This window comes from Pseudomonas sp. GW531-T4, assembly GCF_017349615.1.
Lineage (GTDB): Bacteria > Pseudomonadota > Gammaproteobacteria > Pseudomonadales > Pseudomonadaceae > Aquipseudomonas > Aquipseudomonas chlororaphis_I.
Genome location: NZ_JACMZT010000011.1, coordinates 57672 through 114630, shown reverse-complemented (window position 1 = coordinate 114630; position 56959 = coordinate 57672). Strand labels below are relative to the sequence as shown.

At 62.0% G+C, this 56959-nt stretch carries 51 protein-coding genes, 1 tRNA gene and 2 pseudogenes (1 of these 54 running past the window's edge); 39 read left to right on the top strand and 15 right to left on the bottom strand.

Features of this window, described 5'->3' with window-relative positions:
* The 5 genes and pseudogenes from J4D28_RS11650 to J4D28_RS30680 all read right to left on the bottom strand — a co-directional run.
* Window positions 1-381: the start of a lysylphosphatidylglycerol synthase transmembrane domain-containing protein gene (locus tag J4D28_RS11650; protein ID WP_038634698.1), read on the bottom strand. The gene continues 615 nt to the left of window position 1, outside the view; only the first 381 of its 996 coding nucleotides appear in the window; its start codon is at window positions 379-381; its stop codon lies off the left edge, out of view.
* Window positions 378-1154, bottom strand: coding sequence for a DUF2334 domain-containing protein (locus tag J4D28_RS11645; protein WP_028683246.1), 777 nt, complete (start codon window positions 1152-1154; stop codon window positions 378-380). The genes J4D28_RS11650 and J4D28_RS11645 overlap by 4 nt, the downstream gene beginning before the upstream one ends.
* Window positions 1147-2268 (bottom strand): glycosyltransferase family 1 protein, encoded by a 1122-nt coding sequence (locus tag J4D28_RS11640; protein WP_016703380.1) that lies wholly within the window; start codon window positions 2266-2268, stop codon window positions 1147-1149. The genes J4D28_RS11645 and J4D28_RS11640 overlap by 8 nt, the downstream gene beginning before the upstream one ends.
* Window positions 2269-2352: 84 nt before the next feature.
* Complete coding sequence (locus J4D28_RS30685) at window positions 2353-3117, bottom strand: methyl-accepting chemotaxis protein (protein WP_371920946.1); 765 nt, start codon at window positions 3115-3117, stop codon at window positions 2353-2355.
* A gap of 93 nt (window positions 3118-3210) precedes the next feature.
* Window positions 3211-4242 (bottom strand): annotated as a pseudogene (locus J4D28_RS30680) (cache domain-containing protein); the annotation flags it as partial.
* 180 nt (window positions 4243-4422) lie between these two features.
* Here J4D28_RS30680 and J4D28_RS11630 point away from each other — a divergent pair.
* Window positions 4423-5910 (top strand): helicase HerA-like domain-containing protein, encoded by a 1488-nt coding sequence (locus tag J4D28_RS11630; protein WP_009050484.1) that lies wholly within the window; start codon window positions 4423-4425, stop codon window positions 5908-5910.
* A 15-nt stretch (window positions 5911-5925) separates the two neighbouring features.
* Here J4D28_RS11630 and J4D28_RS11625 read toward each other — a convergent pair whose 3' ends face one another.
* Window positions 5926-6381, bottom strand: a complete 456-nt coding sequence (locus J4D28_RS11625; RefSeq protein ID WP_009050483.1) for a DUF721 domain-containing protein — start codon at window positions 6379-6381, stop codon at window positions 5926-5928.
* Between the two features lie 306 nt (window positions 6382-6687).
* Between J4D28_RS11625 and secA the strand changes: the two genes are divergently transcribed.
* The 4 genes from secA to J4D28_RS11605 all read left to right on the top strand — a co-directional run bounded on the left by secA (window position 6688) and on the right by J4D28_RS11605 (window position 12442).
* Entirely contained in the window at window positions 6688-9429 is a 2742-nt protein-coding gene (secA, locus tag J4D28_RS11620; RefSeq protein WP_009050482.1) for a preprotein translocase subunit SecA, read from the top strand.
* Between the two features lie 123 nt (window positions 9430-9552).
* Window positions 9553-10770, top strand: a complete 1218-nt coding sequence (argJ, locus tag J4D28_RS11615) for a bifunctional glutamate N-acetyltransferase/amino-acid acetyltransferase ArgJ (RefSeq protein ID WP_016703382.1) — start codon at window positions 9553-9555, stop codon at window positions 10768-10770.
* A 104-nt stretch (window positions 10771-10874) separates the two neighbouring features.
* Window positions 10875-11507, top strand: a complete 633-nt coding sequence (locus J4D28_RS11610; RefSeq protein WP_009050480.1) for a glutathione S-transferase — start codon at window positions 10875-10877, stop codon at window positions 11505-11507.
* Entirely contained in the window at window positions 11504-12442 is a 939-nt protein-coding gene (locus tag J4D28_RS11605; RefSeq protein WP_009050479.1) for a Nudix family hydrolase, read from the top strand. The genes J4D28_RS11610 and J4D28_RS11605 overlap by 4 nt, the downstream gene beginning before the upstream one ends.
* Window positions 12443-12521: 79 nt before the next feature.
* Here J4D28_RS11605 and J4D28_RS11600 read toward each other — a convergent pair whose 3' ends face one another.
* The 3 genes from J4D28_RS11600 to J4D28_RS11590 are packed head-to-tail and all read right to left on the bottom strand — an operon-like array spanning window position 12522 to window position 16102.
* Window positions 12522-13100: a cob(I)yrinic acid a,c-diamide adenosyltransferase gene (locus tag J4D28_RS11600; protein ID WP_009050478.1), complete on the bottom strand. Its 579-nt coding sequence runs from the start codon at window positions 13098-13100 to the stop codon at window positions 12522-12524.
* A gap of 2 nt (window positions 13101-13102) precedes the next feature.
* The gene (locus tag J4D28_RS11595) at window positions 13103-15139 is read right to left on the bottom strand and encodes an ATP-binding protein (RefSeq protein ID WP_028683239.1); all 2037 of its coding nucleotides are present in this window, start codon (window positions 15137-15139) and stop codon (window positions 13103-13105) included.
* Between the two features lie 45 nt (window positions 15140-15184).
* A complete protein-coding gene (locus J4D28_RS11590) occupies window positions 15185-16102 on the bottom strand; it encodes a putative 2-dehydropantoate 2-reductase (protein ID WP_103331434.1) in 918 nt (305 codons plus the stop codon).
* A 145-nt stretch (window positions 16103-16247) separates the two neighbouring features.
* Here J4D28_RS11590 and J4D28_RS11585 point away from each other — a divergent pair, with 145 nt between their 5' ends.
* Both J4D28_RS11585 and J4D28_RS11580 read left to right on the top strand, forming a co-directional pair.
* Window positions 16248-16733: a YajQ family cyclic di-GMP-binding protein gene (locus tag J4D28_RS11585; protein WP_007931144.1), complete on the top strand. Its 486-nt coding sequence runs from the start codon at window positions 16248-16250 to the stop codon at window positions 16731-16733.
* 136 nt (window positions 16734-16869) lie between these two features.
* Window positions 16870-17709, top strand: coding sequence for a mechanosensitive ion channel family protein (locus J4D28_RS11580; RefSeq protein ID WP_009045294.1), 840 nt, complete (start codon window positions 16870-16872; stop codon window positions 17707-17709).
* Window positions 17710-17900: 191 nt separating this feature from the next.
* Here the strand turns inward: J4D28_RS11580 and J4D28_RS11575 are convergent, their stop codons facing one another.
* Window positions 17901-19247, bottom strand: a complete 1347-nt coding sequence (locus J4D28_RS11575) for an OprD family porin (RefSeq protein ID WP_038634688.1) — start codon at window positions 19245-19247, stop codon at window positions 17901-17903.
* Window positions 19248-20170: 923 nt separating this feature from the next.
* On the opposite strand from J4D28_RS11575, the gene J4D28_RS11570 reads away from it, so the two are divergent.
* Both J4D28_RS11570 and J4D28_RS11565 read left to right on the top strand, forming a co-directional pair.
* Complete coding sequence (locus J4D28_RS11570) at window positions 20171-20596, top strand: HIT domain-containing protein (protein ID WP_028683237.1); 426 nt, start codon at window positions 20171-20173, stop codon at window positions 20594-20596.
* Window positions 20597-20599: 3 nt separating this feature from the next.
* Window positions 20600-20806 (top strand): SlyX family protein, encoded by a 207-nt coding sequence (locus J4D28_RS11565; protein ID WP_009050472.1) that lies wholly within the window; start codon window positions 20600-20602, stop codon window positions 20804-20806.
* Between the two features lie 78 nt (window positions 20807-20884).
* Here the strand turns inward: J4D28_RS11565 and J4D28_RS30575 are convergent, their stop codons facing one another.
* Window positions 20885-21490 carry a cold-shock protein gene (locus tag J4D28_RS30575; protein ID WP_009050471.1) on the bottom strand — a complete coding sequence of 202 codons (606 nt, stop codon included), beginning with the start codon at window positions 21488-21490 and terminating at the stop codon, window positions 20885-20887.
* A 458-nt stretch (window positions 21491-21948) separates the two neighbouring features.
* On the opposite strand from J4D28_RS30575, the gene J4D28_RS11555 reads away from it, so the two are divergent.
* From J4D28_RS11555 to J4D28_RS30425, 22 genes and pseudogenes are all read left to right on the top strand, one after another.
* Window positions 21949-22422 carry a Dps family protein gene (locus J4D28_RS11555; protein ID WP_009045289.1) on the top strand — a complete coding sequence of 158 codons (474 nt, stop codon included), beginning with the start codon at window positions 21949-21951 and terminating at the stop codon, window positions 22420-22422.
* A 262-nt stretch (window positions 22423-22684) separates the two neighbouring features.
* Complete coding sequence (locus tag J4D28_RS11550) at window positions 22685-22906, top strand: FmdB family zinc ribbon protein (protein ID WP_007931131.1); 222 nt, start codon at window positions 22685-22687, stop codon at window positions 22904-22906.
* A gap of 96 nt (window positions 22907-23002) precedes the next feature.
* Window positions 23003-24778: an aspartate--tRNA ligase gene (aspS, locus tag J4D28_RS11545; RefSeq protein WP_009050470.1), complete on the top strand. Its 1776-nt coding sequence runs from the start codon at window positions 23003-23005 to the stop codon at window positions 24776-24778.
* A 117-nt stretch (window positions 24779-24895) separates the two neighbouring features.
* A complete protein-coding gene (locus J4D28_RS11540; RefSeq protein WP_007931120.1) occupies window positions 24896-25642 on the top strand; it encodes a YebC/PmpR family DNA-binding transcriptional regulator in 747 nt (248 codons plus the stop codon).
* Between the two features lie 162 nt (window positions 25643-25804).
* The gene (gene ruvC / locus J4D28_RS11535) at window positions 25805-26329 is read left to right on the top strand and encodes a crossover junction endodeoxyribonuclease RuvC (RefSeq protein WP_007931118.1); all 525 of its coding nucleotides are present in this window, start codon (window positions 25805-25807) and stop codon (window positions 26327-26329) included.
* 114 nt (window positions 26330-26443) lie between these two features.
* Window positions 26444-27052, top strand: a complete 609-nt coding sequence (ruvA, locus tag J4D28_RS11530) for a Holliday junction branch migration protein RuvA (RefSeq protein ID WP_009050469.1) — start codon at window positions 26444-26446, stop codon at window positions 27050-27052.
* The gene (gene ruvB / locus J4D28_RS11525) at window positions 27053-28111 is read left to right on the top strand and encodes a Holliday junction branch migration DNA helicase RuvB (protein ID WP_009050468.1); all 1059 of its coding nucleotides are present in this window, start codon (window positions 27053-27055) and stop codon (window positions 28109-28111) included.
* Window positions 28112-28250: 139 nt separating this feature from the next.
* On the top strand, window positions 28251-28718 hold the full coding sequence (gene ybgC / locus J4D28_RS11520) for a tol-pal system-associated acyl-CoA thioesterase (protein WP_009050467.1): 468 nt from the start codon (window positions 28251-28253) through the stop codon (window positions 28716-28718).
* Window positions 28708-29403: a protein TolQ gene (gene tolQ, locus J4D28_RS11515; RefSeq protein ID WP_007931111.1), complete on the top strand. Its 696-nt coding sequence runs from the start codon at window positions 28708-28710 to the stop codon at window positions 29401-29403. Before ybgC ends, tolQ begins: the two co-directional genes overlap by 11 nt.
* Before the next feature lie 14 nt (window positions 29404-29417).
* Window positions 29418-29870 (top strand): protein TolR, encoded by a 453-nt coding sequence (gene tolR, locus J4D28_RS11510; protein ID WP_007931110.1) that lies wholly within the window; start codon window positions 29418-29420, stop codon window positions 29868-29870.
* Window positions 29870-30949, top strand: a complete 1080-nt coding sequence (gene tolA / locus J4D28_RS11505; protein ID WP_007931108.1) for a cell envelope integrity protein TolA — start codon at window positions 29870-29872, stop codon at window positions 30947-30949. The genes tolR and tolA overlap by 1 nt, the downstream gene beginning before the upstream one ends.
* 38 nt (window positions 30950-30987) lie before the next feature.
* Window positions 30988-32247, top strand: a complete 1260-nt coding sequence (gene tolB / locus J4D28_RS11500) for a Tol-Pal system beta propeller repeat protein TolB (RefSeq protein ID WP_007931107.1) — start codon at window positions 30988-30990, stop codon at window positions 32245-32247.
* A 52-nt stretch (window positions 32248-32299) separates the two neighbouring features.
* Window positions 32300-32797: a peptidoglycan-associated lipoprotein Pal gene (gene pal, locus J4D28_RS11495; protein ID WP_003178634.1), complete on the top strand. Its 498-nt coding sequence runs from the start codon at window positions 32300-32302 to the stop codon at window positions 32795-32797.
* A gap of 6 nt (window positions 32798-32803) precedes the next feature.
* Window positions 32804-33628, top strand: a complete 825-nt coding sequence (gene ybgF, locus J4D28_RS11490) for a tol-pal system protein YbgF (RefSeq protein ID WP_103331435.1) — start codon at window positions 32804-32806, stop codon at window positions 33626-33628.
* A gap of 166 nt (window positions 33629-33794) precedes the next feature.
* On the top strand, window positions 33795-34442 hold the full coding sequence (gene queE, locus J4D28_RS11485; RefSeq protein WP_103331436.1) for a 7-carboxy-7-deazaguanine synthase QueE: 648 nt from the start codon (window positions 33795-33797) through the stop codon (window positions 34440-34442).
* A gap of 1 nt (window position 34443) precedes the next feature.
* On the top strand, window positions 34444-35145 hold the full coding sequence (gene queC, locus J4D28_RS11480; protein WP_016703389.1) for a 7-cyano-7-deazaguanine synthase QueC: 702 nt from the start codon (window positions 34444-34446) through the stop codon (window positions 35143-35145).
* Window positions 35146-35208: 63 nt separating this feature from the next.
* Window positions 35209-35284: transfer RNA gene (locus tag J4D28_RS11475), tRNA-Lys, on the top strand.
* A gap of 546 nt (window positions 35285-35830) precedes the next feature.
* Window positions 35831-38131, top strand: a complete 2301-nt coding sequence (locus J4D28_RS11470) for a hypothetical protein (RefSeq protein WP_009050463.1) — start codon at window positions 35831-35833, stop codon at window positions 38129-38131.
* Between the two features lie 95 nt (window positions 38132-38226).
* Window positions 38227-39909: a hypothetical protein gene (locus J4D28_RS11465; RefSeq protein WP_016703391.1), complete on the top strand. Its 1683-nt coding sequence runs from the start codon at window positions 38227-38229 to the stop codon at window positions 39907-39909.
* A 4-nt stretch (window positions 39910-39913) separates the two neighbouring features.
* Window positions 39914-40882, top strand: coding sequence for a hypothetical protein (locus J4D28_RS11460; RefSeq protein ID WP_016703392.1), 969 nt, complete (start codon window positions 39914-39916; stop codon window positions 40880-40882).
* Window positions 40879-41802 carry a hypothetical protein gene (locus tag J4D28_RS11455; protein ID WP_103331526.1) on the top strand — a complete coding sequence of 308 codons (924 nt, stop codon included), beginning with the start codon at window positions 40879-40881 and terminating at the stop codon, window positions 41800-41802. Before J4D28_RS11460 ends, J4D28_RS11455 begins: the two co-directional genes overlap by 4 nt.
* 80 nt (window positions 41803-41882) lie before the next feature.
* Window positions 41883-42041: pseudogene (locus J4D28_RS30425) on the top strand (DNA polymerase V subunit UmuC); the annotation flags it as partial.
* 14 nt (window positions 42042-42055) lie between these two features.
* On the opposite strand, the gene J4D28_RS11450 reads toward J4D28_RS30425, so the two are convergent.
* Together J4D28_RS11450 and J4D28_RS11445 are read right to left on the bottom strand one after the other, a co-directional pair.
* Window positions 42056-42778, bottom strand: coding sequence for a FadR/GntR family transcriptional regulator (locus tag J4D28_RS11450; protein ID WP_009050459.1), 723 nt, complete (start codon window positions 42776-42778; stop codon window positions 42056-42058).
* Window positions 42779-42887: 109 nt separating this feature from the next.
* A complete protein-coding gene (locus J4D28_RS11445) occupies window positions 42888-44624 on the bottom strand; it encodes an IlvD/Edd family dehydratase (RefSeq protein WP_177477909.1) in 1737 nt (578 codons plus the stop codon).
* A gap of 193 nt (window positions 44625-44817) precedes the next feature.
* Between J4D28_RS11445 and J4D28_RS11440 the strand changes: the two genes are divergently transcribed.
* The 7 genes from J4D28_RS11440 to araH all read left to right on the top strand — a co-directional run bounded on the left by J4D28_RS11440 (window position 44818) and on the right by araH (window position 53380).
* Complete coding sequence (locus J4D28_RS11440; RefSeq protein ID WP_103331525.1) at window positions 44818-46140, top strand: MFS transporter; 1323 nt, start codon at window positions 44818-44820, stop codon at window positions 46138-46140.
* Between the two features lie 20 nt (window positions 46141-46160).
* The gene (gene araD1 / locus J4D28_RS11435; RefSeq protein ID WP_103331524.1) at window positions 46161-47153 is read left to right on the top strand and encodes an AraD1 family protein; all 993 of its coding nucleotides are present in this window, start codon (window positions 46161-46163) and stop codon (window positions 47151-47153) included.
* A 43-nt stretch (window positions 47154-47196) separates the two neighbouring features.
* A complete protein-coding gene (locus J4D28_RS11430) occupies window positions 47197-48777 on the top strand; it encodes an aldehyde dehydrogenase (NADP(+)) (protein WP_041984495.1) in 1581 nt (526 codons plus the stop codon).
* Between the two features lie 50 nt (window positions 48778-48827).
* Window positions 48828-49703 carry an SMP-30/gluconolactonase/LRE family protein gene (locus tag J4D28_RS11425; RefSeq protein WP_103331523.1) on the top strand — a complete coding sequence of 292 codons (876 nt, stop codon included), beginning with the start codon at window positions 48828-48830 and terminating at the stop codon, window positions 49701-49703.
* 88 nt (window positions 49704-49791) lie between these two features.
* On the top strand, window positions 49792-50796 hold the full coding sequence (locus J4D28_RS11420) for a substrate-binding domain-containing protein (RefSeq protein ID WP_009050453.1): 1005 nt from the start codon (window positions 49792-49794) through the stop codon (window positions 50794-50796).
* 60 nt (window positions 50797-50856) lie between these two features.
* On the top strand, window positions 50857-52401 hold the full coding sequence (gene araG, locus J4D28_RS11415) for an L-arabinose ABC transporter ATP-binding protein AraG (protein ID WP_009050452.1): 1545 nt from the start codon (window positions 50857-50859) through the stop codon (window positions 52399-52401).
* A gap of 10 nt (window positions 52402-52411) precedes the next feature.
* Window positions 52412-53380: an L-arabinose ABC transporter permease AraH gene (gene araH / locus J4D28_RS11410; protein WP_009050451.1), complete on the top strand. Its 969-nt coding sequence runs from the start codon at window positions 52412-52414 to the stop codon at window positions 53378-53380.
* Between the two features lie 83 nt (window positions 53381-53463).
* Here araH and J4D28_RS11405 read toward each other — a convergent pair whose 3' ends face one another.
* A complete protein-coding gene (locus J4D28_RS11405; RefSeq protein WP_038634458.1) occupies window positions 53464-54612 on the bottom strand; it encodes an aldose epimerase family protein in 1149 nt (382 codons plus the stop codon).
* Between the two features lie 192 nt (window positions 54613-54804).
* On the opposite strand from J4D28_RS11405, the gene J4D28_RS11400 reads away from it, so the two are divergent.
* Window positions 54805-55587 (top strand): SDR family NAD(P)-dependent oxidoreductase, encoded by a 783-nt coding sequence (locus J4D28_RS11400; protein WP_009050449.1) that lies wholly within the window; start codon window positions 54805-54807, stop codon window positions 55585-55587.
* A gap of 67 nt (window positions 55588-55654) precedes the next feature.
* Here the strand turns inward: J4D28_RS11400 and J4D28_RS11395 are convergent, their stop codons facing one another.
* Window positions 55655-56539: an AraC family transcriptional regulator gene (locus J4D28_RS11395; protein ID WP_028683224.1), complete on the bottom strand. Its 885-nt coding sequence runs from the start codon at window positions 56537-56539 to the stop codon at window positions 55655-55657.
* Window positions 56540-56959 lie beyond the last annotated feature (420 nt).

The window sequence follows — 56959 nt, the reverse complement described above, 5'->3', positions numbered from 1 at the left end:
GCAGAGGAAAAACAGCAGGTCGCTCAACTGATCCATGGCAAACACCGCGCTGCCGCGGGCCGGGCGCACACCATTGCGCGCCAGCAGGGCCATCAGCGTCAGGGGGCCGCCACTGCCGCCGGGCGTGGCGCAGATGGCGAACTCGGTGGACATCACCACCGCGAGGCTCTTCCAGCGTCCCAGCTGGCCGCGGTGTCGGCCCAGCAGCAGGCTCAAGCGCAGCGAATTGATGACCCAGCACAGCAGGATCATGCTCAGCATGCCGAGCAGTAACGGCAGGGAAAAACGCTGGACTCGCCCCCACAGTTCGCCGCCGCCCAGCAGCAGCGGCACCAGGATCGCCACCAGCAAGGCCATGGCCAGCCAGATCGCCCGGCTCATGGGGTACCGCGCGCCCTTGGCGGCTGGGTGTCGAGCCAGTCGGCCTTGGTCAGCGGCTTTCGTCCTTGTTCCAGCAGGCGCTCGAGGGTGTCCAGCCAGTACTGGCGCGAGTCGGGGTAACGCATGTCCACCGGGTGCAGGCCGAGGCGAATCACCGGTGCCTGCCGCCAGCGTCGTTCACGTTGCAGGCTGACCAGCCGGGAGGCTTTTCGGCGCCAGGCGCTGCGGGCACTCCACACCAGGCCGGGGGCGGCGATCGGCGAGAAGTCCGGCAGCCGGTACAGCTGCTGCGGGCCGCTGGTGTAGCGCAGAGGCAGTTGGCGCAGGGCCTGGCGTGTGCCCGGGCTCATCAGCCAGGCGGGGGCGACAAACCCCTGCAGGGGCCAGTTATAGCGCTGGAACAGTTCCAGGCCGGCATGCAGGCGTGCCAGGGCAGCGTTTTCCGAGAGGCTGTAGAACTCGCCCTCATGGGTGTACACGCGGCGCATGAACCCGTCATACGGGGTACGCGGTGGTGGACCCTCATCGCAATGGAAGTAACCGTGCAGCACCAGTTCGTCGCCCCGTTCCAGGCGCGCGCTGAGCAGCCGGCGAAAACCGGGATGAGCATCGAGCGGGTTGTGCCGGTGAAAATCCGGTACCACCAGCCAGGTCATCGGCACGTTGCCCATGGCGTCGACGGCTTCGACGAAGGGTTGGTAGTCGATCCAGGTCTGTGGCGCGACATCGTGCAAGACCAGCAGCACGCTGGGCACACCGGCGGACTCAACCATGGGCCAGCATCGGCTGCTGGGTGCCGAGTACGGCGCGGTAGTGCTCCAGCAGGCTGGCGACCACCGTATCCCAGGCGTAGTAGCGTTCGACATGGCGGCGCGCCCGTTGGCCTCGCTCGGCACAGCCTTGGGCGAACAATTCCTGTACGGCCTGGGCCATCGCCAGCGGATTGTTTGGCGCGCACAGCAGGCCACCTTCTGCGGTGACGATTTCCTGAAAGGCCCCGGCGGCCACCGCCACCACGGGAATGCCACTGGCCATGGCTTCCAGGATCACCAGGCCAAAGGTTTCCTGATCCCCGGCATGCACCAGGGCGTCGGCGCTGGCCATCAGGCGGGCGACCTGAGGTGCCGGGCAGAACTGGTCGATCACCGTGACATTCTCCGGCACCGCGGTCGGCATGGCCGAGCCCACCAGCAACAGGTGGTAGCGCTTGCCCAGGCGCTGCATGCAGTTGAGCAGCACCGGCAGGTTCTTTTCCTTGGAGCCACGGCCGGCAAAGATCAGCAGGCGGCTGTCTTCGGCAATCCCCAGTGCAGCGCGCAGGCCAGGGTCGCGGTGACTCGGGTGGAAGGTCTGCAGGTCCACGCCCAGGGGTTGCACATAGACGTTGCGCACGCCCAGGCCGATCAGTTTGTCGGCCATGACCTGGCTGGGGGCCAGGACCCGGTCGAAATTGCCGTACAGCTTGCGCACATAGGCCTCGACATTCGGGGTGAACCAGGGGCCCATGCGGTTGCTGACCAGCAGCGGCAGGTCCGAGTGATAAAAGCCGATCACAGGTACATCCAGCTGGCGGCGGGCATCCAGGGCCGCCCAGGCGGTGAGGTAGGGGTCGCCGACTTCGATCAGGTCCGGTTGCAGGTCATGGAGCACATTGCGCCAGGGCCCCAGGCGCAGGGGAAAACGGTAGCCCTTGCCAAAGGGCAGGGCGGGAGCGGGGACTTTATAGATGCCGTCGCGTTCGCTGAAGTGAGCCCCGGGGATCAGCAAACTGTGGCGGATTCCTGGTTGGCGTCCCAGGCGACGATGCTTGGCGTCCAGATAAGTGCGCACGCCACCGCTGGCAGGGGCGTAGAACATGGTTATGTCAGCGATATGCACGATGATCATCCCTCCGATCCGGTGTTCTCCTTAGGGTTGACCCTTATCAAGGATAGATGTTCGGTCGGGATGCCGTGGCGGTTGGCGGAAGGGTCAGATACGGAAGCTGCCGACCAGTTGCTTCAGGCGGGCGGCCTGCTGCTCGAGGTCGGAACAGGCACGCAGGGTCGACTGCAGGTTTTCCACCCCTTCCTGGTTCAGGGTGTTGATTTCGGTGATGTCCATGTTGATCGACTCCACCACCGAGGTCTGTTCCTCGGTCGCGGTGGCGACCGACTGGTTCATGCCGTCGATCTCGCCAATGCGCTGGGTCACGCTGTTCAGGCGCTCGCCGGCCTGGTTGGCGATCTCCACGCTGTCCTGGCTGTGGCGCTGGCTGTTGCTCATGGTGCTGACCGACTCGCGGGCGCCGACCTGCAGCTCCTCGATCATTGTCTGCACCTGTTGCGCCGATTCCTGGGTGCGATGGGCCAGGTTGCGCACCTCGTCGGCGACCACGGCGAAACCGCGTCCGGCCTCGCCCGCCCGCGCCGCTTCGATGGCGGCGTTGAGGGCCAGCAGGTTGGTCTGCTGGGAGATGCTGGTGATGACTTCGAGGATCTGCCCGATGTTCACCGTCTTGCTGTTGAGGGTTTCGATGTTGCTGCTGGAGGCGCTGATCATGTCCGACAGCTGGTTCATCGCCAGGATGCTGCGATCCACCACCTGCTGGCCGTCCTCGGCCAGGCTGCGCGCATCGCTGGCCTGCTGCGAAGCCTGGGCGGCGTTGCGGGCGATTTCCTGGGCGGCGGCGCCGAGCTGATTGATCGCCGCGGCCACGCTGTTGGTGCGGCTGGCCTGCTCGTCGGAGTTGAGCATCGACGAATTGGAGGCGCTGACCACCCGCAGGGCGACTTCGTTGACGTGCTCGGTGGCCGACGACACTTCGCGGATCGAACCGTGGATGCGCTCCACGAAGCGGTTGAACGCGGTGCCGAGGATGCCGAATTCATCCTGGTTCTGGATGGTCAGGCGACGGGTCAGGTCGCCTTCGCCGTCGGCGATGTCCTGCATGGCGCGGGTCATGACGTGCAGGGGCTGCATCAGCACCCGGATCAGCATGCCCAGCAGGGCGATGATGATGGCCACGGCGATGATAGTGGCAATGATGGCGGAGGCGCGGAACTCGCTGAGCATCGAGAACGCCTTGTCCTTGTCCACGGACAGGCCGATGTACCAATTCACCGACGGCAGGCCCTTGATCGGGGTGAAGGTGACGATGCGGGTCTTGCCCTCGACTTCGATTTCGCTGAAGTCGCCATTGATGCGTGGGGTGTTCTGCGGATAGGCCTCGCTCAGGCTCTTCATCACCAGCGCCTTGTCCGGGTGCACCAGGATCTTGCCGTCGGCGCTGACCAGGAAGGCATAGCCCATGCCGTCGAAATCCAGGGCATTGAGGGTTTCGACCAGGGTCTGCAGGCTCAGGTCGCCACCCACCACGCCGATGCTCTGCCCGGCATGACGCGAGGCGGTGGCGACGGAAATGATCAGCTGGCCGGTGGCGGCATCTATATAGGGTTCGGTGAGGGTCGAGCCGCTGCTGCTTTCGGCGCCCTTGTACCAGGGGCGAACCCGGGGATCGAAACCGTCGGGCATCTTCGCATCCGGGCGGATGGTGAAGCTGCCGCTGGCATCGCCCAGGTAGGAGGCCATGAAGGTCGAGGTCAAGGCCTTCTGTTCGAGCAGGCTGGCGACCTTGGTCGATTGCGGGTCGATTGCCAGGTTCTGCGCCAGGTTTTCGATCAACAGGATGCGCCCGGTGAGCCAGGTCTGGATGTTGCTCGCGGTCACATCGCCCATTTCATGCAGGTAATTGTCCAGGTCTTCGCGGATCGCGTTGCGCTGTAAATAATCGTTGTACAGCGTAAAGGAGGCGAAGGCGGCAATAACGATGAGGGCGGCGGCAAGCAGGATTTTATGGCTGAAGCGCAGGTTTTTGTTCATGGCTTGTGGTGTCCGCTAGGTCTTAATGTCACGAGCGTGCTCTTATAAAAGCGCGCAAAATGGGCGGGGTTGAAAGTAAGTTGATATTTCCACCTCTCCTTGGGGAATTATCTGGCCTATTTTTCAGTCTTTTCTGATCTATCGGCCGGTCAAGGCTAAAGATTAACCATGGGTGACAAAATGCCGGATTCATCGCAACTCGTTATCGGTGCCGATCTCGCGGGGCAACCGATTGCCCAGGCCATGCGCCTGGCAAATCGTCACGGGCTGGTGGCAGGCGCTACCGGGACAGGGAAAACCGTCACCTTGCAACGGCTGGCAGAAACTTTCAGCGATGCCGGTGTCGCGGTGTTCGCCGCGGACATCAAGGGTGACCTGTGTGGCCTGGGCGCCGCGGGCAATCCCCAGGGCAAGGTTGCCGAACGTATTGCCGGGATGCCGTGGCTGAACCACAAGCCCCAGGCTTATCCGGTCACGTTGTGGGACATTCACGGGCAGTCCGGGCACCCGCTGCGGACCACCCTGAGCGAAATGGGCCCGCTGCTGCTGGGCAGCCTGCTGGAACTGACCGACAGCCAGCAATCGGCGTTGTATGCGGCATTCAAGGTGGCTGACCGCGAAGGCTTGCTGCTGCTCGACCTGAAAGACCTCAAGGCGTTGCTCAACCACCTCAAGGACAACCCGCAGCTGCTGGGGGATGACGCGGCGCTGATGACCACCGGCTCCAGCCAGGCCTTGTTGCGGCGCCTGGCCACCCTGGAGCAGCAGGGCGCCGAAGCCCTGTTCGGCGAGCCGGCCCTGCAACTGGAAGACATCCTGCAACCGGCCAGTGATGGGCGCGGGCGGATTCACCTGCTCGACGCCAGCCGCCTGGTGCACGAGGCGCCCAAGGTCTATGCGACCTTCCTGTTGTGGCTGCTGGCCGAGCTGTTCGAGCAACTGCCGGAGCGCGGCGATGCGGAAAAGCCGCTGCTGGCGCTGTTTTTCGACGAAGCCCACCTGTTGTTCGCCGGCACGCCCAAGGCGTTGCAGGAGCGGCTGGAGCAGGTGGTACGGCTGATTCGCTCCAAAGGCGTGGGCGTGTACTTCGTCACCCAGTCGCCAGGCGACTTACCGGACGACGTGCTGGCGCAACTGGGGCTGCGCGTCCAGCACGGCTTGCGGGCATTCACCGCCAAGGAACAGAAATCCTTGCGCGCCGTGGCGGACGGCTTCCGGCCGAACCCGGCGTTCGATGCCCTGTCGGTGCTCACCGAGCTGGGGATTGGCGAGGCGCTGGTCGGTACCCTGCAGGAAAAAGGTACGCCGGAGATGGTCCAGCGAGTGCTGGTGGCACCGCCGCAGTCGCGCATCGGGCCGTTGACCGAGGCCGAGCGTGCGGCGCTGATCAACAGTTCGCCGTTGGTCGGCCGTTATGACAAGCCGGTCGACCGCGAGTCGGCCTATGAAGTGCTGATGGGGCGCAAGGGCCTGGCACCGGAGGCTGAGGTTGCGCCAGGCAAACCGGCCGCCGAGGAGCCGAGCTTTACCGATCGGGCTGGCGAGTTCCTCGGTACCGCCGCCGGTCAGGCCCTGAAGTCCGCCATGCGCCAGGCCGCCAATCAATTGGGGCGGCAGCTGGTGCGTGGGCTGATGGGGTCTCTGCTGGGTGGCAGCAAGCGCCGCTGATCGGCGGTTGGCCAGTTACGTCCGTGATTTGGCGTGGCTGGCCAGGCGCTCCAGGGCGGCGCGCAGGTTGGGATCGGTGATGCCGTCGGCAGTGGCCTGAATGGTCTCGGCGGCGTTGCTCGACAGGTCCATGGTGTGCCCGGTCGCACCGCGTTGCACGGTGGGAGGCTGCACTTTGAACAGGATTCGCGTCAGATTGTTGAACTCATTGAACTCCAAAAGCTGACGTTGCAGGCGTTTTTGCTGATAACGCAGGCGCGTCGCCCAATGGCCGTCGGTGACGATCAGCAGCAGGCTGCCTTCGCGCCAGGAGGCAACATGGCAGTGCTCGCGCGCGGCCGGTTGCAGCTGGCTTTCCAGCAGACGCTGCAAGTGCGCCAGGCGCTGGGCGTGGCCGAGTATGGCTTTGAGAGGCTTGGCTTCGCGAAGGAGTACGGCGGGTGCTCTGGCCGTAAGAGGGCGAAATGCCATGATCAGACACCTGAAGTTACAGAGCCGCCATGGTAGCAGAAAGCGCCGGCCTGACCTCGTTCATCGCTGCGACGAGGCTTTATCCATTAAATCAATGGTTAACTTCGTATTCGTCCGGGTTGAAACTGGCGCAAAAGGCCTTATTGTAAGTGGGCCCCGTCACAGCGCTGTACCAGCATCGTGGAATAACGCCACTTTCCTCACCATCGTTTCCGGGTAGAATACTCGTTCGCATGCGGCCATGAGGGCTGCACGGGCGACTCACGGGGCCGCCCTCCATCCCTATGTGTGGAAGATCCTGCCGATATGTTTGCGCCTTTGTTAAAGAAACTTTTTGGAAGCAAGAACGAGCGTGAAGTCAAACGCATGCTCAAGACGGTACAGATCGTCAATGCCTTCGAAGAGCAAATGGTGGCCCTTTCGGACGATCAGTTGCGCGCCAAGACTGCAGAGTTCAAGGCCCGCATAGCCAAAGGTGAATCCCTCGACAAACTGCTTCCCGAAGCCTTTGCGGTCGCCCGCGAAGCCGGCAAGCGGGTCATGGGTATGCGCCACTTCGACGTACAGTTGATCGGCGGCATGACCTTGCATGAAGGCAAGATCGCCGAAATGCGTACCGGTGAAGGCAAGACCCTGGTGGCAACACTGGGCGTTTACCTCAACGCGCTGTCCGGCAAGGGCGTGCACGTGGTTACGGTGAACGACTATCTGGCCCGCCGCGACGCCAACTGGATGCGCCCGCTCTATGAATTCCTCGGCCTGACGGTCGGCGTGGTCACGCCGTTCCAGCCGCCGGAAGAGAAGCGCGCCGCCTACGCCGCCGACATCACCTACGGCACCAACAACGAATTCGGTTTCGACTACCTGCGCGACAACATGGCTTTCAGCATGGAAGACAAGTTCCAGCGCGAGCTCAATTTTGCCGTGATCGACGAAGTCGACTCGATCCTGATCGACGAGGCCCGTACCCCGCTGATCATCTCCGGCCAGGCCGAAGACAGCTCCAAGCTCTACACCGAGATCAACAAGCTGATCCCGCGCCTTGAGCAGCACATCGAGGAAGTGGAAGGCGAGGTCACCAAGGCCGGTCACTTCACCGTCGACGAGAAGACCCGCCAGGTCGAACTCAACGAAGCCGGTCACCAGTTCATCGAAGAGATGCTGACCCAGGTCGGCCTGCTGGCGGAAGGCGAGAGCCTGTACTCGGCGCACAACCTGGGCCTGCTGACCCACGTGTATGCCGGACTGCGCGCGCACAAGCTGTTCAACCGCAACGTTGAGTACATCGTCCAGGATGGCCAGGTGGTCCTGGTGGACGAGCACACCGGTCGTACCATGCCGGGTCGCCGTCTGTCCGAAGGCCTGCACCAGGCCATCGAAGCCAAGGAAAACCTCAACATCCAGGCCGAGAGCCAGACCCTGGCGTCGACCACCTTCCAGAACTACTTCCGTCTGTACACCAAGCTGTCCGGCATGACCGGTACCGCGGACACCGAAGCCTTCGAGTTCCATCAGATCTACGGTCTGCAGGTGATGGTCATCCCGCCGAACAAGCCGCTGGCGCGTAAAGACTACAACGACCTGGTGTTCCTGACCGCGGACGAGAAATACGCCGCGATCATCAACGACATCAAGGAATGCATGACCCAGGGCCGTCCGGTTCTGGTGGGCACCGCGACCATCGAAACTTCCGAGCACATGTCCAACCTGCTCCAGAAGGAAGGCATCGAGCACAAGGTCCTGAACGCCAAGTTCCACGAAAAAGAAGCGGAAATCATTGCCCAGGCCGGTCGTCCGGGCGCCCTGACCATCGCCACCAACATGGCCGGTCGCGGTACCGACATCCTGTTGGGTGGTAACTGGGAAGTCGAAGTCGCCTCCCTGGAAAACCCGACTCCTGAGCAGATTGCCCAGATCAAGGCCGACTGGCAGAAGCGTCACCAGCAGGTGCTGGAATCCGGCGGCCTGCAGGTGATCGCGTCCGAGCGTCACGAATCGCGCCGAATCGACAACCAGCTGCGTGGTCGCGCCGGTCGTCAGGGCGACGCCGGTTCCAGCCGTTTCTACCTGTCCCTGGAAGACAGCCTGATGCGCATCTTCGCCTCCGACCGGGTGAAGAACTTCATGAAGGCCCTGGGCATGCAGTCCGGCGAAGCGATCGAGCACCGCATGGTGACCAACGCGATCGAAAAGGCCCAGCGCAAGGTAGAAGGCCGCAACTTCGACATTCGCAAGCAACTGCTCGAGTTCGACGACGTCAACAACGAACAGCGTAAAGTGATCTATCACATGCGTAACACGTTGCTGGCCGCGGACAACATCGGCGAGACCATCTCCGACTTCCGCCAGGACGTGCTCAACGCCACCGTCAGCGCGCACATCCCTCCACAATCGCTGCCTGAGCAGTGGGACGTGGCCGGTCTGGAAGCGGCGTTGCAGAGCGACTTCGGTGTCACCCTGCCGATCCAGCAATGGCTCGACGAAGACGATCACCTGTACGAAGAAACCCTGCGCGAGAAACTGCTGAACGAGCTGGTGGCGGCGTACAACGAGAAAGAAGACCAGGCCGGTGCCGAAGCACTGCGCACCTTCGAGAAGCAAATCGTCCTGCGCGTCCTGGACGACCTGTGGAAAGACCACCTGTCGACCATGGATCACCTGCGTCACGGTATTCACCTGCGTGGTTATGCGCAGAAGAACCCGAAACAGGAATACAAGCGCGAGTCCTTCACCCTGTTCTCCGAGCTGCTGGATTCCATCAAGCGCGATTCGATCCGCGTGCTGTCGCACGTTCAGGTTCGTCGCGAGGATCCGATCGAGGAAGAGGCGCGCCTGCGCCAGGAAGCCGAGGCACTGGCTCAGCGCATGCAGTTCGAGCACGCCGAAGCTCCGGGCCTTGAGCAGCCGGAAGCGCTGGAAGAGGGCGTCGATGTCGACGTGGCCCTGGCCTCCGCTCCGGTACGCAATGAGCAGAAACTGGGCCGCAACGAACTGTGCTACTGCGGTTCGGGCAAGAAGTACAAACACTGTCACGGCCAGATCAACTAAGATTTTCGCCAGACACTGAAATACCCGCGCCGCGACCGGCATCAGCCGTCGCGGCGTTTTTCCATTCGCCGCACTGCCTTTTGCGATGGCAGTGCACACATCAGGTTAAAGAGGAGCGCATTCATGGCTGTTGGTCTTGGTCCTTTGCCAACGTTGCACCCGGTTGCCGGTTTTGAACTCGGTATCGCTTCGGCGGGCATCAAGCGCCCGGGGCGCAAGGATGTTGTGGTCATGCGCTGTGCCGAAGGTTCCACGGTGGCCGGTGTGTTCACCTTGAACGCGTTCTGCGCCGCCCCGGTGATCCTGGCCAAGCAGCGTGTGCAAGGCCCTGTGCGTTACCTGCTGACCAACACCGGCAACGCCAACGCCGGTACCGGCGAGCCAGGCCTGGCCGCCGCGACCCGCACCTGCGCCAAGCTGGCCGAACTGACGGGCGTCGACGCCAGCGCCGTACTGCCGTATTCCACCGGGGTCATCGGCGAGCCACTGCCGGTCGAGAAGATCGAAGGCGCGCTGCAGGCCGCGCTGGACGACCTGTCCGTGGACAACTGGGCCGCCGCGGCCACTGGCATCATGACCACCGACACTCTGCCCAAGGGGGCCAGCCGCCAGTTCCAGCACGACGGCGTGACCATCACCGTCACTGGTATCAGCAAGGGCGCGGGCATGATTCGCCCGAACATGGCGACTATGCTCGGCTACATCGCCACTGACGCCAAAGTCTCCCGTGAAGTGCTGCAGAACCTGCTGCTGGACGGCGCCAACAAGTCGTTCAACCGCATCACCATCGACGGCGATACTTCCACCAACGACTGCTGCATGCTGATCGCCACCGGCCAGGCAGCCCTGCCGGAAATCACCGAGGCCAGCGGCCCGCTGTTCGCCGCGCTGAAGCAGGCGGTATTCGAAGTGTGCATGGACGTGGCCCAGGCCATCGTGCGTGACGGCGAAGGGGCGACCAAGTTCGTCACGGTCGAAGTCAACGGCGGCGGCAATCACCAGGAGTGCCTGGATGTTGGCTACACCGTGGCCCATTCGCCGTTGATCAAGACCGCGCTGTTCGCGTCCGACCCGAACTGGGGGCGTATCCTGGCCGCTGTCGGTCGTGCCGGCGTGCCGGACCTGGATGTGAGCAAAATCGACGTTTTCCTCGGCGAAGTCTGTATCGCCAGCCGTGGCGCGCGTGCCGCCAGCTACACCGAAGCCCAGGGCGCGGCAGTGATGCAGCAGGAAGAAATCACCATCCGCATTGAGCTGGGACGCGGTGATTGCAGCGAAACCATCTGGACCACCGACCTGTCCCACGAGTACGTGAAAATCAACGCGGAATACCGTACCTGATACACCGCTACTCGCTTCTACATGGACGCGACGCATCACGTGTAGGAGCGAGCCTGCTCGCGATGGAGGCCCCGGGCCTCCATCTCCTCTGAAAGGTGCCCGACATGAATCTTCACCTGATCATCGGCGACAAACTCTATTCCTCCTGGTCGCTGCGCGCCGCCCTGGCGCTTGAGCTGGCCGGCGCGACTTACACCGAAGAACTGATCAAGCTGAACCAGCCCGATACCCGCGAGCGGATTCTCAAGCATTCGCCGACCGGCAAAGTCCCGTTGCTGAAGACCGAACACGGCACCATCGCCGATTCCCTGGCGATTGCCGAATATCTGGTCGAGCGTTTCCCCGAAGTCGAGCTCTGGCCGCGCGATGTGGCCGCCCGTGCCCAGGCCCGCTCCGCCTGTGCGCAGATGCACAGTGGTTTCTTCGGCCTGCGCGGCAACCTGCCGTTCGACCTGAGCCGCGATGCTGCGCTGTCGTCCATGCCACCCGAAGCCCAGGCCGATATCGAGCGGATGCTGGCCTTGTGGGCCGAGTGTCGCGCGGCCGCGACCGAGCCAGGACCTTTCCTGTTTGGCCGGGTCAGCCTGGCGGACGCCTTTTTTGCGCCGATCGCCGTGCGCCTGCGCACCTATCGGGTGGCGCTGCCGGCTGTCGATGCAGCCTATGTTGAAACGATCTATCAATGGCCAGCCTTCAAGGCCTGGCAGAAAGCCGGTTTAGAGGAAGTAGTGCGGTGAAACGAGTACATGTGGCGGCGGCCGTTATCCGTGATAACGACGGCAGGATCCTGATTGCCCGACGTGCCGATACCCAGCATCAGGGCGGCCTCTGGGAGTTTCCCGGCGGCAAGGTCGAAGCGGACGAGGCGGTGGAAGCGGCGCTGACCCGTGAACTGCAGGAAGAGCTGGGCATTCTGGTGTCCCGGGCGCGGCCATTGATCAAGGTGCAGCATGACTACCCGGACAAGCAGGTGTTGCTGGATGTCTGGGAAGTTTCCGCCTTTACCGGCGAGCCCCATGGCGCCGAGGGCCAGCCTTTGGCCTGGGTCACGGCCCGCGAGCTGGAGAACTACGAGTTCCCGGCGGCCAACCAGCCGATCGTGGCGGCAGCGCGCTTGCCAAGCGAATACCTGATCACCCCGGAAGGCCTGGAAACGCCGGCGCTGTTGCGGGGCATGCAGAAGGCCATTGCCGATGGCAGCAGGTTGATCCAGCTACGTGCGCCCAATGGCTACGACCCGCAATACCGCGACCTGGCGGTGGATGCGGTTGGCCTGTGCGCGGGCAAGGCGCAATTGATGCTCAAGGGGCCGTTCGAATGGCTGGGGGATTTCCCCTCGGCGGGCTGGCATATCACCTCGGCGCAGCTGCGCAAATATGCCAGCGCCGGGCGTCCCTTTGGCAAGGAGCGCTGGCTGGCGGCGTCCTGCCATGACGCTGAAGAGCTGTCCTTGGCGCAGCAGATGGATGTGGACTTCGTGACGCTGTCGCCGGTCCAGCCGACCCAGACCCACCCTGATGCGCAGCCGCTGGGTTGGGAGCAGGCCGCCCGACTGATCAGCGGTTTCAACAAACCGGTGTACCTGCTGGGCGGCGTCGGTCCGGACCAGCGCGAGCAGGCCTGGCAGGCCGGGGCGCAAGGGGTGGCGGGGATTCGCGCGTTCTGGCCCTGAGGCCAGTCACCGGCCGGTTCGCTCCTGCATAAGCTGCAGGAGCGGGCTTGCTGGTGATCAGAGAGGGTAAAGGCGCCTGCTATTCGGGTTTCGCCGCCGCCTGCCAGAGAATCTCGGCGATCCCCTGGCGCTTGGCAATCAGGCGCGCCGCCACGAACAGCAAGTCGGACAGGCGATTGATGTAGGCCAGGCCGACCCCCTCCAGCGGTTCCACGGCATTCAAGTGCTGGCAACGTCGCTCGGTACTGCGCGCCAGGCTGCGGCAAACATGAGCCTGGGCGATCAAGGCCGAACCGCCCGGCAAAATGAAATTCTCCAGCGGCCCCAGCTCTTCGTTCCACGTATCGATAGCTGCTTCCAGGCGTTCGACTTCCGTGGCATTCAGTGCCTGATACACCGGCATGGCTAACTCACCACCCAGGTCGAAGAGGCGGTGCTGGCAGGGCGCCAGGACATCGATCAATTCCTGCAAACCCGGATGCTCGGTGCGCTGTTCAATCAGCCCGGCCAGGAGCAACCCGAGCTGGCTGTTCAGCGTATCGACTTCGCCGATGGCTTCGACCCGCGGATGGTCCTTGGGAACCCGGCGCCCGTCACCCAGCCCGGTTTCGCCTTTGTCGCCGGTGCGGGTGTAAATCTTCGACAAGCGAAAGCCCATGCTTACCTCTCCAGTGGGGGATGTTCCAGTGGTGGCGGCTGACTGCCCGCCAGTGGCAAACGCAAGGTGAAGCATGTGCCCTGGCCCTGCGTCGACTGCACTTCCATCTGGCCTTTGTGATTGTTGGTGATGATGAAGTACGAAACCGACAGCCCAAGGCCGGTGCCCTGGCCGATTTCCTTGGTGGTGAAGAACGGCTCGAAGGTCCGTTTGCGCACGTTTTCGCTCATGCCGATGCCGTTGTCCTCGACCTGGATTTCCGCCCAGGGCGGGTTCAGCCGAGTACGCAGGATAATGCGCCCGGGTTCGCTGTCGTCTACCCGCTGGTGAATGGCCTGGGCGGCGTTTTTCAGCAGGTTGAGCAGGACCTGTTCCAGTTCGTTGGCGGTACCGGGCACCGGCCCCAGTTGCGGGTCGAACTGGCGGATGATGGCCTGGCCCTTGAAGTCGAAGCCTATGGCCAGGTCGAAGTCGTTGCCGGCAATTTCCACGGCCTGGTCGATCAGTGCCGGCAGGTCACAAGGCGCCATCTGCCGGTTGCTGCGCCGGCTGAAGCTGAGCATATGGGTCACGATCTTCGCCGCCCGGGCGCCGGCCTGCTGGATGCCGTCGAGCAGTTGCGGCACTTCGCGGCTCTGCAGGTAATGGTTGACGGTTTCCAGTTCGATGCCCAGCTGCTCGGCATGCTCCAGGTTCTTCGGCAGCTCGGGTGACAGGCGCCGACGAATGTTCTGCACGTTGTGCAGGATCGCTCCCAGCGGGTTGTTGATTTCATGGGCCATGCCGGCGGCCAGGCCACCGACGGAGAGCATTTTTTCCGACTGCACCATCATTTCTTCCAGGGACAGGCGCTGGGTGATGTCGTCGATCCGGATCACCACGCCGCGCCCGGCACCGCCCATCAGCGGGTAGAAGGTAAGGGCGTAATGCCGGGCCTCGTCGTCCTTGACCCAGGTGACCCGCTCGACCTTGGTGACCGTATGCTGCTCTACGGTTTCCTTGAGTTGCGGCAGGAACGGCTTGAGCGGTTCGAAGGCGAGGAAGATCGGCTGGTTCAGCGCTTCGTCCAGGCGCGTGCCGGAGAGGGCGCTGGCTTCCTGGTTCCATTGGGTGACATAGAGCTGCTCGTCCAGGGCGATCAGGGCCGAGGGCATCGAGTCGATGATGCTGTTGAGGTAGTTCTGGAAGCCGGTGAGTTTCTTTTCGATCTTGCTGCGCACCTGGACTTCCAGTTCCAGCTTGCGGTTGGTGTGGCGGGTTTCTTCGGCCAGGCCCTGGGCCTGGTCATAGGCCGCCTGGGAGTCGTCGCGGGCGCGCTTGAGTTGCTGCTCCCGCGCCTCGATGCGCGACAGCATGGTGTTGAAGGCATCGGCCAGGCTGCCGATTTCATCGCGGTTGCCGCGGGCGGCGCGCAGGGAATAGTTTTCCTCGCGTGTCACTTGTCGGGACAGTTCTTCCAGCTGGTGGATGGGTTGGGTGATCAGCCGCTTGATCTGCCGGGCAATGATCAACCACAGCAGCACACTGAAGATCAGGATACCCAGGCTCGCGGTCAGGGTGCCGGTGTAGAAGGCCATCGGCAGTTCACTGCTGGCCACCAGCAACAGATGGCCGGGGGGCTGGCCGGCGCGGGGCAGGGTGATGATCTGGTTGCTGCGAAATTCGGTCAGTTGCCAGGCTTCGATATGCCGATAGCGCTCCGGCAGGCTCAGGCGTTCGCCATGTTGCAACTGGGCCAGGCGCGTGCCCTTGCCGTCATAGATCGCTGCGGCGCGCAGGGGGGAGTAGCTGTTGAGTTCGTTGAGTAGCTTCTCGGCGTTTTGTGGCGAATCCAGCGCCTGCGCGGCCAGGGTCGGGTTGGATACCAGCCTTCCGATGGTCTGCAAGGCTTGCGGGGCCATGCTTTCCTGGGAGATCCAGTAGGCGGCGCTGATGAAGGTCAGGTTGGCGACCAGCAGTACGGTAATCAGCAGGACGAGCAAGGCGGCCAGCAGTTTTTGGCCGACCGGCAGGTTTTCAAGGCGCTGGCGCAATGGCATCGGGGACGTCGCTAGAGAGGAACACGTGGGCAGCGTAGCCGCTGCTCAGTCGCTGGGCAATCCGCGCTGTTGCAGGTGTTCCACCAATAGCCGGCGCAGGCGGCTGAGGTTGGGCAGGTGCAACTGGTGCCTGGTGGCAACGTCACAGGCATGCCCCAATAAGTAGCTGATTTCGGTCCTGCGCCGGCTGGCGACGTCCTGGTACATGGAGGAATAGTTGGCGGCGGTCGCCTGGATCACCCGCTCCACCTCCTGCTGCAGGTTCTCGGCTGCGGCGGGCTGGCCGCAACGTTCCAGTAGTTCGCTCAGCTCGACGCACAGCATCGCCACTTCGCAATGATGCTGCAGCAGGCCACCGTTGCGGCAGTCATGCAGGACCGTCAGGGGATTGATCGCGCAGTTGAGCGCCAGCTTGCGCCAGAGGCGGGTCAGGATGTCCGCGCTCCATTCATGGGGGATGCCGCTGGCGCTCAGGTCATCGAGCCAGAAGGGCTCGGTGGGGTGGCTGGCGTCCCCAAGCCAGGTGTAGCCATGACCGGCGAACACCACGCGCCAGTCGCCGTCGCGAAAGGCGCCTTCGGTGCTCGAGGCATAAATGCAGCGGGCCTGCGGCACCTGGGCGGCCACGGCGTCCTGGCTGCCCAGGCCGTTCTGCAGCAGGATCAGTTCGGCATCGGGCGTCAGGCGCGTGGCCAGCTGGCTGACGGCCTGTTGCGCGTCATAGGCCTTGCAGGCCACCAGCAGGCGGGCAATGGGCTCAGGGCTATCGACGGTTTCGCCGGGAATGGCATGGAAACTGGCCTGTCCCTGTTCCACCAGCGTCAGTCCGCCCGCGGCCTGATAGGCCTGCAGGCGAGCCTGGTCGCGCAGGATCAGGCGTACCGGTAAGCCGGCCCGGGCCAGGCGTGTCGCCCAGAGGGTGCCGAGGCTGCCCGCGCCCAGAATGTGCCAGGTAGTCGACATCAGCGTGGTGCTCGGTTTGGCAGGCGCATGCGCGGCTCGCAGTGAAGGAGGGGAAAGACCCGTTATAATGAGCCCGGATTTTAACCGCAAACCGGGCGTGCTCCATCTTTATCGAGCTACGCCCCTTTTTTATTGGAGAAATTACATGCCGTCGTTTGACGTGGTATCCGAACTGGACAAACACGAAGTCACCAACGCCGTGGAAAACGCCGTCAAGGAGCTGGACCGCCGCTATGACTTGAAGGGCAAGGGCAGCTTCGAGTTCAAGGAAAAGGAACTCACCGTCAACCTCACCGCTGAAGCTGAGTTCCAGCTGGAAGCGATGATCGAGATCCTCAAGCTGGCCCTGGTCAAGCGCAAGATCGATGTGCAGTGCCTTGAGGTCAAGGACGCTTACGCTTCGGGCAAGGTGATGAAGCAGGAAGCGACCCTCAAGGAAGGCATCGACAAAGAACTGGCGAAAAAGATTGTTGCCCATATCAAGGACGCCAAGCTGAAGGTTCAGGCTGCGATCCAGGGCGAGCAGGTACGGGTGACCGGCAAGAAGCGCGACGATCTGCAGGAAGCCATCGCCGCCCTGCGCGCGAAAGAGTTCGGCATGCCGCTGCAGTTCAACAACTTCCGCGACTGATCGGATTTTTCGGGAACCTCGCGAGCTTATTGGCGTCCGAGGCCCGAGTAATGGGCGGAAACGATTGAGCTTCCATGGAACCACTCGTTTCACCCTTGTTTTTGTATGCCCGACCGCCGGGAATCAGGAGAGATAGATGGATTTGAATGCTGAAGTGGACAACCTGGTCAAGGCTTCCCAAGCCTGGATTCCGATGATCATGGAATACGGCAGTCGGGTACTGCTGGCCGTCATCACCCTGGCCATCGGTTGGTGGCTGATCAACAGTCTGACGCAAAAAGTCGGCAAGCTGCTGGCACTGCGTAATGCCGACCAGGCCCTGCAGGGTTTTATCAGCAGCCTGGCGAACGTCATTCTGAAGGTGCTGCTGGTTGTCAGCGTGGCCTCGATGATCGGTGTCGAAACCACTTCGTTCGTTGCCGCGATCGGTGCGGCGGGCCTGGCCATCGGCCTGGCCTTGCAAGGCAGCCTGGCCAACTTCGCCGGTGGCGTGCTGATCCTGCTGTTCCGTCCATTTCGCATCGGTGATGTGATCGAAGCCCAGGGCATCAGCGGTACGGTCGACAGCATCCAGATTTTCCACACGGTGCTGCGTACCGGCGACAACAAGACTGTTATCGTGCCTAACGGCAACCTGTCCAACGGCATCATCACCAACCACAACCGCCAGCTGACCCGCAAAGTGATCTTCGATGTCGGTGTGAACTACGAGGCTGATCTGCAAAAGGCCCGTGAGGTCCTGCTGGACCTGGCCAAGGACGAGCGCGTGCTGGCCGATCCGGAGCCGGTGGCGGTGGTTTCCATGCTGGGTGACAGCGCCATTACCCTTTCCCTGCGTGTCTGGGTGAAAACCGCGGACTACTGGGACGTGATGTTCCGCTTCAACGAGTTGTCCCGTGATCGCTTGAAGGAAGCGGGTATCGATATTCCGTTTCCACAACGAGTGATTCGTGTGGTTCAGGAAGCGGCTGTTTGAGTAAGTAACGGGGATAGGGATTAAAAGTCTGATCGAGTGGTCAGACTTTTAACGCGGTACTTGCTGGAGGATGTTTGAAACCTGGTTGTAACAATGAACTGTCGATAACCGGAGCTTCAGCGAGTCGCCAGCCCCAATAAAAAGGCCCATCGAATGATGGGCCTTTTTTATTACTCGCTAAGTAACCGCTATTACAAGATCGACAGTGGGTAGTCGACGATCAGGCGGAACTCGGAGATATCGCCTTCGGCCTGATCTGCGTTAGCAGTGTGCCAGGCTTGACGAGCGCGGAACGACAGGTCTTTGGCTGGGCCAGTCTGGATGACGTACTTGGCTTCCAGGTTGGTTTCGTGGTGTTTGCCATCTTCACCGTAACCGTAGTTGCGGTATGGGCTGTCAATGTCCATCTTGGTGCCGTCGATGTCCCAGCCTTTTACGTAGCGGGCCATGAAGCTCAGGCCTGGAACGCCGTATTCAGCCATCTTCAGGTCATAACGAGCCTGTACCGATTTCTCGCCTGGACCGTTGAAGTCGGAGTACTGGATGGAGTTGGCGAGGAAGATCGAGTCGCCGCCGCGGTTGTTGTCACCCACACCGATATAGTCGAACGGAGTGTCACCGTTGACCTTCTGGAAGCCCAGGGTAAGGGTGTGCGCCTTCAGGAACGAGTAGGCCGCTGCCAGCGAGTAGGTGGTGTTGCTGATATCACCAGCTTTGGCTTTGCCGGTATCGGTGGTGCGGTAGATGTTACCGTCCAGGTTGATCGACTGGTCGCCGCCCAGTGGAATGGTGTAGTTCAGGTTGGCGTAGTACTGGTTCCAGACGTCTTCCAGTTTGCCGCCATAGAGCGAAGCACTCAGTTCAGGAGTGATCGCATACTTGCCGCCGATATAGTCCATGCTGTTGGAGGTGACAGCAAGTGCGTCAGAACTGGCGTAATTAGCATGCAACTCACCGTCGCGGTTCATTTCGTCCTGGCTGGAAGCCGAGTAGAAATGACCAGCCTCGAGATCGAGACCTTCGAGTTCGCTGCTCTGCAGTTGGATACCGCTCGCAGTTTGAGGCAGCAGACGAGAACCGCCTACGGCGAACACTGGGCTGGTGGAAGGCTGCATGTCGCCGATTTTCAGCTCGGTCTTGGAGATGCGGAACTTCGCTGCCGCACCGGCTTTACCGAAGCTGTCGTGGTTATGACCTTCACTGTCGGTGCTCAGGTTGCCCGAACCGGAATAACGGTCTTCACCGTCCAGTTTGATGCCCAAGTAGCCGAAGGCATCAACACCAACACCGACAGTACCTTGGGTGTAACCGGACTTGAAGACACCATGAAAACCTTGGGTCCAGTCTTTGTCGTCACGGTTGTGGTAGCCGGTCTTGTTACGGTTGTAGTAGTAGTTGCGAAGCAGCAGGTCGAGCTTGCTGTCTTCAACGAAACCTTTAGCGTCGGCCTGGTTGCCAACAAAAGGTTCGGCCATAGCCACTTGCGTACCGGCTGCAGCTACTGCCAGTGCAATCATGCTCCACTTCATCACGCGCATCGTGATTTGCTCCTTTGGTTTTTAGAAGAGTACTGCCGTCCCACCTGTTTTATTATCTGGGCGGCTCTTTCTTTTTGTGTCGGCGCAAACTTATATCACGCCGACAATGTTGGCGATACTTGCGTATCAGTCCTTTCAGCTTCTTTACGACCCTGTCGCAAAATGCTCGATCAATGTCGCAAATCCGCAGTCCGCATGTATCCGGACTGACAACTTCAGCGCTGTTTTCGAAGGCTTGAACCTGGAACAAAAAGAACTTTCGTCAAGCAGTCAAATCTCCATGGGGCAGCCTTGCCACTATTGTTATTAGTCTCAGGAAAGGCCGTTTTTCGATGGCTTCTCCCTGGGACAATATGGGTGTGAATGCAACAAGCGTGCACAAAACGCGAAGGCACCGATTTTTTTTCGGCGATAGCCCTTCAGGCTGTAAAAACCGCATAAAACAGTGGTTTTAAGGTCGTTTTGTTTGGGCTTGACGTTCCCTGTCCTCCTGGTGTTGCTCCCTGAAAAAAACGTATGCCATTCCAAAACGTTACCGGTTCACCCTGGTGAGTGAGTAGATGGCGGATGGTCAACGCACTGAGCGTAGACGCACTGTGAGATTTTGGTGCAAAAGTTTCTTGATGCAGCTCAGTCATCATGTGGCGTCGGGCACTGGAAGTATGCGCAGGGAAGGGGCTCTTTCGCGGTTTTCTCCTTGTTTTTTATGAGCTTCGTTCTGTCATGGTGCAGCCCGCCGGAAAATGTTCCAGGTCGGGGCGCTCTGACGTGTGGCATCTAGGATGAGTGTTGAGGCGGATCTGCGTAGCAGAGCGATGAACGCAAGAGCTTTCGCAGGTATGCTGCCGTTCTGTCGCTTGGCGGGCAGCCGGTCATGGCGTTCGCTAAGCTGAAACTTGATGAGCTGAGCGGGAGTGCGCGCGGTGTTCGCTTTAGATCCACGACTTCAACAAGACACATTGCCCATTGGGGATTTCCCCCTTTGCCGGCTGCTGTTGTCCAACGATTCCAATTACCCGTGGTTCATCCTGGTACCGCGCCGGGAAGATATCCGCGAGTTGTTTCAACTGGATGACGCGGACCAGCAGCAACTGTGGCGAGAAACCACGGCGCTGGCGGAGTTGCTTAAAGACTCGTTCGATGCGGACAAGTTGAATGTGGCGACTCTGGGTAATGTCGTCAGCCAGTTGCACATGCACGTTATCGTTCGCAAGCGCGACGACGCGGCCTGGCCTGCTCCGGTATGGGGCAAGCTGCCTGCCAAGCCCTACGACGCCGAACAGGTGGCCGTGATTCGTGAGCGGTTACGACTGGTACTGACCGATGATTTCAAGTTTCTGGAGGGCTGAGTCATGAGCCTGGAAGAACGGGTAACAGATCTGGAAAGCCGATTGGCTTTTCAGGATGACACCATTCAAGCCCTGAACGACGTGCTGGTAGGGCAGCAGCGGGTGGTCGAGCGCCTGCAGTTGCAGATGGCCGCTTTGCTCAAGCGTCAGGAGGAAATGGTGGGGCAGTTCGAGTCATTCGAAGAAGAGGCTCCGCCGCCACATTACTGAGCGCCGGACGGTCTGCCGTCCAGGCAATAAAAAACCGCGAGCAGCCTGGCTGCGTCGCGGTTTTTTATTGGGCGTGAATCAGCGGCGTGGCAATGCCGCAATCACGTCTTCGGCTTGCAGGCCCTTGTCACGATTCATGACGGAGAACTCCACGCGCTGGCCTTCCACCAGGACGCGGTGACCTTCGCCACGGATGGCGCGGAAATGCACGAAGATGTCATCGCCGGAGTCGCGAGAGATGAAGCCGAAACCCTTCGAAGTGTTGAACCACTTGACGGTGCCGGTATCGCGATTGCTCATGTCGTAGGTTTGCGAAGTGTTAGCCGAAGGAGACGATTTGTAGAAGCTGACAGCCAGGTGCAGAAGAACGGCAATCGCCGCGGTCACCAGGCTGAACAGCACAGCCGGCTGACCTGCGATAACCGGCATCGGCGCCAGCAGGGTCAAGGTCTGCAAGACCACCGCCAGCACCAGAAGCGCGCTGACCAGGTTTTGCAGTTGGTGACGCGGGCCTTTGTTCCAGTAGGGGATAACCGGAGCCAGTGTCAGGTTGAGCAGGCCGAAAAAGGCCAGGTAAAGAGCATCGGGTTGTTGCAGGAAGGGAACGGCTTCGGATCGCAGGCTAGGGATAAAGGACAGCAGCAAGGCTGCTGCGCCCGTTAGCAGGTGGACGATTTTCAACATTTTAATGAACTCACGTTAAGACGGATCACAAGGAAGAGCTGAGCGTGCACGGTTCGCTTCTGAACAATGGGAGGCGGTGAGCACGTGCGCGGGATCAGCCTATGCGCTGAGGCCGAGAAATAGGCAACAGCGACACGGCCTCTATTTAACAGCAAAGCCCAGGCCTTCTCAAATCAGGTGCTGTAGCCGGGTGAAGGGCGAAAGTCCTGATTGTCCTGAGGGAATACCGGACTATCGGGCAAAGCCTTGTTCTAGAGGCCAGCATCTAAAAAATCGGGAACGGTGGCTTCTCAGGTGGGTCACAACCGGCGTGGGCTTTCTTGCAGGTACTGGTCGCCCGCTCGGGGGGGCAATCTGTCGCACGGTCTCGGGCAATCCCGGGCTGCGGGTGCAGGGTAGTCTTGCTAGAGTGGTCCGGTACCTGACCTGTTGAATTCAATGTGCTAACGGAGATAGACATGGCAATCGATATCGGTATCAGCGCAGAAGATCGCAAATCCATTGTGGAGGGGCTCTCTCGCCTGCTTTCAGATACTTATGTGCTGTATCTGAAGACCCATAATTTCCACTGGAACGTCACGGGCCCGCAGTTCCGTACGCTGCACCTGATGTTCGAAGAGCAGTACAACGAACTGGCGCTGGCGGTGGACCTGATCGCCGAGCGTATCCGCGCCCTGGGGTTCCCGGCGCCAGGCGCCTATTCCATCTACGCGCGTCTTTCTTCGATCAAGGAAGAAGAGGGCGTACCAAGCGCCGATGAGATGATCAAGCAACTGGTGGCGGGGCAGGAAGCGGTGACCCGCACTGCGCGTGGCATTTTCCCGATCATCGACAAGGTCAGCGACGAACCCACCGCGGACCTGTTGACCCAGCGGATGCAGGTGCATGAGAAAACCGCGTGGATGCTGCGCTCGCTGTTGAGCGAGCAATAATCCCGCAGACCGAATGGCGCCGTTATCGGCGCCATTTGCTTTTATGGGGCATGACTTGTCGTCCGATCATGGCGGTTCGCCCTCAGGCCCGATGGCTGGGGTATGGCAGCGGAGTGCTGGCTTCGTTTCGGCGGGCGATGGTCTATCGGTGCCGTCATACGGCTGCACAGGGCCGATTTAATGGATATAATCCCGCCCTTTGCTATATAACCCGGGCCTCGGCACGGGTTAAGCCAGACGTTAAGTACGCCGAGACGCTCTCATGCCCATGTACGACTACCAATGTGCTTCCTGTGGTCATCAGCTGGAAGCCATTCAAAAGATCAGCGCGCCTGCGTTGGTCGATTGCCCTGCCTGCCAGGCGCCCGAGCTGAAAAAAATGCTGTCCATGCCAGGTTTCCGCCTCAGCGGTTCGGGCTGGTATGAGACCGACTTCAAGACCGGCGCCAAGAAGAACCTGGCCGGTGGCGACAAAGCTGATTAAGTTGAACGACACGCGCGAGCTCTTGCATTATCCGGTACCCCGAGGTGCGCAAGGCCTCCCATCGAATTTCGAATTACGAGAAGTGAAACCACTACCATGATGCGCAGCCATTATTGCGGCCAACTGAACGAAAGCCTGGAAGGTCAGGAAGTTACCCTTTGCGGATGGGTCCACCGTCGTCGCGACCATGGCGGGGTGATCTTCCTCGATATCCGTGATCGTGAAGGTCTGGCCCAGGTGGTGTTCGACCCGGACCGCGCTGAAACCTTTGCCGCCGCGGACCGTGTGCGCAGCGAATACGTGGTCAAGATCACCGGCAAGGTGCGCCTGCGTCCGGCCGGTGCCGGCAACGCCAACATGGCTTCGGGCATGATCGAAGTCCTGGGCTACCAGCTGGAAGTGCTGAACGAAGCGGAAACCCCGCCGTTCCCACTCAACGAATACTCCGACGTGGGCGAAGAAACCCGCCTGCGCTATCGCTTCATCGACCTGCGCCGTCCAGAAATGGCCGAGAAGCTGCGTCTGCGCTCGCGCATGACCACCAGCATCCGTCGCTACTTGGACGAGAACGGTTTCCTCGACGTCGAAACCCCGATCCTGACCCGTGCCACCCCTGAAGGCGCGCGTGACTATCTGGTGCCGAGCCGTACCCACGCCGGCAGCTTCTTCGCTCTGCCGCAGTCGCCACAGCTGTTCAAGCAGTTGCTGATGGTCGCCGGCTTCGACCGCTACTACCAGATCGCCAAATGCTTCCGCGACGAAGACCTGCGTGCCGACCGTCAGCCTGAGTTCACCCAGATCGACATCGAAACCAGCTTCCTCGATGAAAAAGACATCATGGGCCTGACCGAAGGCATGATCCGCAACCTGTTCAAGGAAGTGCTGGATCTGGAATTCGGCGAGTTCCCGCACATGACCTTTGAAGAGGCCATGCGTCGCTACGGTTCCGACAAGCCGGACCTGCGTATCCCGCTGGAGCTGGTGGATGTTGCCGACCAGCTCAAGGAAGTCGAATTCAAGGTGTTCAGCGGCCCGGCCAACGATCCGAAATGCCGTATCGCCGCCTTGCGCGTTCCTGGCGGGGCGAGCATGCCGCGCAAGCAGATCGACGATTACACCAAGTTCGTCGGCATCTACGGCGCCAAGGGCCTGGCCTACATCAAGGTCAACGAACGCGCCAATGGCGTTGACGGTCTGCAGTCTCCAATCGTCAAGAACATCCCGGAAGCCAACCTGAACGTGATCCTCGATCGCGTGGGTGCGGTCGACGGCGACATCGTGTTCTTCGGCGCCGACAAGGCCAAGATCGTCAGCGAGGCCCTGGGCGCGCTGCGGATCAAGCTCGGTCACGACCTGAACCTGCTGACCTGCGAATGGGCTCCGCTGTGGGTCGTCGACTTCCCGATGTTCGAAGAGAACGACGACGGCAGCTTCACCGCGCTGCACCACCCGTTCACCGCGCCGAAGTGCTCGCCGGAAGAGCTGGAGGCCAACCCGGCGACCGCGCTGTCCCGTGCCTACGACATGGTGCTCAACGGCACCGAGCTGGGTGGCGGTTCGATCCGTATCCATCGCAAGGAAATGCAACAGGCGGTCTTCCGTCTGCTGGGCATCGATGAAGCGGAACAGGAAGAGAAATTCGGCTTCCTGCTGGACGCCCTGAAGTACGGCGCACCGCCGCACGGCGGCCTGGCGTTCGGTCTGGACCGTCTGGTGATGCTGATGACCGGCGCCCAGTCGATCCGTGAAGTGATTGCCTTCCCGAAAACCCAGAGCGCTGCTTGCGTGATGACCCAGGCTCCTGGCCTGGTCGACGCCAAGGCGCTGCGCGAGCTGCACATCCGCCTGCGCGAACAGCCAAAGGCTGAGTAAGGCCGACCTGAAGGCGCATCTGCGGATGCGCCTTTTTCTATTGGGTCGAGATATTTGTTGCCCGCCCGCCGTTACAGGCGTTGCGGGCATTGTTTCAAAGAGAATTTGGAGCGCGTTATGGCAGGTCATTCCAAGTGGGCGAACATCAAGCACCGCAAAGAGCGTCAGGATGCCAAGAGAGGCAAGATTTTCACCAAGTGGATCCGTGAGCTGACGGTCGCCGCTCGCCAGGGCGGTGGCGAACCCGGTTCCAACCCGCGTTTGCGTCTGGCCCTGGACAAGGCCCTGGGCGCCAACATGAGCCGCGACATCATCGATCGCGCCATTGCCCGTGGCGCTGGTGCGACCGAGGCCGACAACGTCGAAGAGCTGACCTATGAGGGGTATGGCCCGGGCGGCGTGGCGGTGATGGTCGAATGCATGACCGACAACCGCAACCGTACCGCAGCGGCCGTGCGCCATGCGTTCAGCAAATGTGGCGGCAACCTGGGTACTGACGGTTCGGTGGCGTATCTGTTCGAACGCAAGGGGCAGATCAGCTTTGCGCCGGGCGTCGATGAGGACGCACTGACCGATGCGGCGTTGGAAGCCGACGCCGATGACGTGGTTGTTCACGAAGACGGCTCGATCGATGTGTTTACCTCGTTCACTGGCTTCTATGCGGTACGCAACGCACTCGAAGAGGCCGGTTTCAAGGGCGACGACGCAGAGATCGTCATGCAGCCGACTACCAGCGCCGAGCTGGACCTGGAAGGCGCCGAGAAGATCCTCAAGCTGATCGACATGCTCGAAGACCTGGACGATGTGCAGAACGTCTACTCCAACGCGGATATTCCCCAGTCGGTGGCCGAGCAACTCGGCTGATGCTGATAGCACGATAAAAGATCGCAGCCTTCGGCGGTTTCCCCCCTTTACACACAGGGTTACGCTGTACCTGTAGGGGAGCTGTCGAAGGCTGCGATTTTTTGTTTCTCCAGCTTCTCCCGGCGTTACCTTAGGCAACCGAATTTTCTCTTTGCAGGCGTTATGACTCTTATTCTTGGTATCGACCCGGGTTCGCGCATCACCGGTTACGGCGTGGTACGTGATACCGGGCGTGGCTGCGTGTACGTGGCTTCGGGCTGTATTCGCACGGGCGCCGGCGAGCTGCATGAGCGGTTGCAAATCGTCTATCGCGGGGTTCGTGAGGTCATTCAGACCTACGGTCCGGTGACCATGGGCATTGAAAAGGTGTTCATGGCGCGTAACGCCGACTCGGCCCTGAAACTGGGCCAGGCCCGTGGCGCGGCGATTGTGGCGGGGGCCGAGGAAAGCCTGGAAATCGCCGAATACACCGCCACTCAGGTCAAGCAGGCCGTGGCGGGCACCGGCGGGGCCAACAAGGAACAGGTGCAAATGATGGTCATGCACTTGCTCAAGTTGACCAGCAAGCCGCAGATCGACGCTTCGGACGCCCTGGCGATTGCCATCTGTCATGCCCACACCCGTTCCAGCCTGCTGCCCCACGGCCTGGGTACCGCACGCAGTCGTGGCGGCCGCCTGCGTCTCTGATAGCATCTGCGCAAACATTTGATGAGTGGAGCATCCCGCGCCTGTCTGCCCGGCCCGGATCTTCGCTCTGTGACCCGCCGGCCGCTGATCTGGCCTGAGCTAAGGATCTGAAACGTGATTGGACGCTTGCGCGGCACCCTGGCTGAAAAACAGCCGCCGCACCTGATTCTCGATGTAAACGGTCTGGGTTACGAGGTGGAAGTCCCCATGACCACCCTGTACCGCCTGCCGTCGGTCGGTGAACCGCTCACCCTGCACACCCATTTGGTCGTGCGTGAAGATGCCCAGTTACTCTATGGCTTTGCCAGCAAGCGCGAGCGGGACTTCTTTCGCGAACTGATTCGCCTCAATGGCGTAGGGCCGAAACTGGCGCTGGCGCTGATGTCCAGCCTGGAGGTCGACGAACTGGTGCGTTGCGTGCAAGCACAGGACACCTCGGCGCTGACCAAGGTGCCGGGGGTCGGTAAAAAGACCGCGGAGCGTCTGCTGGTCGAGCTCAAGGACCGCTTCAAGGCCTGGGAAACCGTGCCGAGCATGTTTGCCCTGGTGCCGAACCAGCCGGATGCGCCGATGCCGGTGGCCAGTGCCGAGACCGATGCGGTCAGTGCCTTGATCTCCCTGGGCTACAAGCCGCAGGAAGCCAGCAAGGCGGTTTCCGCGATCAAGGAAAAAGGCCTGAGCAGTGAAGACATGATTCGCCGCGCCCTGAAGGGAATGATTTAAGTGATAGAAGCAGATCGTCTGATCGCCGCCACGGGCCCCCGTGAGCGCGAGGAAGTCCAGGACCGTGCGATTCGCCCCGTCAGCCTGGCCGAATACATCGGCCAGCCGACGGTGCGCGAGCAAATGGAGCTGTTCATCCAGGCTGCCCGCGGGCGCAACGAGTCGCTGGACCACACCCTGATCTTCGGCCCGCCGGGGCTGGGCAAGACCACGCTGGCCAACATCATCGCCCAGGAAATGGGGGTGTCGATCAAGAGCACCTCGGGCCCGGTGCTGGAGCGCCCCGGGGACCTGGCGGCGCTGCTGACCAATCTCGAACCGAACGACGTACTGTTTATCGATGAGATCCATCGCCTGTCGCCGATCGTCGAGGAAGTGCTGTATCCGGCCATGGAAGATTTCCAGCTGGACATCATGATCGGCGAAGGGCCGGCGGCCCGTTCGATCAAGCTCGACCTGCCGCCGTTCACCCTGGTGGGGGCGACGACGCGCGCGGGCATGCTGACTAACCCGCTGCGCGATCGCTTCGGCATTGTCCAGCGCCTGGAGTTCTATAGCACCGCGGACCTGGCGACCATTGTCGGGCGTTCCGCCGGCATTCTCGGTTTGCCGCTGGACCCGGACGGCGCCTTCGAAATCGCCCGGCGCGCCCGCGGCACGCCGCGTATCGCCAACCGTTTGTTGCGTCGGGTGCGGGACTTTGCCGAGGTTCGTGCCAAGGGCCACATCACCAAGCCCATCGCCGACCTGGCGCTGAACCTGCTGGATGTCGACGAGCGTGGCTTCGACCACCAGGACCGGCGCCTGTTGTTGACCATGATCGAGAAGTTCGACGGCGGGCCGGTGGGGGTCGACAGCCTGGCGGCCGCGATCAGCGAAGAGCGGCACACCATCGAGGACGTACTCGAGCCCTATCTGATCCAGCAGGGCTATATCATGCGTACGCCGCGGGGCCGTGTGGTGACCCGGCATGCCTATCTGCACTTCGGTCTTAACATCCCGTCACGATTGGGCGAGATGCCCGTGGTAGACGAATTCCTCGATGCCGTGGACGATTAATAACCGCTTGGGCAGCGATTTATTCGCAGCCTGTGTGGTCCTAGGGGGCTGGCATTGCCGTTATTTCGCCAGAAAGGCGTTCGAGAATGAAAAACAGTTGCCTGGCCGGATTGGCAACCTGAGGAGTAAGCACTAGAGTATGCGCGCGCAAAACGGGCTTGGGTCGTTCGCACATCGTTGTCGCGTTTATTACGAAGACACCGATGCCGGCGGCATCGTGTATTACGTTAATTACCTTAAGTTTATGGAACGGGCTCGAACCGAGCGGCTACGAGATCTGGGCTTTGCCCAATCGCAGCTGGCAGGGGAGAACCTGTTGTTCGTCGTGCATTCCAGCGAAGCGCGCTACCACGCGCCGGCGCGACTGGACGACGAGCTTCTGGTAAGTGCAGAAGTCATCGAATTGAACCGGGCCAGCCTGCGCTTCAAACAGCAGGTCAGGCGAGCCACGGATAATGCACTGCTCTGCGAAGGGCAGTTTCTGGTGGCCTGTGTGCGCACCGACAATTTGAAACCCCGGGCCATTCCCGAAGCTCTACGTGCGGCCTTTGCCGACGTGAGCGGCGCGGGTACACACTCAGAGCAGGAGATAAAGCGTGGAAGCTAACGTCGTCGACCATTCCTCCATGTGGAGCTTGGTCAGCAATGCCAGCATCGTTGTGCAGTTGGTAATGCTGACCCTGGTAGCCGCATCGGTGACCTCATGGATCATGATCTTTCAGCGCAGCAACCTGCTGCGCGCCGGTCGACGCGCCCTGGAGAGCTTCGAAGAGCGCTTCTGGTCGGGCATCGACCTGTCCAAGCTGTACCGTCAGGCGGGCAGCAACCCGGACCCTGATTCCGGTGTGGAGCAGATCTTCCGTGCCGGTTTCAAAGAGTTTTCGCGCCTGCGCCAGCAATCGGGCGTTGATCCCGAGGCGGTCATGGAAGGTGTCGCGCGTGCCATGCGTGTCGCCATCTCCCGCGAAGAAGAGAAGCTCGAGCAGAGCCTGCCGTTCCTCGCCACCGTCGGTTCGGTCAGCCCGTACATCGGTCTGTTCGGTACCGTCTGGGGGATCATGAACTCCTTCCGCGGCCTGGCCAGCGCCCAGCAGGCGACCCTGGCGACCGTAGCACCGGGTATCGCCGAAGCCCTGATCGCCACCGCGATCGGCCTGTTTGCCGCGATCCCGGCCGTTATTGCCTATAACCGTTTTGCGGCCCGTGGCGAGACCCTGATCAGCCGTTACTACACCTTCGCCGACGAGTTCCAGGCGATCCTGCACCGTAAAGTGCACACCAGCGAAGAGTGAGCAGGTAAATCCCCATGGCCCGAGTTCGCCACAAACGCAAGCCGGTTGCCGAGATGAACGTGGTGCCCTACATCGACGTGATGTTGGTACTGCTGGTTATCTTCATGGTGACCGCGCCGATGCTCAATCAGGGCGTGAAAGTCGATCTGCCCAAGGTTTCCAGCGAAGCCTTGCCGCAGGACAACAACACCCAGGTCCTGACCATTTCGATCAAGGCTGACAAGACCTACTACTGGAACCTTGGCAGCGAAGTCGACACCGACAAGCAGATGGACAAGGCCATGACCTTGCCGCAGATGACCGACGCCGTGACCAAGATCATTCGCGCCGGCAATGAAGGCGGCAAGCATACCCAGGTGTTCATTCGCGGCGACAAGTCCGTTGACTACGGTGCCGTCATGGGCGCCATGGGCGGGCTGCAGAAGGCCGGCGTCGGTAACGTTGGCCTGATTACCGAGGCGCCCTGATGCAGCAACAGCGAGAGCCGTCCGCCTCGGAAAGCTACTTCTGGCCTAGCGTGTGGGCAATTGCCCTGCACGTTCTGGTGTTCGGCATGCTGTTCGTCAGTTTTGCCATGACGCCGGAGTTGCCGCCGTCCAAGCCGATCGTCCAGGCGACCCTGTATCAGCTGAAATCGAAAAGTCAGGCGACCACCCAGACCAATCAGAAGATTGCGGGAGAGGCGAAGAAATCCGCCGCGCGCCAGACTGAAGTCGAGCAGATGGAGCAGAAAAAGGTCGAGCAGGAAGCGGTCAAGGCTGCGGAACAAAAGAAAGAAGAGGCTGCTCAAAAAGCCGAGGAAGCGAAAAAGGCCGACGAAGCCAAGAAAGCGGATGAGGCGAAGAAGGCTGATGAAGCCAAGAAAGCCGACGACGCGAAGAAGGCTGCGGAAGCGAAAAAGGCTGAAGAGAAACAATTGGCTGATATAGCCAAAAAGAAAGCCGAAGAAGAAGCCAAGAAAGCCGCCGAAGAAGAGGCCAAGAAAAAGGCCGCTGAAGAGGCGAAGAAAAAGATAGTCGAAGACGCGAAGAAGAAAGCCGCGGAAGACGCCAAGAAGAAAGCTGAAGCAGACGAGGCGAAGAAGAAGGTCGCCGAGGACGCGAAGAAGAAAGCCGCCGCCGACGCAGCCAAGAAAAAGGCTCAGGAAGCAGCGCGTAAATCCGCCGAAGATAAAAAGGCCCAGGCCCTGGCTGATTTGCTTTCCGACACGCCGCAGCGTCAGCAGGCCTTGGCGGACGAGCAGGGCGACGAAGTCGCGGGCAGTTTCGACGATCTGATTCGTGCTCGTGCGGCGGAAGGCTGGGCTCGTCCTCCTTCGGCGCGCAACAACATGACTGTCGTGCTGCAAATCGGCATGTTGCCGGATGGTACGGTGACTTCCGTGTCGGTGGCCAAGTCCAGCGGCGATGGTCCGTTCGATGCCTCGGCGGTAGCTGCGGTCAAGAACATTGGACGTTTGACAGAAATGCAGGGAATGAAGCCGAGCGATTTCGCTCCGTATCGTTCATTCAAGATGACATTCACACCTGAGGATCTAGCCTTGTGAGAAACCTTCTTCGAGGATTGCTTGTCGTTATTTGCTGTATGGCAGGGATAGCGACAGCGGATGAAAAGAACATTCTGGTCACCAGTGGCAGTGACCGGGCCACGCCCATCGCCGTAGTGCCGTTCGGTTGGCAAGGGGGCAGCGTGCTGCCCGACGACATGGCTGAAATCATCGGCAACGACCTGCGCAACTCGGGTTACTACTCGCCGATTCCAAAGCAGAACATGATCAGCCTGCCGACCCAGGCCAGCGAAGTCATCTACCGTGACTGGAAGGCCCTGGGCGCCCAGTACATCATGGTCGGCAGCATTGTCCCGGCGGGCGGTCGCCTGCAGGTGCAATACGCCCTGTTCAACGTCGCCACCGAACAGCAAGTGCTGACCGGTAGCGTCTCGGGCAGCGTCGACCAGCTGCGCGACATGGCTCACTACATCTCCGACCAGTCGTTCGAGAAGCTCACCGGTATCAAGGGCGCCTTCTCGACTCGCATGCTGTATGTCACGGCAGAGCGTTTCTCCGAGAAGAACACGCGCTACACCCTGCAACGCTCCGACTATGACGGCGCGCGTGCGGTGACCCTGCTGCAATCCCGTGAGCCGATCCTGTCGCCGCGCTTCGCGCCGGACGGCAAGCGCATTGCCTATGTGTCGTTCGAACAGAAGCGTCCGCGCATCTTCGTTCAGCACATCGACACTGGCCGTCGCGAGCAGATCACCAACTTCGAAGGCCTGAACGGCGCGCCTGCCTGGTCGCCGGACGGCCAGCGCCTGGCGTTCGTGCTGTCCAAGGACGGCAACCCGGACATCTATGTGATGAACCTGGGTTCGCGTCAGATCTCGCGAGTGACCGCAGGTCCTGGCATCAACACCGAACCGTTCTGGGGCAAGGATGGTTCGACCATCTACTTCACCTCGGACCGTGGCGGCAAACCACAGATCTACAAGACCAGCGCCGGTGGTGGCGGTGCGGAACGGGTGACTTTCGTGGGCAACTACAACGCCAACCCGAAACTGTCCGCGGATGAAAAAACCCTGGTCATGATTCACCGGCAGGACGGCTTCACAAACTTCAAGGTAGCTGCCCAGGATTTGCAGCGTGGCAACGTAAAAATCCTTACCGACAGCACACTTGATGAGTCGCCTACTGTTGCGCCCAACGGCACCATGGTAATCTACGCCACCCGCCAGCAGGGCCGGGGAGTCTTGATGCTCGTGTCCATTAATGGACGCGTGAGGCTCCCGCTTCCTACCGCTCAAGGCGAAGTCAGAGAACCGTCCTGGTCCCCTTACCTGAACTGACGCGGCGCTTTACGTTTTACTTAACACACTGGGGTTCATTAGGAGTTTCACGATGGAAATGCTGAAGTTTGGTAAGTTTGCTGCGCTGGCTCTGGCCATGGCTGTAGCTGTAGGTTGCTCCTCCAAAGGCGGCGACAACGCTGGTGAAGGCGCTGTTGATCCAAACGCTGGTTACGGCGCTAACACCGGTGCAGTTGACGGCTCCCTGAGCGAAGAAGCCGCTCTGCGCGCAATCACCACCTTCTACTTCGAATACGACAGCTCGGACCTGAAGCCAGAAGCCATGCGCGCTCTGGACGTTCACGCCAAGGACCTGAAAGCAAACGGCGCTCGCGTTGTTCTGGAAGGCAACACCGACGAACGTGGTACTCGTGAGTACAACATGGCTCTGGGCGAGCGTCGTGCGAAAGCCGTTCAGCGCTACCTGGTGCTGCAAGGCGTTTCCCCAGCTCAGCTGGAACTGGTTTCCTACGGCGAAGAGCGTCCAGTTGCTACCGGCAACGACGAGCAGTCCTGGGCTCAAAACCGTCGCGTCGAACTGCGTAAGTAATTCGTCATGCGAACGTGCCGTCGTGCTCTAACTGTCTTGGCTCTCAGCCTCGCGCCGCTTTCGGTGTGGGCTGCGGTTCCTGTGGTCGATAACAACTCGGGCTATAACAATAGCGGAGGCAGTTATCCGCCAGCGGGTTATGGCACGAACGGCGCCTATGCCGGGGGAGGGGTTTCGACCCCTGTCTCGGCACAGGGCGAGCTGTTCCAGCAACTGCAGCAAATGCAGGATCAAATCGCACGGCAACAAGGTGTGATTGAAGTACTGCAAAACGATATTGCGCGCATGAAGCAGGAAAGCCTGGAGCGTTACCAGGATCTTGATCGGCGCATTGGAGCGGGCGGTGCACCTGCCGCGACTCCTGATAATTCTTCTGCCGGTGGTGATGCAAGTGCCGCCGGTGCCGCTGTCGGGGCTGCCTCGCAAGCTCCAGCGGCAAGCAGTGAACCGGGCGATCCGGCGAAGGAAAAGCTGTATTACGAGGCAGCCTTCGACCTGATCAAGGCCAAGGACTTCGACAAGGCCAGCCAGGCTTTCGCCGCGTTCCTGCGTAAATACCCGAATAGCCAGTACGCGGGTAATGCCCAGTACTGGTTGGGCGAAGTGAACCTGGCCAAAGGCGACCTGCAAGGGGCCGGCCAGGCATTCGCCAAGGTATCCCAGCTGTATCCGAAGCATGCCAAGGTGCCGGACTCGCTGTACAAGCTGGCTGACGTAGAGCGCCGCCTGGGTCACACTGACAAGGTCAAGGGCATTCTGCAGCAGGTGGTGGCCCAATATCCGGGTACTTCCGCCGCCCAGCTGGCTCAGCGCGATCTGCAACGCATGTAATCGAGTTTGAGCTGTTTGGAAGAAACCCGCGCTTGCCGCGGGTTTTTTCGTTAGAATCCATGCCCTTTTTATGAAACACGCTTCCTGGGATTACCGTGTTTGCGGGATTCCTCGAGGTGCCTGACGGAGGCGGACAGCCTGTTTAGCTGTTACGCCCGTGGCGACTATGCAAGACACATTGAGAATTACCGAAGTTTTTTACTCGTTGCAGGGTGAAACTCGGACTGCCGGCCTGCCCACGGTATTTGTGCGCCTGACCGGTTGTCCGCTGCGTTGCCAGTACTGCGACAGTGCCTATGCCTTCAGCGGCGGCACCATCCGCACCCTCGAGAGCATTCTCGAGCAGGTCGCCGGTTTCCGCCCGCGTTACGTCTGTGTGACCGGGGGCGAGCCTCTGGCGCAACCTAACGCCATTCCCCTGCTCAAGCAGCTGTGTGATGCCGGTTACGAAGTCTCGCTGGAAACCAGCGGAGCCCTGGATATTTCCGCGGTCGATCCGCGGGTCAGTCGAGTGCTCGACCTGAAGACGCCGGGATCGGAAGAGGTCCAGCGCAATCGTTATGAAAACATCGAGCTGCTGACGCCGAACGACCAGATCAAGTTTGTCATCTGTTCCCGTGAGGACTACGACTGGGCGGTTTCCAAGCTGATCCAGTATGGTCTGGAGCGGCGGGCGGGCGAGGTGCTGTTCTCGCCGAGCCATCACGACCTGAATGCACGCGATCTGGCCGACTGGATCGTCGCGGATAACCTGCCGGTGCGCCTGCAATTGCAGCTGCATAAATATCTTTGGAATGACGAGCCGGGGCGCTGATATGACTGATCAAGCACAGAAGCAAGTGGCCGCTGAAAAGCGTGCGGTAATCCTGCTGTCCGGCGGCCTGGATTCGGCCACCGTGGTGGCCATGGCCCGTGCCGAAGGTTACCGCTGCTACACCATGAGCTTCGATTACGGCCAGCGTCATCGCGCCGAGTTGCAGGCGGCCGAGCGTGTCGCTCGCGACCTGGGCGTGGTCGAGCACAAGGTGATCGGCCTCAACCTCAACGGTATCGGCGGCTCCGCGCTGACCGACAGCTCCATCGATGTGCCCGAGGCTCCGAGCGAAGGGATCCCCGTCACCTACGTGCCGGCACGTAACACCGTGTTCCTGTCCCTGGCACTGGGCTGGGCGGAAGTGTTGGGCGCGCGGGACATCTTCATTGGTGTCAACGCCGTGGACTATTCGGGGTACCCGGATTGCCGTCCGGAGTTCGTCGAGGCCTTCGAGCGCATGGCCAACCTGGCGACCAAGGCCGGGGTAGAGGGGCAGGGATTCCGTATCCAGGCACCACTGCAGAACCTGAGCAAGGCCGATATCGTCAAGGCAGGCGTCAAGCTCGGGGTTGATTACGGCCTGACCGTGTCCTGCTACCAGGCCGATGATCAAGGGCGTGCCTGCGGCAAGTGCGACAGCTGCCGTCTGCGTGCAGAAGGTTTTGCCGCGGCCGGTGTCAGCGACCCAACAGCTTATTTTTGATTTTTTTCATATTGGGTGTTGAATTCTTTTTATAAATCAGTATTATACGCGCCACCACACAGCGGGTCGTTAGCTCAGTTGGTAGAGCAGTTGGCTTTTAACCAATTGGTCGTAGGTTCGAATCCCACACGACCCACCATTTTCTAGCAGTATTTAAAATCCGAAAGGCCCACGAAAGTGAGGATTTTCGGGTTTTTTTTTGCCTGCAGAAAAGAGGGGGCGGGGCTGGAAGGTGTTCAAGGTACAACAGGGGCCTCTAAGGTCTACGTACTTGTGATGGTTCTACCGCGCTTCTGTCGGCCCATACCGCCCATGGCCCTTCAAGATCTTGTGGCTTCAGCATTCTCCCCCTCATGAAGGGAGCACAGGCCACTACCCATCCATGTCGTCTCACATGCACGAACGCGTTGCGACGATGCGTGCCTGCACCAGACCCGATGCCATTCGGCCACTCAAAGGCCGCGATCGGACAGCATCCGGTTCGATACGAAAAAGCAGAATACATGCCACATGCACCTACCAACTCTGGTAGTTGCCGGTGCTCAAGAATGCCCGAATGATGATCCGGCCGCTCACTCGTCCTTATCAATGACTCAAACAACGCTCGCCGGCACGCGGGTGACAAGGTCGAGCGTTCCGGCACGACGCTCACTTCATGTCACAGGACGTTACGGGAGACAGAGTTATGTTGGATATCGGAACCTCGGATACCTTGAAGTACGATTTCGGCGGAAGGTCATACACGATCCAGATTTACAAGGACAATCAGGACGCGAAAAAGTATTACATCGTTCCGCAGCCACAATTCGCGATCGCCACGAGCGGTCTGCCGGAATTCTCGCTGCAGCAGTTCACGAATGGCGCGGGCGTTTCCGGACAGTGCAATTTCCAGACTGTGCTGCAAACTCCGCCGGGGGCCATCGAGGCCGTGCAGCAGAAGTTCGGCAGCGACGTCCGGATCGGCGGCTGGGACTGGACTCTCGGTACCACTTGGTTCAACTACCAGTATCCCGACAAAGACGGGCAGATACACAGCTATTCGGCGGTGGCCTGGCCTTCTCTGGCGCCGACCACCGGTGATATCGGGCAGGCGAGTGCCCGTGCGTCGTTCTTGATCTCCCTGCCGGACCAGGCCGCGGTCGCGGCGTTCATCACCGCGTTCAGCAGCCCGGGTGGTGGTGGCACGTACGATGTCCAGTACCAGATGCACGTGCCGGGATCGTTACCGGGCGTGACGGTCACGATTGGATTCGACTCGAGCGTCGCCTATCAGTACGAGCAGACCATCCAGGTCGACAAAAACGTCTGGGGTTCGGAAACCAGCCGCACCGTCGAAATCAATCAGTACCTGAGCCAGTCGCAGTCCGGCACGATCGATTATATCTGGGGCAAGATCGACCCGATGTCGGCGCAGGGGCAGGCGATCACCAACTGGGCTCAGCAAACCCTGCAGAATGCCGTCACCCAGTCCGTCAACGCGACCATCGCGATGATGCAGACGAACAATCCATCAGGAAACGACTACTCCTTCAGCATGAGCCAGGTGAGTTCGTTCTCGTACACCTACTCGCAGAACACGGTGGTCGATTGGATTGCGCAGTCGTCGAGCCTGCTGCCTGCCTTCCCGGCGGATGTGTGGGATCGGGTCTACAAGGTGGTCGACTACACCCCGCTCTCGGTCGTGTTCCAGCTGACCAACGTCGACCTGATCAGCGCCGGGGTCGCCTCGGTGCAGGTTCTGGTGCAATCGCCGTCGGGCAACGACTCCGCGACCCTGACCAAGGACAACACCAGTTGGCCCTTCAAGCGCCCCGCGGTCAGCAATCCGGATGGCTCGCCCAACCTGCGCTATTCGTACAAATACATCGTTACCTACACGGACAAAACGTCGTATGAGTCGCCGACGATCCAGGGCGACGCCGCCGCCGTGGGAGGCGCGAGCGTGACATTCACTGCCGGTTCGCTCGCAGCGCTGGCCGTTACGTTCCAGACGTCGGGCATCCAGTTTGGGACCTCTGCGCAATCGGTGCGGCAAGTGCAAGTCGACTTCGTATTCGTCAATACCAACGTGGCACCCGGCCAGGCGGCAGAGGCCAAGACGCTGAACTATGTGTTCTATGCGAACGAGGAAAAGTGGCCCGTATCGTTCCTGACCGCGCTCCCTTATACGACGAACTACACCTACTCGGTGATCTACGTCATGGGCGACGGTTCGCGCGTGTCCCTCGCGCCCAGCCAGCCAACCAACCAGAACTCTGTGCAGATCGGATCCCCGCTGGCCCTGCAGCAGGTCACCCTGTATCCGGTATGGACGCCGGGCATGGAAAACGTCTATGTATCCGCGTACTACGTCGATCCGGACAACAGCATTTCGGTGCAGGGCAATGTCTGGCAGGTCGACCAGAAAGGCGATCCGATCGACCCGTGGAAATTCCTCGCGCCGAACAACAAGAACGCCTACTGCGACGTGACGGTGCAATACGTAGACGACGGCGAAATCATCGGTTACCCGACGCCGTGGTACGTGCCGCAGCGGCAACCGATCAACGTTACCGCAAAGCAGACTCCGACCATGGTGACCATCGATCCGTCGCTGATCCAGTGGAACCTGTATGACATGGTCAAGATCGACATCTACCTGCTGAATGCGACCGGGCAACCGATCAAGCAGCACCCGTTCCAGTTCCTCAAGGGAACGGGCAGTCAGTACTACTCGTTCATGCTCGACGGGCAGGAGCCCAGCCTGACCTGGTACTACTCGGGTGCCTACTATCCGAAGGACGCAGCGCCAGTCGTCATCCAGCAGACGAAGATGACATCGGCGTTGCTCGTGCTGCCAAGGACATGGAGCGAGAGGCAGGTGCTGGCCAACGAACGGCCCTACCTCGTTCCGCAAGAGCATGCGCACGCGATCGAGGCAGCTCACCTTCGTCTGATCACGGGCGTCAACGTGGCCAGAGAGGAAGCGCTCACGAGTGTGAAATAACGTGCGCCACCGCCCGGCTTGCGCCGGGCGGACTGCAATGTCGCGGGGGCTGTTGCCCCCGCATTCCTGCACGCACTCATAGGTTCGGAGCCACCATGGCGAACATCCTCTATCGCATCGTCGGTCACGGGCTGGACGGGGATACCCCACCGCTCAGCTTGATCGTGCTGAATCTCGTTTATCTCGACACGGAGCACAATTACTGCGCGAACCACTGGTGCGCGCTCACCGCCGCGCATCCGGAGGACACGTGGCAGTTCGACCCTGGCCCCGCCACCGCCGGCGGCGTCCTGTATGAGGGCCAGCAATTCGGCCCCACCGGCGAAGCCACGCCGATTCCGCTCACGGTGGCCGACGGTACGACGATCCAGGTCGGCGCCGGCATTCCCGCCACCACCGCTGTCACCGTCACACCGCTGCTGATCGACTGGACCCGGGTCGCGCGCATCGACGTGGAGCTCGCCGGTCATTCGCTGACCTTCACCACCGCCAGCGCCACCGCCCGCTGGCTGTCGCTGCCGCCCGCAGGTTACCCATGGACGGCGACCTACACGCTGAACGACGACTCGACCTGGGTGCAGTCGGGCGCCGGTTCGACGCCGCTGCTGGTGCTACCGGCGCTGCCGCCCGTCACACCGGTCACTTTCTCGCCGGTCGCGGACTACTTCGAAACGCTGCCGATCGAATCGATCGCGCTGACCGTCGCCAACCCGGGCGGGGCGCCTGGTCACAACGTCTTCAATCCGGGCCGCACACAGCCATGGTCGACCGGCATCTTCCAGACGGCGATTTCCCCGGTCGCGTGGTGGCTCGACTACCACTATCGCTACGTCGTCACGTTCAAGCCGGAGGCGGGACTCCAGCCGTTCGACTCGGGCGAGATCGACGGGCTGGGCGCGACATCGATCACGCTCGACGAGGTCGGCATTCGCGACTTCGTCCTCGACGGCCAGATGCCCGCCCTCATCCAGAGCGTCAGCGTCCGCTATGAGTTCGGCGGGAATAGCGAGAGGAGCGCGCTGCCGGTGCGCCTCGTCGCGCGCAGCGACTATACGCCGGGTTCGTTCTCCTACTGGCTCGAGTACACGATCGCCGGCAAGACGCCGGACCAGGCCGGTCAGGAGACCGGCACCGTCATCCAGCCCGGCGCGCAGCCCGCCCTCGCGTTCGTCAAGGCCGAGTCTCCGTTGCAGGAGAAGTCGGTCACGTTGACCGCGCACAGGCTCGGCGTGGGGGATCAGGTGCAGCTTGCGCTCAGCACGAGCGAATCGGGCAACCTGGGTATCCCGTCATGGACATGGGCGATCCAGGGCTTCGGTCCGGCGGGTGTCACGCTCGACCGCGTCCATCCGTCCATCACGTACCGGTACATGGTGGTCGATCCGGATTCAGCCGCGACCAGCTTCGCGGGCACGCTGCAGGTCAACGATGAGCTCACGCCGTTCGATATCCCGACAGCCGCCGTCAGCGTGGACATCACGCCTCATACGCTGCCCGCGTCGGTCACGCTCGATCCATCGCGGATCGACTGGAGCGTGAACGAGCAGGTGAAGGTGACGGTAACGTTCACCAACCCGCCAGGCGACGGGCAAGACTTCACGTTCACCCGCGAAAGCGGCTACGAGTATGCAAGTAGCACATCCGTCGACGGTGTGACGCCGATCTACGATTACCTTGCCCTTTATTACCTGGCAGACGGGACGACGCGTATCGAGTCCGCGAACAATCAGACGAGCATGCTGCTGGTTCTGCCCCCGCGCGGCACCGGGCAGGGATAGCGCGATGGCCTGGCACCCGGCACTCGAGCGCACGCTGCAGATCGCCCGGCACTTTCACGGCAACGACGCGGAGCAGGCGCGTGCGCAGCTCCTGCGCCTGCTCGACGATCGGGTCCGGGCGGCCGACGGCTTCACGGGCAGCCTGCTGACCATGAGCGGCTTCCCGGTCGAGATCGCGTTCTCCACCGCTGACGATGCGTTGCGCTATACGTTCGACCCGGCGCTGCCCGGCAGCGATCCGCGCGGCAGGGTCGATGCCGCGCTCGGGCAGCTGGCGGCGCTTGGCGCCGCGCCGGTGCCCGCGTCCACCGTCGACGCGGTTCGCCGGCTCCAGGCCGGTCATCCGCTGCGCTTCGGCGCGTATGTCGGTGGGCGGCATCGCGCGGGGCAGTGTCGCACCAAGCTCTACTTCGAGGTGCCGAAGGATGCGGCGGCCGATGCCGACGCCTTCGCCGCCGAGGTGATCGGCCGGCCCAAGTCGCTTCCGGACAAGCAGCAGCACATCGAGCTGATCGGCGTGGACCCCGACTCGCAGCGCACGGAGTTCTACTCGCGAATCGAAGGCATGATCGCGCCCGACCTGGTCGCGCTGCTGGCGCGGGTGAATCTTGCGTCGCGCTACCGCGAACTCGTCGAGCTGTTGGGCGAATGCTGCGTCCTGCCGATCTGGCGCGAACTCCCGGGCGATCTGTACGGTTTCAGCTATTCGGTCTCGGCGCGTGGCGAGCCAACCGCGTTCACGCTCTACACCCACGCACGCGCGTTGTTCGGCGGCGACGGACGGACCCGTGCGCGGATCCTGGAGCTTGGCCGGCGCCACGGATGGGATCTGCGCTTCTACGCGCAATTGACGGAGCCGCTCGCCGCGCTCGACGACCCGACAACCCATCACACCATGTTTGGCATCACCCTGTACGGCGACGCCGGACTCGGCGTCACCTTTGGCGTTGCGCCGCCACTGGAGCCGACATGAGCGGCGTCCACCCGGGCGCCAGCGCAGCCGCGCTGGATGCGCTGCTCGCCGCGCAATCGCCCAGCGGTGCGTTCGGCTCCATCGTCGATCTGCCGACAGGCCCGGTCGCCGACGAGAACGGTTTCGTGACCGCGCTGGTCCTGCATGAGCTCTCGGCATGGCCCGCGACACCAGCGCTGGCCGCGGCACGCATGCGCGCGCTCGACTTCCTGGCGTGCTGCGAGCGGCCGGACCGGCGCGGCGCGTTCTCGTTCTATCCGCCCGATCGACAGCCGGAGTGGATGCCCATTGCGCTGTTGCCGGACGCCGACGACACCGCACTCTTCACCCTTGCGCTGGTCGACGGCGGCCGCTGGCCGGCGCAGCAGTTGACGCTCGCCGCGCGCCGGGTGCTCGAGGCGTTTCGCCTGAGGTGGGTCGCAGCCGATGCAAGGCCCTGGTATCGCGAAGGCGTCTATCTGACCTGGCTGGATGAATTGGTCTACCCGAACATCGTCGATCTATGCGTGAACATCAACGTTGCTGCATTGCTCAAGCGTGCGGGGCCTGAGCATGCCTGCGCACTGGCCGCGATCGTCGACATGGTGGATGCCGGACTCGCGTGGGCGGGCACATCGCCGCAGCGAGCGTTCCTGCTGACGCCTTACTATCCGCATCCGGCCGAACTCGGTCATGCGCTCGATCGCGCGATCCGCCTGGGTGTGACCGAGTTGCTGCCGTGCCGGGACAAGCTGCGGGACCTCGGCTGGTCGTACGCGGTCGATCCTGCCGGCTGGCCGCTCAATACCCCGGTCTGCAGTTCGGACGATGGGCGAATCGTCTGGCGTGCGCCTGTGCTCCAGCAAGCGCGGCAACTCTGTCGTCGCCCGTCAGCCATGACGGCTGCGTCATTGCTCGCAGCCACGACGCCAAGCCCTTAGTGAAGAGGGCGAGCCGTATTCCAGATCAAAGCAAGCTCGGGCAGCACGGCACGTCGCATTCTCCTCGAGCTACGCGCTCTAGCGGCGTAGTGAGCATCTGCGACACGCATAAGCGCGACTGGGGGTTGCGCAACATCGATGTGTCCGAGGGCCGCCGAATGAAAACGCATTTTGAGGCGGTGGGCATCAAGACCGCCATGGACCTGGCCAGGGCCGACCCAGTGGCACTGCGTCACCGGTCTGCTGGCGTGGCTTACAGCGGGGTCAGGACATTCATCACGGTGTCCAGGGCCACGCGGGTGTCGTCCAGTTGCACCAGCGAGGCGTGCCGGGCGCCGAGGGCGTCGCGATTCTTGATGGCGGTCAGGATCGCCTTGTGCCGGGGCAGGCTGAGGCGCTGGATGTCGGGGCGGCGGTTGGTGATGCTGATGGACTCGCGCAGCGGCAGCGACAGCATGTTGCACATGTAGGCGAGCAAGTCGTTGCGGGTGGCGTCGGCGATCGCCCGGTGAAAATCCAGGTCGGCCTGCAAGAGCTCCTCGTGGGTCTTGGCCGTCTCCATGGACTGGTAGGCTTTCTCGATCACCGCGATGTCCGGGTCGGTCGCGGTGGTGGCGGCCATGGCGGCGATTTCCGGCTCGAGGATGCGGCGCACGCCGGCCAGGGTGTTGAAGAACTCGCTGTGAGGCGTCGACTGCATCAACCAGGACAGCACGTCCGGGTCCAGCAAGTGCCATTTCGCCCGTGGCCGCACCACGGCGCCGACCCGTGGCTTGGAGTACACCAGGCCCTTGGCGCTGAGCACCCGGGTGGCTTCGCGCAGCACCGAGCGGCTGACCTGGTATTCCTCACACAGCGTTGCCTCCAAGGGCAATCTATCTTCCGGCTTGAAGCGTCCGGAGACGATGTGCATGCCCAGATCCTGAACGATCCGGGCATGCATGCTCTTACGGGGTTTGGAAGGCTGGTGATCCATAACAGGGAGGCTGCTCTGAAGAAATTGGCTGCATCATAACATCGCTCCCGTATCTATCAGGCGCTCCTGCATGCCTGGACCGGTGGGCGACAGGCCCGCATCAGCCCCCTCAGTGGGAATGCCGCGGGACCTCGGCGCCCCGGCAACCCACCAGGAAATCGAAGTCGCAGCCCTGGTCCGCCTGCAGTACGTGGTCGATGTACAGCTGGCGATAGCCGCCGACGATCAGCGACTGCGGTGCCTGCAGGTCGGCCATGCGCGCCGCCAGTTCGTCCTCGGGGATATCCAGGTGCAGGCGCCCGCTGGCACAGTCCAGTTCGATCCAGTCGCCTTCCTTCACCGCCGCCAACGGGCCGCCGGCCGCCGCTTCCGGTGCCACGTGCAGGACCACGGTGCCATACGCGGTGCCGCTCATGCGCGCGTCGGAAATCCGCACCATGTCGGTCACGCCCTGGGCCAGCAACTTGGCCGGCAAGCCCATGTTGCCGACCTCCGCCATGCCGGGGTAACCCTTGGGGCCGCAGTTCTTCATCACCAGGATCGAGTCGGCGTCGACCTCCAGTTCCGGGTCGTTGATCCGCGCCTTGTACATGTCGAAGTTCTCGAACACCACCGCGCGGCCGCGATGCTGCATCAGTTCGGCGCTGGCGGCGGACGGCTTGAGCACGGCGCCGAGGGGCGCCAGGTTGCCGCGCAGCACACAGATGCCGCCGTCCGCGCGGATCGGATTGTCCAGGGTGCGGATCACTTCGTCCTGGCCGTAGATCGGTGCCTCCCGGGTGTTTTCGCCGATGGATCTGCCGTTGACCGTCAGTGCATCCGGGTGGGGAATCAGCTTGGTTTCGCCGAGGCGGCGCAACACCGCCGGCAGGCCGCCGGCATAGTAGAACTCCTCCATCAAGAAGCGCCCGGACGGTTGCAGGTCGACAATGGTCGGCATGCCGCGACCGATGCGGGTCCAGTCGTCCAGATCGAGTTCGACGCCGATGCGCCCGGCGATGGCTTTCAGGTGAATCACCGCGTTGGTCGAGCCGCCGATGGCGGCGTTGACGCGGATGGCATTTTCGAACGCCTCCTTGGTGAGGATCTTCGACAGCCTCAAGTCTTCGCGAACCATCTCCACCGCGCGCATGCCGGACATGTGCGCCAGCACATAGCGGCGGGCATCGACCGCCGGGATCGCCGCGTTGTGGGGCAGGGAAGTGCCCAGGGCCTCGGCCATGCAGGCCATGGTCGAGGCGGTGCCCATGGTGTTGCAGGTGCCCGCCGAGCGCGACATGCCGCCTTCGGCCGCAAGGAAGTCGTCGAGGGTGATGGTGCCGGCCTTGACCTGTTCGCTGAGCTGCCACACCACGGTGCCAGAACCTATGTCCTGGCCCTTGTGCTTGCCATTGAGCATCGGCCCGCCGGTGACGACGATGGCCGGCACGTCGCAACTGGCCGCGCCCATCAGCAGTGCCGGGGTGGTCTTGTCGCAGCCGGTCAGCAGCACCACGCCATCGATCGGGTTGCCGCGGATGGCTTCCTCGACATCCATGCTGGCCAGGTTGCGGGTGAGCATGGCGGTCGGGCGCAGGTTCGACTCCCCGTTGGAGAACACCGGGAACTCCACGGGAAAGCCGCCGGCCTCGATCACCCCGCGTTTGACATGCTCGGCAATCTGGCGGAAGTGCGCGTTGCACGGGGTCAGCTCCGACCAGGTGTTGCAGATCCCGATGATGGGCTTGCCATGGAACTGGTGGTCGGCGATGCCCTGATTCTTCATCCAGCTGCGGTACATGAAGCCGTTCTTGTCGGCGGTACCGAACCAGTGGGCGGAGCGCAGGTTGGGTTTCTTATCAGACATGGTCAGCTCTCTTATTGTAAGACTATATTGTTCTGGTCTGGCCATAACATAAGCGCAAAATCTTGGGTTTGGAAGTATTGTTGGCTAAATAGTAATACTATATAGTCGTTTTCAACTGAGGTATGGCCCTGGCGGTTTTCCGCGAGAGGCGTCCCCCGAGCTTCTATAAAAACAACAATCGGAGACCGATCTCATGAGCCAGGAGCTGCGGCTTGTCCGGCGCATCACGCTGAAACTGATTCCCTTCCTGATCCTGCTGTACCTGATCGCCTACGTGGATCGTTCCGCCGTTGGCTTCGCCAAGTTGCACATGGGCGCCGATATCGGCATTGGCGATGCGGCCTATGGGTTGGGCGCCGGCCTGTTCTTCATCGGCTACTTCCTCCTGGAAATCCCCAGCAATCTGATGCTCGACCGCTTCGGCGCACGGCGCTGGTTCGCCCGGATCATGATCACCTGGGGCGCCATCACCATTGGCATGGCGTTTGTCCAGGGCCCCTACAGCTTCTATCTGATGCGCTTTCTGCTCGGCGCGGCGGAAGCCGGGTTCTTCCCCGGCGTTCTCTACTACATCACCCAATGGTTCCCGGTGCGCCATCGCGGCAAGATCCTCGGGCTGTTCATCCTGTCCCAACCCATCGCGATGATGATCACCGGCCCGGTGTCCGGCGGCCTGCTGGGCATGGACGGCATCCTTGGCCTGCACGGCTGGCAGTGGCTGTTCATCGTCATCGGCACGCCGGCGATCCTGCTGACCTGGCCGGTGCTGCGTTACCTGCCCGACAGCCCGCAGCAGGTCAGCTGGATGGACCCGGCCGAGAAGGCCTGGCTCACCGGCGAGCTGAACAAGGACCTGCAGGCATACGGCCAGACCCGCCACGGCAATCCGCTGCATGCCCTCAGGGACAAGCGGGTGTTGCTGCTGGCGCTGTTCTATCTGCCGGTGACCTTGAGCATTTATGGCCTGGGCCTGTGGCTGCCGACGTTGATCAAGCAGTTCGGCGGCAGCGACCTGGCCACCGGCTTCGTGTCCTCGGTGCCGTACCTCTTCGGGATCGTCGGCTTGCTGGTGGTGCCGCGCAGTTCCGACCGCCTGAATGATCGCTACGGCCACCTGGCGGTGCTCTATGTGCTGGGGGCGATTGGCCTGTTCCTCAGCGCCTGGCTGTCGGCGCCGCTGCTGCAACTGGCGGCCCTGTGCCTGGTGGCCTTCGCGCTGTTTTCCTGCACCGCGGTGTTCTGGACCTTGCCCGGGCGCTTTTTTGCCGGCGCCAGCGCGGCGGCGGGGATCGCCCTGATCAACTCGGTGGGCAACCTGGGCGGCTACATCGGTCCGTTCGTGATCGGTGCGCTCAAGCAGTACACCGGCAGCCTGGCGTCGGGGTTGTACTTCCTGTCCTGCGTGATGCTGTTCGGCTTGCTGCTGACGGGCGTGGTCTATCGGTTGCTTGAGCGCAGGCACGTGCTGCCGGTCGAGCAGTTCGCCGCCAGTGCCCGCGGCGCCACGCGTACTTAATGGCCTAGAGGAGAAAGTTCATGCGTTTAGTGCAGTTCGAATTGAATAACAGCGAGCGTCGGGTCGGTGTGGTCGAGGACGCCCTGGTTCGTGAAGTGCAGTCGGTGGGCACGGTGCGCGAGCTGGCGCTGGCGGCCATCGAGGCGGGTGTCGGCCTGCGCCAGCAGGTGCAAAGCCTCGGCCTGGGCATCAGCCACGACTACGCCGAGCTGCTGGCAAGCCTGAGGATCCTGCCGCCGTTGGATCACCCGGACCCGGCGCACATGCTGGTCAGCGGCACCGGGCTGACCCACCTGGGCAGTGCTGCGGCGCGTGACAAGATGCACCAGCAGGGCGCTGACGACACGGCGCTGACCGACACCATGCGCATCTTCAAGTGGGGCGTGGAGGGCGGTAAGCCCGCTGCCGGTCAGGCCGGCGTGCAACCGGAATGGTTCTACAAGGGCGACGGTAGCATCGTCGTGCGCCCGGGCCAGGCCTTCCGCCTGCCGGCCTTTGCCGAAGACGCCGGCGAAGAGCCGGAAATCGGTGGCCTGTATGTCATCGGCCATGACGGCAAGCCTTATCGCCTGGGGTTCGCGGTGGGCAACGAGTTCTCCGATCACGTGATGGAGCGTAAGAACTATCTCTACCTGGCCCATTCCAAATTGCGCAGTTGCAGCTATGGTCCTGAACTCAGGGTCGGCGAGCTGCCCCAGCACCTGGCGGGCACCAGCCGCATTCTGCGCAATGGCCAGGTGCTGTGGCAGAACGAGTTCCTCAGCGGCGAAGCCAATATGTGCCACAGCCTGGAGAACCTCGAGTACCACCATTTCAAATACCGCCAGTTCCTGCGGCCGGGGGATGTGCACATTCACTTCTTCGGCACCGCGACCCTGTCGTTCGCGGACGGTATCCGCACGCAGCCGGGGGATGTATTCGAAATCAGCCAGGCGGCGTTCGGTGCGCCATTGATCAACGGTATTGCCGGCGCCGACGCGGTGCTGGCGCCCGGTTGCGTAGGTGCCCTTTAAGCAGGCGCTCTTCCAGAAGACAAGCAGGTTCGAGGAGACAGGCATGACCCAGGTTTTTGGCCACAACTACATCGGCGGCCAGCGCAGCGCCGCCGGCACCGTCATTCTTCACAGCATCGATGCCAGCACCGGCGAAGCCTTGCCCCAGGCGTTCTACCAGGCTACGGCGCAGGAAGTCGAGGCCGCCGCCAAGGCTGCCGCGGCGGCCTACCCGGCCTACCGCGCCCTGAGTGCGCAGCGGCGCGCGCAATTCCTGGAGGCGGTGGCGGACGAGCTGGACGCGCTGGACGATGAGTTCATCGCCCTGGTCTGCCGGGAAACCGCGTTGCCTACCGCGCGGATCCAGGGCGAGCGCAAGCGCACCAGTGGCCAGATGCGGCTGTTCGCCGAGGTGCTGCGGCGCGGCGATTTCTACGGCGCGCGTATCGACCGGGCACTGCCCGAGCGCCAGCCGCTGCCGCGTCCGGACCTGCGCCAGTACCGCATCGGCCTGGGGCCGGTGGCAGTGTTTGGCGCGAGCAACTTTCCCCTGGCGTTTTCCACGGCGGGCGGCGACACCGCGGCAGCGCTGGCCGCCGGTTGCCCCGTGGTGTTCAAGGCCCACAGCGGGCACATGGCGACCGCCGAGCGGGTCGCCGATGCGATCATCCGGGCGGCCGAGGCCAGCGGGATGCCCGCCGGCGTGTTCAATATGATCTTTGGCGCCGGCGTCGGCGAAGCGCTGGTCAAGCATCCGGCGATCCAGGCGGTCGGTTTCACCGGCTCGCTCAAGGGCGGGAGAGCGCTGTGCGACATGGCGGCGGCGCGCCCGCAACCGATCCCGGTGTTTGCCGAGATGTCGAGTATCAACCCGGTGATCGTGTTACCCCAGGCGCTGCAAGCGCGGGCGGAAACGGTCGCCCGTGACCTGACTGCGTCGGTGGTGCAGGGCTGCGGCCAGTTCTGCACCAACCCGGGCCTGGTGATCGGCATCCGCTCGCCGCAGTTCGCGGCTTTCACCGAGCAGGTTGCCCGACTGATCGGCGATCAACCGGCGCAGACCATGCTCAACGCCGGCACCTTGAGCAGCTACGGCAAGGGGCTGCAAAAGCTTCTGGCGCATCCGGGCATCGAGCACCTGGCCGGCGATCCGCAAGCCGGCAACCAGGCGCGGCCACAGCTGTTCAAGGCGCAGGCCAGCCTGTTGGTCGATGGTGATGAAGTGCTGCAGGAAGAAGTCTTCGGCCCGACCACCGTGTTCGTCGAAGTGGCCGACCAGGCCCAGCTCGTCGCCGCCTTGAACGGCCTGCGCGGGCAACTGACGGCGACCCTCATTGGCGAGCCCGCGGACTTCACGCAATTCGGCGAGTTGACCGGGTTGCTGGAGCAGAAGGTCGGCCGCATCCTGATCAACGGCTACCCGACCGGTGTCGAGGTCTGTGACGCGATGGTGCACGGCGGGCCTTTCCCGGCCACCTCCGATGCCCGTGGCACATCCGTGGGGACCCTGGCCATCGAGCGTTTCCTGCGCCCGGTGTGCTTCCAGAACTACCCCGACAACCTGCTGCCGGATGCCTTGAAGAACGCCAACCCGCTGCGTATCCAGCGCCTGGTGGATGGACGGCCATCGCGCGACGGGCTGTAACGCGCGTCGGCCAATGTCTGCCTGAAAACAACAACAATGCAGGAGGTTTCATGTCGTGGACCGCGCTGACCGCACACCGTGCGCAGCTTGGCGAAGGCCCGTTCTGGGATGCGCCGGATCAGGCCCTGTATTGGGTCGACATTGCCGGCCGGCAGGCATTGCGCCTGTGTGGCGAACGGCTGCTGGCCTGGCAACTGCCGGAACCGGTGTCGGCCTTCATCCCCTGTGAGCGCGGCGATGCGCTGGTGACCTTGAGCAGTGGCGTGTACCGCCTCGACCTGGGCTCCGCGCCCGCGGCGCCGCGCCTGAGCCTGCTGTGCGTGGCCGATCCGCAACCGGGCAACCGCGCCAACGAGGCCCGTTGCGACGCCCAGGGCCGGCTCTGGCTGGGCACCATGCAGAACAACATCGGCGAGCAGGGCGAAGACCTTCCCGTGCGGCGGCGCTCCGGTGGCCTGTTCCGCATCGATACCCAGGCGCGTGTCACGCCGCTGCTCCAGGGCCTGGGGATTCCCAATACCTTGCTGTGGAGCGAGGACGCCAGCTGCCTGTATTTTGCCGACAGCCTGGACGGCACGCTGTACCAGTACCCGATCGCCAGCGATGGCCGGCTCGAACCCGCGCGCAGCTGGTTCGGGCCACATCCGCGCGGTGTCCCGGACGGTTCGGCGATGGACGCCCAGGGCTATATCTGGAATGCCCGCTGGGACGGCGGCTGCCTGCTCAGGCTGGCGCCCGACGGCGAGGTCGACCGGGTGCTCGAACTGCCGGTCAGCCGCCCCACCAGTTGCGTGTTCGGCGGCGCGGACCTCAAGACCCTGTACATCACCAGCGCGGCCAGCCCGCTCGATCATCCTCTGGACGGCGCGGTGCTGGCCGTCCGGGTCGATACCCCAGGGAAGCTCTGTCATCGATTTGCCGGTTGAGGTTTCAGGCCGAACCTGTGTGCAACGAAGCGATGTGTAACGAAGCTGTGTGCAACGAACTCTGAAAACAACAACAAGGAGTCACCTTATGAATCGTCGTCGTGGGATCCGTTACCTGTGTTGTGCCGCCCTGGCCATGTCGGCCGCCAGCCTGAGCTGCCTGTTGCTCGCCGCCGAGCCGGTGAAGATCGGTTTCCTGGTCAAGCAGGCGGAGGAACCCTGGTTCCAGACCGAATGGGCCTTTGCCGAAAAGGCCGGCAAGGACAAGGGCTTCACCGTGATCAAGATCGCCGTGCCGGACGGCGAGAAAACCCTGTCGGCGATCGACAGCCTCGCCGCCAACGGCGCCAAGGGCTTCGTGATCTGCCCGCCGGACGTGTCCCTGGGCCCGGCGATCATGGCCAAGGCCAAGCTCAACGACTTGAAAGTGATTGCCGTCGACGACCGTTTTGTCGATGCCAAGGGCCAGTTCATGGAAGACGTGCCCTACCTGGGCATGGCCGCGTTCGAGGTGGGGCAGAAGCAGGGCGCCGCCATGGCCGGCGAAGCGAAGAAGCGCGGTTGGGACTGGAAGGACACCTACGCGGTGATCACCACCTACAACGAACTCGACACCGGTAAAAAGCGCACCGACGGCTCGGTCAAGTCCCTGGAGGAAGCCGGCCTGCCCAAAGACCACATCCTCTTCGCCCCGCTCAAGACCCTCGACGTGCCGGGCAGCATGGACGCCACCAACTCGGCGCTGGTCAAGCTGCCCAGCGGGGCGAAGAACCTGATCATCGGCGGGATGAACGACAACAGCGTGCTGGGCGGCGTGCGCGCCACCGAAAGCGCCGGGTTCGCCGCGGCCAATGTGATCGGCATCGGCATCAACGGCACGGACGCCATCGGCGAGCTGAAGAAACCCGACAGCGGCTTCTTCGGCTCGATGCTGCCCAGCCCGCACATGGAGGGCTACAACACCGCGAGCATGATGTTCGAGTGGGTTACCACCGGCAAGGAGCCGCCCAAGTACACGGCGATGGACGACGTGACGCTGATCACCCGGGACAACTTCAAGCAAGAACTGGAAAAGATCGGCCTGTGGAACTGAGGGCCGGTGGTTTTCCCCGGCGGCCCTTTCGACCGGGCCGCCTGACCTGATGAGGTGGTTATGCACGCGCAACTGAATAAACGACAACACAGCGCTGGCGCCAGTTTGTGTTTCAACGGCATCGGCAAGACCTTCCCCGGGGTCAAGGCGCTGGACGGCATCAGCTTCACCGCCCACCCGGGGCAGGTGCACGCCTTGATGGGCGAGAACGGCGCAGGCAAGTCGACCTTGCTGAAGATTCTCGGCGGCGCCTACACGCCCAGCAGCGGCAGCGTGCAGATCGGCGAGCAGAGCATGGCGTTCAAGTGCGCGGCCGACAGCATTGCCTGCGGGGTGGCAGTGATCCACCAGGAGTTGCACCTGGTGCCCGCCATGAGCGTGGCCGAGAACCTGTTCCTCGGCCATCTGCCGGCCCGTTTCGGGGTGATCGACCGTCGTGCGCTGCGCCAGCATGCGCTGGAATGCCTCAAGGGGCTGGCCGATGAAATCGATCCCGACGAGAAGCTCGGCCGCCTGTCCCTGGGCCAGCGCCAGCTGGTGGAAATCGCCAAGGCGTTGTCCCGTGGCGCCCATGTGATTGCCTTCGACGAGCCCACCAGCAGCCTCTCGGCCCGGGAAATCGAGCGCTTGATGGCGATCATCGGGCGCCTGCGGGACGAGGGCAAAGTGGTGTTGTACGTGTCCCATCGCATGGAGGAGGTGTTCCGTATCTGCGATGCGGTGACGGTGTTCAAGGACGGTCGCTACGTGCGCACCTTCGAGGACATGAGCGCACTGACCCACGACCAGTTGGTCACCTGCATGGTCGGTCGCGACATCCAGGACATCTACGATTACCGCCCCCGGCCCCGCGGCGCGGTGGCGCTCAAGGTCGATGGCCTGCTGGGGCCGGGCCTGCGTGCTCCGCTGAGTTTCCAGGTGCACCAGGGCGAGGTGCTCGGCCTGTTCGGCCTGGTCGGCGCGGGGCGTACCGAACTGCTGCGCCTGCTGGGTGGCCTCGAACGGGCAAGCGCCGGAAGCCTGGCGCTGTGTGGCGAGGCGCTGCACCTGCGCTCGCCGCGCGATGCCATCGCCGCCGGGGTGCTGCTGTGTCCCGAGGACCGCAAGAAGGAGGGCATCATTCCGCTTTCCAGCGTCGCCGAGAACATCAACATCAGCGCGCGCGGTGCCCATTCGAGCTTTGGCTGGCTGTTGCGCGGCGGCTGGGAGAAGGGCAACGCCGACAAGCAGATCAAGGCGTTGAAGGTAAAGACGCCCAACGCGGCGCAGAAAATCGTCTACCTGTCCGGCGGCAACCAGCAGAAGGCCATCCTCGGCCGCTGGCTGTCGATGCCGATGAAAGTCCTGCTGCTCGACGAACCCACGCGCGGCATCGATATCGGCGCCAAGGCCGAGATCTACCAGATCATCCATGACCTGGCGGCCAGCGGCATCGCGGTGATCGTGGTGTCCAGCGACCTGATGGAAGTGATGGGCATCTCCGACCGCATCCTGGTGCTGTGCGAAGGCGCGCTGCGTGGCGAAAAGAGCCGCGAACAGGCCAATGAATCCAACCTGCTGCAACTGGCTTTGCCGCGCCAACGCGCCGACGGCCTGGAGAACTGAAGAGGTGAACATGACAATTCAAGACAATGCGTTGCCGACGGCGCGCAAACCCCTGGACCTGCGTGGCCTGCTCGATAACTGGGCGATGCTGTTGGCGGCGGTGGGGATCTTCGTGCTCTGCACCCTGCTCATCGACAACTTCCTCTCGCCGCTGAACATGCGCGGCCTGGGCCTGGCCATTTCCACCACCGGCATCGCCGCCTGCACCATGCTCTATTGCCTGGCGTCCGGGCATTTCGACCTGTCGGTCGGTTCGGTGATCGCCTGTGCCGGGGTCGTCGCGGCCGTGGTGATGCGCGACACCGACAGTGTGTTGCTCGGGGTCGGCGCCGCGCTGTTGATGGGGCTGCTGGTCGGGCTGATCAACGGCATCGTGATTGCCAAGCTGCGGGTCAATGCGCTGATCACCACGTTGGCGACCATGCAGATCGTCCGTGGCCTGGCCTATATCTTCGCCAACGGCAAGGCGGTCGGCGTATCCCAGGAGTCGTTCTTCGTCTTCGGCAACGGCCAGTTGTTCGGTGTGCCGGTGCCGATCCTGATCACCATCGGCTGCTTCCTGTTTTTCGGCTGGCTGCTCAACTACACCACCTACGGGCGCAACACCATGGCCATCGGCGGCAACCAGGAAGCGGCGCTGCTGGCCGGGGTCAACGTCGACCGGACCAAGATCGTCATCTTCGCCGTGCACGGGGTGATCGGCGCGCTGGCCGGGGTGATCCTGGCATCGCGCATGACCTCCGGCCAGCCGATGATCGGCCAGGGGTTCGAGCTGACGGTGATTTCCGCCTGTGTGCTGGGCGGGGTGTCGTTGAGCGGCGGGATCGGCATGATCCGCCATGTGATCGCCGGGGTGCTGATACTGGCGATCATCGAAAACGCGATGAACCTGAAAAACATCGACACCTTCTACCAGTATGTGATCCGCGGTTCGATCCTGCTGCTGGCGGTGGTCATCGACCGCATGAAACAACGCTGATCCAGGGGGCTTTATCAGGGGCATGCCGACGTCGCCGGACCACTGCCTTGCCGGGTCGGCAGGGCAGTGGTGGCTACCGCGCTTCAGTCGGCGGAGAACTTCAGGACGGTGTCCTGGCTGTAGACCTGGCCGGGGTTCAGCCGGGTGCTGGGGAAGTCCGGCTGGTTGGGCGAGTCGGGGAAGTGCTGGGTCTCCAGGGTGAACGCGCCCCAGTGGCTGTAGGTCTTGCCCGCCTTGCCCTTGAGCGTGCCGTCGAGGAAGTTGCTGGTGTAGAACTGCACCCCGGGTTCGCTGGTGTAGAGCTGCAAGCGACGACCGGATTGCGGGTCGCGCACCTCGGCGGCGAGCTGGCCGACGTCGCCCTTGGCGTCGAGCACCCAGTTGAAGTCGAAGCCACCCTGTTTCGGCTCGGCGAACTTGAGCTGCGGATGATCGTCCTTGATGTGCTGGCCGATGGCGGTCGGTTGCCGGAAGTCCAGCGGCGTGCCGGCGACCGGGGCCAGTTCGCCGGTCGGAATCAGCTTGGCGTTGACCGGCGTGTAGTGGCTGGCGTGCAAGGTGGCGAGCTGGGCGAGCACATCGCCGTTACCGGCGCCGGCGAGGTTGAAGTAGCTGTGGTTGGTGAGGTTCAGCACCGTGGGTTTGTCGGTGGAGGCGCTGTACTCGATGCGCAGCTCGTTGTTGTCGTTGAGGCTGTAGGTGACCTCGACCTGCAGGTTGCCGGGAAAGCCCATTTCGCCGTCTTTGGACAGGTAGCTCAAGGTCACCCCGACAGCGTCCTTGCGCTTGATCGGCCGGGCCTTCCAGACGCGCTTGTCGAAGCCCTGGGCGCCGCCATGCAGCGAATTCGGGCCGTCGTTGAGGGGCACCTGGTAACGCTGGCCGTCCAGCTCGAACGCCCCGCCGGCCAGGCGATTGCCGTAGCGGCCGATGGTGGCGCCGAAGAACGCGGTGCCGCGCTGATAGCCCTGGACGTCGTCGAAGCCCAGGACCACGTCGTCGAAGGCGCCGTTCTTATCCGGCACCTTCAACGATTGCAGGACCGCGCCATAGGTGATGACCGTGGCTTGCAGGCCATGGCTGTTGCGCAACACATATTGCTCGACAGCGCTACCGTCGAGGGTCGTGCCAAAGGCTTTGTGTTCGCTGGACAGGCCCGCGGCCTGGGCGCCGAGGCTGGCAAGCAGCAGCGACAGGCCGAGGCCGGAAAGCCGGTAGGGGGAGTGCGGCATGGTTGAACTTCCTTTTGTTGTTCTGAATGGAATAGTTCTACTAATTTGCATTTTTTCATTGTTGCTCCCACAAATTTATCGCTTTGATTGGCTTTTTTACAATATAAAATAAGACTAATTGGTCGGCGCAGCAGAGATACCGGAATGCTTCGCTGGCCCGAACAGAAATGATCACTGCGCAGGAACCGTCATATGAACAATGAGAAAGGGGCTGGCATGCAGGCTGTGTACGCGGATCTCAACGGCAAGACCGTATTGATTTCCGGTGGCGCCTCGGGAATTGGCGAAGCCCTGGTTTGCGCCTTTGCCCAGCAAGGCGCCAGGGTCGCATTCGTGGACATGGCGCAAAGCCAGGGCGAGGCGTTGGCAGCCCGGTTATCGGCGCAGGGCCATTGCGTGGCGTTCGCGCCCTGCGACGTCACCGACGAGGCCGCTTACCAGGCCGCGATCGAGCGTTTTGCGCAGACGCTGGGGCCTGTCACGGTGCTGGTGAACAATGCCGCCAATGATGTGCGGCACAGCCTGGAGGAAGTCGACTCTTCGAAATTCGACAAGCTGATCTCGGTCAATCTCAAGCACGCCTTTTTCGCCAGCCAGGCGGTGGTGCCGATGATGAAGGCCGCCGGCGCCGGCAGCGTGATCAACCTGGGTTCCATCGGCTGGATGATGGCCTCCAGCGGGTACCCGGTCTACGCGGCCAGCAAGGCGGCCACCCACGGTCTGACCCGGGCCCTGGCGCGGGAATTGGGGCCCTGGCGGATCCGGGTCAACACCCTGGTGCCCGGCTGGGTGATGACCGAGAAACAGCTGGCGTTGTGGGTGGATGATGCCGCCCGCGAGCTGATCAGCCGCAGCCAATGCCTGCCGGGCAGCGTGGAGCCCGGGCATATCGCGCAGATGGCGCTGTTCCTGGCGTCCGATGCGTCCGCCATGTGCTCGGCGCAAAACTTCATCGTCGATGGCGGCTGGGTATAGCACCCGGCGAACGACGCCGTGGCCTTGCCAGAATGGTGGCGCGGCGTCGGCGAGCGGGTGCTCAAGTTCATCGGCCTTCGATACGCAGCGGCAGGCTGTCGATCACCTGCGACAGCGCTTGCTCCAGTTCCGCCTCTTCTTTTTTTACCAGTTCCGGGCTTCTTCGGCGTTGCCGGTATTCGCTGGGGCTGGCGCCCGCGAACTGCTTGAAGGCGCGGGCAAAGTAGGACGGGTCCTTGAAGCCGACTTCATAGCCGATGCTGGTGATGGGCATCTGGCTGTTGTCGAGCAGATTCTTGGCGCAATCCATGCGTTTGCTCAGGATGTAGTCCATGAACCCCAGGCCATGGACCTCCTTGAACAGCCGGCTGAAGCGAAACGTGGTCATGCCACAACGTTTGGCCAGCTCTTTCTGGTCGATGCTTTCACGAAAATTCTGCTCGATGTACAGCAGCACATCGCTGAGTGCCTGATGTTTCTGGTGCTCTACGGTCAGCCGGATGCTGTCCGGCAGGGACGGGCCGTGTTCGATCTGCAGCGTCTTGTTGCCGGGGCCGCCGTTGTGGCGCAGTTCGTAGAGCTGCTTCAGCGCATGCAGGAAGCGCCGGATCTCGGCACTCGAGAGCGGGAGCACCATGTATTCCCAGACCCGCGAACGCATGGCCCAGACCGCAAGTTCTTCGGAGTGCTGCACCGTGAACATGGCGATGGGAATGGAGGGAATCTTGTGTTTGATCTCCAGCAGCAGATTGAGCCCCGGCATGTCCGGGCGGTCATAGTGCATGCAGATCATGTCCGGTACGGGATGAGTGTCCTTTTCGGGCAGAGACGCGTCTTTCGACACCCGGCAATCGCAGGCTGGGCGAAACAGCGCGATCAGTTCTTCAGACGATCGGTCGCGCGTGAGGTCGAACCATAACAGAGAGGGTTTCTGGGCCGACTCAGGTTTCATTTCCTTATTCCTTCCTGGTGTCTCGCTGTCACTTCCTGGGGTGTCAGTATCGCCATTGTGCTTTGCGGGCAAAGGATCAAGTTCTGATAGCGCTTCATAAATTTTCTTGATTACCTTCTATGTCTGACAGCGAGATAAGAGTCACAGGCAGCTCCTTGCTGTTGCGATCGCCTTTTCTTGCAGCACTGGGCACAGCTGAATCAATTTAGTGTTATATGAGAACAGTTCCTTTTATGAAAAAATCCATCTGCCAGGTTTAGTTTCACTGGAGTTTCTTTGCTGTCTTGCCAAGTGGCGCAAAAAAGTCCTAGAAACCGGCAATAAACTCCTAACTCTTTGTGTTAGCCCCTGACTAGGATTCAGTCAGGCGGCACAAATACTGATCGCCTTAAAGCAACTTTTCTTATATGAGGTGAACAA

Coding starts and splice junctions, on each gene's coding strand:
- J4D28_RS11630 (WP_009050484.1), top strand. CDS start 4,423: ATGCCGGATTCATCGCAACTCGTTATCGGTGCCGATCTCGCGGGGCAA.
- J4D28_RS11575 (WP_038634688.1), bottom strand. CDS start 19,247: ATGCGCGTGATGAAGTGGAGCATGATTGCACTGGCAGTAGCTGCAGCC.
- tolA (WP_007931108.1), top strand. CDS start 29,870: ATGCAGCAACAGCGAGAGCCGTCCGCCTCGGAAAGCTACTTCTGGCCT.
- tolB (WP_007931107.1), top strand. CDS start 30,988: ATGGCAGGGATAGCGACAGCGGATGAAAAGAACATTCTGGTCACCAGT.
- J4D28_RS11430 (WP_041984495.1), top strand. CDS start 47,197: ATGACCCAGGTTTTTGGCCACAACTACATCGGCGGCCAGCGCAGCGCC.
- J4D28_RS11440 (WP_103331525.1), top strand. CDS start 44,818: ATGAGCCAGGAGCTGCGGCTTGTCCGGCGCATCACGCTGAAACTGATT.
- J4D28_RS30685 (WP_371920946.1), bottom strand. CDS start 3,117: ATGCTCAACTCCGACGAGCAGGCCAGCCGCACCAACAGCGTGGCCGCG.
- J4D28_RS11450 (WP_009050459.1), bottom strand. CDS start 42,778: ATGGATCACCAGCCTTCCAAACCCCGTAAGAGCATGCATGCCCGGATC.
- J4D28_RS11445 (WP_177477909.1), bottom strand. CDS start 44,624: ATGTCTGATAAGAAACCCAACCTGCGCTCCGCCCACTGGTTCGGTACC.
- J4D28_RS11625 (WP_009050483.1), bottom strand. CDS start 6,381: ATGGCATTTCGCCCTCTTACGGCCAGAGCACCCGCCGTACTCCTTCGC.
- J4D28_RS11595 (WP_028683239.1), bottom strand. CDS start 15,139: ATGCCATTGCGCCAGCGCCTTGAAAACCTGCCGGTCGGCCAAAAACTG.
- ybgC (WP_009050467.1), top strand. CDS start 28,251: ATGCGCGCGCAAAACGGGCTTGGGTCGTTCGCACATCGTTGTCGCGTT.
- J4D28_RS11455 (WP_103331526.1), top strand. CDS start 40,879: ATGAGCGGCGTCCACCCGGGCGCCAGCGCAGCCGCGCTGGATGCGCTG.
- J4D28_RS11555 (WP_009045289.1), top strand. CDS start 21,949: ATGGCAATCGATATCGGTATCAGCGCAGAAGATCGCAAATCCATTGTG.
- araD1 (WP_103331524.1), top strand. CDS start 46,161: ATGCGTTTAGTGCAGTTCGAATTGAATAACAGCGAGCGTCGGGTCGGT.
- J4D28_RS11420 (WP_009050453.1), top strand. CDS start 49,792: ATGAATCGTCGTCGTGGGATCCGTTACCTGTGTTGTGCCGCCCTGGCC.
- J4D28_RS11610 (WP_009050480.1), top strand. CDS start 10,875: ATGAATCTTCACCTGATCATCGGCGACAAACTCTATTCCTCCTGGTCG.
- J4D28_RS11645 (WP_028683246.1), bottom strand. CDS start 1,154: ATGGTTGAGTCCGCCGGTGTGCCCAGCGTGCTGCTGGTCTTGCACGAT.
- argJ (WP_016703382.1), top strand. CDS start 9,553: ATGGCTGTTGGTCTTGGTCCTTTGCCAACGTTGCACCCGGTTGCCGGT.
- araG (WP_009050452.1), top strand. CDS start 50,857: ATGCACGCGCAACTGAATAAACGACAACACAGCGCTGGCGCCAGTTTG.
- queE (WP_103331436.1), top strand. CDS start 33,795: ATGCAAGACACATTGAGAATTACCGAAGTTTTTTACTCGTTGCAGGGT.
- J4D28_RS11425 (WP_103331523.1), top strand. CDS start 48,828: ATGTCGTGGACCGCGCTGACCGCACACCGTGCGCAGCTTGGCGAAGGC.
- J4D28_RS11585 (WP_007931144.1), top strand. CDS start 16,248: ATGCCGTCGTTTGACGTGGTATCCGAACTGGACAAACACGAAGTCACC.
- J4D28_RS11400 (WP_009050449.1), top strand. CDS start 54,805: ATGAACAATGAGAAAGGGGCTGGCATGCAGGCTGTGTACGCGGATCTC.
- tolR (WP_007931110.1), top strand. CDS start 29,418: ATGGCCCGAGTTCGCCACAAACGCAAGCCGGTTGCCGAGATGAACGTG.
- J4D28_RS11460 (WP_016703392.1), top strand. CDS start 39,914: ATGGCCTGGCACCCGGCACTCGAGCGCACGCTGCAGATCGCCCGGCAC.
- J4D28_RS11405 (WP_038634458.1), bottom strand. CDS start 54,612: ATGCCGCACTCCCCCTACCGGCTTTCCGGCCTCGGCCTGTCGCTGCTG.
- araH (WP_009050451.1), top strand. CDS start 52,412: ATGACAATTCAAGACAATGCGTTGCCGACGGCGCGCAAACCCCTGGAC.
- J4D28_RS11565 (WP_009050472.1), top strand. CDS start 20,600: ATGAGCCTGGAAGAACGGGTAACAGATCTGGAAAGCCGATTGGCTTTT.
- J4D28_RS11470 (WP_009050463.1), top strand. CDS start 35,831: ATGTTGGATATCGGAACCTCGGATACCTTGAAGTACGATTTCGGCGGA.
- J4D28_RS11465 (WP_016703391.1), top strand. CDS start 38,227: ATGGCGAACATCCTCTATCGCATCGTCGGTCACGGGCTGGACGGGGAT.
- ruvC (WP_007931118.1), top strand. CDS start 25,805: ATGACTCTTATTCTTGGTATCGACCCGGGTTCGCGCATCACCGGTTAC.
- queC (WP_016703389.1), top strand. CDS start 34,444: ATGACTGATCAAGCACAGAAGCAAGTGGCCGCTGAAAAGCGTGCGGTA.
- J4D28_RS11640 (WP_016703380.1), bottom strand. CDS start 2,268: ATGATCATCGTGCATATCGCTGACATAACCATGTTCTACGCCCCTGCC.
- J4D28_RS11600 (WP_009050478.1), bottom strand. CDS start 13,100: ATGGGCTTTCGCTTGTCGAAGATTTACACCCGCACCGGCGACAAAGGC.
- J4D28_RS30575 (WP_009050471.1), bottom strand. CDS start 21,490: ATGTTGAAAATCGTCCACCTGCTAACGGGCGCAGCAGCCTTGCTGCTG.
- J4D28_RS11590 (WP_103331434.1), bottom strand. CDS start 16,102: ATGTCGACTACCTGGCACATTCTGGGCGCGGGCAGCCTCGGCACCCTC.
- pal (WP_003178634.1), top strand. CDS start 32,300: ATGGAAATGCTGAAGTTTGGTAAGTTTGCTGCGCTGGCTCTGGCCATG.
- J4D28_RS11550 (WP_007931131.1), top strand. CDS start 22,685: ATGCCCATGTACGACTACCAATGTGCTTCCTGTGGTCATCAGCTGGAA.
- secA (WP_009050482.1), top strand. CDS start 6,688: ATGTTTGCGCCTTTGTTAAAGAAACTTTTTGGAAGCAAGAACGAGCGT.
- aspS (WP_009050470.1), top strand. CDS start 23,003: ATGATGCGCAGCCATTATTGCGGCCAACTGAACGAAAGCCTGGAAGGT.
- J4D28_RS11540 (WP_007931120.1), top strand. CDS start 24,896: ATGGCAGGTCATTCCAAGTGGGCGAACATCAAGCACCGCAAAGAGCGT.
- J4D28_RS11395 (WP_028683224.1), bottom strand. CDS start 56,539: ATGAAACCTGAGTCGGCCCAGAAACCCTCTCTGTTATGGTTCGACCTC.
- J4D28_RS11580 (WP_009045294.1), top strand. CDS start 16,870: ATGGATTTGAATGCTGAAGTGGACAACCTGGTCAAGGCTTCCCAAGCC.
- ybgF (WP_103331435.1), top strand. CDS start 32,804: ATGCGAACGTGCCGTCGTGCTCTAACTGTCTTGGCTCTCAGCCTCGCG.